The following is a 54,952-nucleotide window of genomic DNA, read 5'->3' on the forward strand; positions in this document are numbered from 1 at the left end:
AAGTATAAAACTTTCCGCGTGAACAATCAATCTTTATTTCAAAATGAGAAAAACTTTTTTGAGCATCTACCAAGCAAGCATAGTACAATGAACTCAGAAAATTCAGGAAGGTGGCACTCATGTCCCTAATCACCAAGAAACTCGCGGTAAAGCTGTCCATCATTATCTTTCTTGTGTTGGCAATTCTCTTCACCACATTTGTTTACATGCAAAATGAAAATGTCAAAAAAGCGAGCGAGTACACGATCAGTAGCTTCAATATGAAAATGGCCGAAGCCTTCGCGACGCAATTTGATATGGAGCAGTACAAGTCGTTTTTGTCGAATCCCGTGGAAAACGATTTATATTGGCAGATACGCGAACAGCTCAATACGTATCGAAGCGAGATCGGAGCTATGTATGTGTATACGGTGAGTATCAACGAGGATAAACAGCCTATTCTTCTTGTAGATGGGCAACTGGTTGATTCAGATAGCGCTTCGCCGATCGGAGAAGTCACCGATATTCCCGAAGAAGCCATCGAGAAGCTGTTAAAAGGGGAAAACGCGAGCACCGGAATCATCGTCCATCCCGAATACGGAAGTTATATCTCGGCTTACGTCCCGATTCGCGACTCTTCCGGCTCCATGATCGGAGTCTTGGGAATCGATACGGACGTCAGCGTAGCCAATCAAATCTCCAACCAATTCATTGATAGGAGCTTTTTATTCTATATGGGGATGGCAGGCATAACATTGATTATCTTTGCCGTCATTGCCCTGTTCCTGTATCGGGCGTTAAAGCCTCTCGGTATCATCGTAAAAGGGGCTCAGGCCATCGCAGACGGGGAGATCGGTAACGCCAACCAGGTGTTGAGTACTGTAAGTAAGTATTCGAAAGATGAAATCGGCCAGACCTACGAAGCCATGGTTAAAATGAGTGCGCGATTAGGCGTAACGCTTGGTGATGTGATGCGGGATATGCAGGAAACTACGCAAACCCTAGTGCAATCCTCGCATCGATTCACTTCCGAGGCGAATCTCCTTCTTACTATGAATAACGAGCTGAATCAGTCTGCCGCTACGCTCACGATGGAAGCCAATAATCAATATGCAGGCGCAGAAGATTGTGCCAGATCCATGCAAGAGATTACTTCAGCAATTGAACGGGTGACTCACTCTTCTGCGAATGTATCCAATGCCTCGACGGAAGTGCTGGATGCTGCAACGCAAGGTAAATCTTCAATGGACGGTTTGCAAAAGCAAATTACAGAAATGTCCCAGCTGGTTGGCCATACGTCTAACTCTGTACAAACTCTCCATTTCTACATGAACGAAGTCGAGCCTGTTCTCCAGGCGATCACAACTATTGCGGACCAAACGAATCTGCTTGCTTTGAACGCTTCGATCGAAGCCGCTCGGGCGGGAGAACAAGGTGCAGGCTTTGCTATCGTAGCCGGTGAAATTCGCAAGTTGGCCGGCTTATCTTCGACTTCCGCTTCGCGTGTCGTGGAATTGTTGTCCAAGATTAGCCAGGAAACAGCCACAATTGGAGAACGCATGACCCAGGAAAGCACGGAAATCAAAAAGAGCAGCGAACTTTCTACCCAAGTCAGCGCATTGTTCGAACATACGGTTACACGATTCAACGAGATCAGTGTTCATATGGAAGACATCTCAGCCTCTGCACAGCAAATTCTAGCCGGTTCAGAGGAAGTATCCGCTTCTGTCGAGCAGATCTCCAAGATTTCAAAGATCACTGCCGACTATACCGTTTCATTGCAAGACCTATCGCTGCAACAATTGCAAGCTTCAAAAACGATTGCTGCAACGACCAAGTCGCTTGAGCAAAGTACTTTCAGTCTGGAACGAACCCTCACCAAGTTTGAATTGTAAAGGTAAAGCAGAAGCAAAAAGCTTATGTAATTACAACAAAAAAACAGCCTGCTTCCGAAAGGATCGGAAACAGGCTGTTTGAATATCCAAAAAGGATTAACGTTTCGAGAACTGTGGAGCGCGACGAGCGGCTTTGAGGCCGTACTTTTTGCGTTCCTTCATACGTGGGTCACGAGTCAGGAAGCCCGCTTTTTTCAGCGAACCGCGCAGCTCAGGGTCTGCTTTAAGCAGGGCGCGCGAAATACCGTGACGGATAGCGCCGGCTTGGCCCGAAGTGCCACCGCCGTGTGCCAATACGATTACATCGTATTTGCCAACAGTTTCAGTCAGGTTCAGCGGTTGGTTAACGATCAGCTTGAGCGTCTCCAAACCAAAGTATTCGTCGATTTCACGTTTGTTGATGACGATGCGTCCTTCACCCGGTACAAGGCGAACACGAGCTACCGAATGTTTACGACGACCAGTCCCATAGTATTGTACATTTGCCATGAAAGGGTCCTCCTTTTATTTAGCCGCGAAGTTCGTAAACTTCCGGTTTTTGTGCTGCATGTGGATGCTCTGCTCCGGCATACGCTTTAAGTCTGAGTTTCATTCTGTCGCCCATACGAGTTTTAGGAAGCATACCGGCTACAGCAAGTTCCAAAAGACGTTCTGGTTTGTTTTTGATCATTTCGCCTGCGCTAGTGACTTTCAAACCACCTGGGTGCATCGAGTGACGGTAGTATTTCTTGTCCTGAAGCTTTTTGCCTGTCAGGTGAATTTTCTCAACGTTGATTACGACAACGAAATCACCGCCGTCTACGTGAGGAGTAAATTGTGTTTTGTGCTTGCCGCGGATGAGGGCAGCAGCTTCGCTAGCCAAACGGCCCAGCGTTTTGCCTTCGGCGTCGATGATGTGCCAGTTGCGCTCAACTTCGCTCGGCTTAGCCATGTAGGTAGTACGCATGAATAAGTTCCTCCTTCTAATCTTTGCAATAAAATTCTTTTTACGTGTCAGAACGTTCCATGCCGCCGGGCTAAGATCCGGGGCTGCCGGAACGATTTATGTTTGCGATCATGGATAGGTAAAAGTTAAATCAAGATGATTCTGCGTGTTGTTCTTGATTGGGGGCCGTGGGAAGCCTTCAAGAAAACACAACTTTTATTCTACATGATAACAGTTGAAACTGCAATACATTTTAAAGCAATTCCCCAAAGAACTTTCGGTTATTCAGGCAGTAGTTCGCCGTAATCGACGTTCCATAGCGCGAGACCTTTCCCCACCGCGGTCGGTCCTGCCGCTGCGCGATCGCAAGCCAGCAAAATGTTCTTCATATCCTCCGGTGTACGCTTGCCTTCTCCCACCTGTAGCAGCGTTCCTGTAATGATACGAACCATATGCTGGAGAAAACCGGTTCCCGTCAGAAAAATATGGATAAACCCCTGATCGGCCGTTCCCGGCCGGCAGGTTGTCGTATCCACTTCGATCCGTGCTTCAAGCAGCGTTCGGACGTGATTGGTCTTTTGGGAGTGCCTGGAGGCGAACGACGTAAAGTCGTACGTGCCCACCAGTTGTTGCAGCCCGTCCCGCATCGCTTCGATATTAAGCTGCGGCGCGGGGTGATGGAACTGCATATGCCGATGAAATACGTCCGGATAGCGGTTTGCGTTAATCGTATAGCGATACGTCTTCCGCTTGGCCGCATGCCGGGAGTTGAATTCCAAAGGCACTTCCCAAGAGCGGGTCACGACGATATCCTGCGGTAACCGGGCATTCAACGCGAGCGGCCAGCGATCCGCGGGGATCAGCGAAGACGTATGGAAGTTGAATACTTGTGCGTAAGCATGTACGCCTGCATCCGTGCGGCCCGAAGCAATGATTTTAGGCTTGTCGCCGGTCAGCGCCAGAATAGAAGCTTCAAGCTCGTCCTGAACGGTCTTTCCGGCAGGCTGCGTCTGAAATCCATGATAGTTCGTGCCGTCGTAGGCAAGGGTCATACATAAGTTGCGCAAAAGATCACCTCCATGTCTTCGCCGTGTCCTGAGTTCAAAAAAAAAGAAACGGCTCTGCCGCCTTAAACAGGCGGCATACGTTTCTCGGGAATCCTGATGGTAGGGTTACCCCTGACCCGAACCGTTAAACCTGCGACTAGGCGCGGTCAACCAGTTCCAGGTAAACCATAGGTGCTGCGTCGCCGCGGCGTGCTCCCAGTTTAAGGATGCGCGTGTAGCCGCCCGGACGATCCGCGTAACGCGGTGCCAGATCAGCGAACAGCTTTTGGATAGCGTCTTTTTCACCGTCAACCGTCTCGCGACGAACGTATGCAGCCACTTGGCGGCGTGCATGCAGATCTCCGCGTTTGGAAAGGGTGATCAGTTTTTCAGCGATAGAGCGAGCTTCTTTAGCCTTCGCTTCTGTCGTTTCGATACGCTCGTACAGGAACAGGTCGGTTACCAGGTCGCGAAGCAATGCTTTACGAGCGCTGGAGTTACGTCCCAACTTTTGGTATGCCATGTTTTTCCCTCCTTCTACATCATGCTCTTCGTTCTTAGTCTTCCTGACGAAGACCGAGTCCAAGCTCTTCGAGCTTTTCTTGAACTTCTTCCAAAGACTTGCGGCCCAGGTTGCGAACCTTCATCATGTCTTCTTCAGACTTCGTAGTCAGCTCTTGTACCGTATTGATACCGGCACGCTTCAGACAGTTGTAGGAACGCACGGAGAGATCGAGTTCTTCGATCGTCATCTCCAATACCTTTTCCTTCTTGTCTTCTTCTTTTTCGACCATGATTTCCGCGTCGCGAGCTTCGTCGGTCAGACCTACGAAGAGCAGCACGTGCTCGGTCAAAATTTTGGCGCCAAGACTAACCGCTTCTTCCGGACGAATGCTGCCATCTGTCCAGACTTCAAGCGTCAGCTTGTCATAGTTTGTGACTTGTCCAACCCGAGTGTTTTCCACAGCGTAGTTAACGCGGGAAATCGGAGTGTAGATCGAATCGATCGGAATAACACCGATCGGCTGATCGTCACGTTTGTTTTTGACAGACTGAACATATCCGCGGCCGCGGCCTGCGAAGATGCGCACATGCAATCTCGATCCCGGTGCCAGAGTAGCGATATGCAGATCCGGGTTAAGGATCTCCACATCACTATCAGCGCGGATGTCTCCAGCCGTTACCAGGCCTTCGCCTTCCGCGTCGATTTCCAGTACCTTTTCTTCATCGGAATGAATCTTCAGCGAGAGAGCTTTCAGATTCAGAATGATTTCCGTTACGTCTTCCGTAACGCCGGGGATCGTCGAGAATTCGTGCAGAACGCCGTCAATTTGGACCGAAGTCACCGCCGCGCCGGGAAGCGACGACAGCAGGATGCGACGAAGCGAGTTCCCAAGCGTCGTACCGTATCCACGTTCCAGAGGCTCAACGACAAACTTTCCGTACGTGCCTCCGTCATTGATCTCGACGGTCTCGATTTTCGGCTTTTCGATTTCTATCACTACAATACCCCTCCTTCAAAACGTCGCTTCCGTGAAACAAAGCATACTGAATGCACAATGCTTATGATTACTATACGCGGCGACGCTTAGGAGGACGGCATCCGTTGTGAGGAACCGGTGTTACGTCCTTGATCAGGTTGATTTCCAGACCTGTCGCTTGCAGGGAGCGGATAGCCGCTTCACGACCTGCACCAGGACCTTTAACCATAACTTCAACAGTTTTCAGACCGTGCTCCATAGCAGCTTTAGCAGCTGTTTCGGCAGCAAGCTGAGCAGCGAATGGAGTCGATTTACGCGAACCTCTGAAACCGAGACCGCCAGAGCTTGCCCAGGAGATCGCGTTTCCGTGCGGATCCGTAATCGTTACAATCGTATTGTTAAACGTGGAACGAATATGTGCCACGCCGGATTCGATATTTTTACGGTCGCGACGTTTCGTACGTACGACTTTTTTCGGTTTAGCCATTGTCAGTTATCCCCCTTTCTTACTTCTTCTTGTTCGCTACAGTACGACGAGGACCTTTACGAGTACGAGCATTCGTTTTCGTACGTTGTCCGCGTACCGGCAATCCACGACGATGACGTACACCGCGATAAGATCCGATCTCGATCAGACGTTTGATGTTCAGCGAGATTTCACGACGCAGGTCGCCCTCAACTTTTTCATTAGCGTCAATCGATTCACGCAGCTTGCTTACTTCATCCTCAGTCAGATCGCGAACACGAGTGTTCGGGCTGATTCCTGTTTGGCTCAGGATTTTTTGGGAAGTTGTTTTACCAATCCCGAAGATATAAGTCAAGGCGATCTCAACGCGTTTGTCACGTGGTAAGTCCACACCAGCAATACGAGCCATTACGCTACACCCCCTTCTAATTTATCCTTGTTTTTGTTTGTGTTTCGGATTTTCGCAGATTACCATGACATTCCCTTTGCGACGAATGACTTTGCATTTTTCGCACATTGGTTTGACCGACGGTCTAACCTTCATGATTATTACCTCCTCAAAAGCATTCGGTTTGATTGTGCCTGGAACGTAACGGCAAGGCCGTGAACGCTCCGCACACTGTATCTTGTCTCAACCCAACACACGGTTACGTTTGACTGATCCACACAAACCTTGTGCGTTTCAGACAAACATAAGCCTACTATATTTAAAGGAGACAAGCTACTAGAACGTTGTATATCCAAAAAGCGACGTATCCTTACTTACGATAAGTGATACGGCCGCGAGTCAGATCGTAAGGCGATAACTGTACGACCACTTTGTCTCCCGTCAGAATACGGATAAAGTGCATGCGCAGCTTTCCGGAAACGTGAGCGAGAATTTGATGACCGTTCTCGAGTTCCACCTTGAACATCGCATTCGGCAATGGTTCGATAACCACGCCTTCGATTTCAATGACATCTTCCTTGGCCACAATCATTCTCCTTTCTGCTTAGCATTTGCGTCGGATTCCAAAAATACGTTCACTGCATGGCGCAGCTTGGCATTCGTAACCCTTCCGCTCTCCTGCAAACTGTTTACGACTTCGCTGCTGATCGTCATTTGAGACTCGAGATGAAGCGGATTTTTCTTCTTCGGACGATCAAACTTGCGCTTGTGTCCGTCCGCTATCCAAATACCCTGCTCCTCGTCAAGTCTTACGACCACCGCCGCCTGCCCGGCATCGCGGCCTTTCCGGATCTTCACGAGTTGACCGATCTGCAGGGGATGTTCCTTTTTCAAGTTTATCACCTACGCGTTCAATTTTGTGAAAATTTCCAATCCGTTTTGCGTAACTGCCACCGTGTGCTCAAAATGAGCGCACAATGAGCCGTCCACCGTCACGACAGTCCAATTATCCTCAAGCGTTCGAAGTTGTCTTCCGCCGAGAATGGCCATCGGTTCGATTGCCAGCGCCATGCCGGATTGAAGCAACGGACCGCGGCCCTCGATGCCATAATTCGGGATCTTCGGTTCCTCATGGAGGTCCTTGCCTATGCCGTGACCGACATATTCCCTAACTACAGACATTCCGGACTCTTCGATATGTCGCTGAATCGCATGCGAAATGGTAAACAGACGCACATCCGGCTTCACAAGAGCCAGTCCTGCGTACAGGGAGGCTTCCGTAACGTCCAGCAATCGCTGGGCTTCGTCGGAAATTTGCCCTACCGGGTAAGTCCAGGCGGAATCGCCGTGGTAACCCCGATATTGCGCACCGATATCGATGGAGATGATATCGCCTTCCCGAAGCTTGCGCTCACTGGGGAATCCGTGTACCAACTGGTCGTTGATCGACGCACATATGCTAGCCGGAAAACCATTATAGCCTTTGAAAGACGGCACCGCATCCTGGCTGCGGATGGTCGCATCAGCAAGCGCATCGAGCTCGGCCGTCGTAACGCCCGGCTTGATTGCTTTTGCCAATACACGGTGAGTCTCAGCCACAATCCGTCCCGCTTCTCTCATAAAGCCGAGCTCCGTTTCGGACTTGCAAATGATCATTACAGTTAACCTCGCAGTACGGATAGGATACCTTCCGATACCGTACCGATCTCCTGGTCTCCGTCGATCTGCCGCAGCAAGCCTTTGTTTGCATAGTAATCGATCAGAGGCGCCGTTTTGCTTGTATACTCATCAAGCCGGGTGCGTACGCTCTCTTCATTGTCATCCGGACGTTGGTAGAGTTCGCCACCGTCTTTGTCGCACACGCCTTCCTGCTTTGGCGGGTTGAAAACTACATGGTAAGTCGTTCCGCAGGTTTTGCAGATCCGACGACCTGTAATCCGGACCAGAAGTTTCTCCGGGTCCACATTCAGATTGACAACATGATCAAGCTTACGGCCAGATTCGAGCAAAAGAGTATCCAATGCTTCGGCCTGCAGCAGAGTTCTCGGAAATCCGTCGAGCAAGAAACCTTTTTCGCAATCCGGCTGACTCAGCCGTTCGCGGACGATACCGTTCGTTACGTCATCCGGTACGAGCAGGCCCTGGTCGATGTATTCTTTTGCCTTGACTCCAATTGGAGTTCCCTCTTTGATCGCCAAACGAAAAGCATCGCCTGTCGAAATATGAGGAAGGCCGAATGCATCGACGATGACCTGCGCCTGTGTTCCTTTACCTGCCCCGGGAGGCCCCATGAATAGAATGTTCACGTGATGTCCACTCCTTACGTCTTACCCATGCCTAACCGCACAAAAGGCGCCGGGCGAGCGCATGGAGTCGGACCCGTCCGGAACCTGAGCTATTTATTGATAAAACCTTTATAATGCCGTTTAATCAGCTGACTTTCAATCGTCTTCATCGTATCCAAGGCAACCCCGACGACGATCAGCAGCGAAGTGCCGCCGATTTGAACCGACTGAGGAAGACCGGAAAGCGAACCGAACGCGATCGGCAGCAAAGAAATTACAGTCAGGAATACCGCACCGGTAACCGTGAGACGGGACATTACGCGAGTAATGTACTTCTCGGTCGCTTTACCAGGACGAACTCCAGGAATGTAACCGCCGTTTTTCTTCATATTCTCTGCCATCTGCTGCGGATTGATCTGCACGAAGGTGTAGAAGAACGTGAAGCCGATAATCATGATTGCATATAGCACCATGCCCAGCGGCTGACTGTAGTTCAGGTTGTTTTGCACCCAAGTAGCCCACGCGTACGTTGACCAGAAGTTTGCCAAAATAACCGGGAACTGCAACAGAGATACGGCGAAGATTACCGGGATGACACCCGCAGCGTTGACTTTCAACGGGATGTGAGTGTTTTGACCGCCGTACATTTTATTACCGACTACCCGCTTCGCATATTGAACCGGAACTTTCCGGATCCCTTGCTGAATGAAGATAACACCGACAATAATCAGGATCAAGACAAGCAGGATGATGACCGTTTTCATCGCGTTTAGGAACGTTTGACCGTCCACGATGAAATCAGACTGCGCTGTTGTCGAGATATAACCTGGAATGTTTGCGACGATCCCGGCAAAGATAAGAATCGAAATCCCGTTGCCAATGCCTTTTTCCGTGATTTGCTCACCCATCCACATCAGGAGGGAAGTACCCGCGGTCAAAACAATTGCAATCAGAATATAGTCGACGATCGTAGCGTTCGGAATCATTTCCGCATTATAAATGCGGTTGAAACCGATCGCTGTAGCGAACGCCTGAACCAAACCCAGAACTATGGTGCCGTATCGGGTAATCTGCGCTAGTTTTTTCTTGCCGTGTTCACCTTGTTTTGACCACTCGGTGAATTTCGGAATGACATCCATCGACAGCAGCTGTACGATGATCGATGCCGTAACGTACGGATAGATACTGAGAGCGAAGATCGAGAACTGAAGAAGCGCCCCTCCGGAGAAGGTGTTCAACAGACCCATCAACTGGCTGCCGGCTTCGTTAGCCGACTGGAGTACGTCCGTGTTAACGCCCGGAACAGGGATGAACGTACCGATACGGTAGATTACGAGAACCATCAACGTAAACAGGATCCGTTTACGGAGGTCTTCGACCTTCCATATATTCTTCAGGGTGTTGAACATTAGATCACCTCGGTTTTACCGCCGGCAGCCTCGATTTTCTCCACCGCAGATTGAGAGAACTTGTTTGCTTTGACAGTCAGTTTCACCGTCACGTCGCCATTGCCGAGGATCTTGATACCGCTCTTTGTATCTTTGACGATACCTTGTTCCTTCAGCAGCTCAGGAGTGACTTCAGTGTTTTCTGCAAAGTTGTTCAGTTCTTCGATGTTGACGATGGCATATTCTTTGCGGGTTGGGTTAACAAATCCGCGTTTTGGCAAACGACGATACAATGGGTTTTGACCGCCTTCGAAGCCTGGACGAACACCGCCGCCGGAGCGGGAGTTTTGGCCTTTATGACCGCGTCCGGCTGTTTTACCCGTACCGCTACTCGTACCGCGACCGATGCGCTTCCGCTCTTTAGTCGAACCCGGAGCAGGAGAAAGCTCATGTAACTTCATCGTTCGTTGCACCTCCTTGATTCATTCTATTGTTTCGCTCCTTGCGGAGCGATTGTTTTTAAGCTTCGATTTCTTTTACGGAAACCAGGTGCTTGACTTGGTTAACCATACCGCGAATCGCAGCGTTGTCGTTTTGGACGACAACTTGGTTCGTTTTACGCAGACCCAATGTATTTACAGTCGTGCGTTGGTTTTTCGGACGTCCGATCAGGCTGCGTACGAGGGTAATTTCCAATTTAGCCATTGTTGTTCCCTCCTTAGCCTCTCAGTTCTTCGACGGATTTACCACGAAGCTTAGCCACATCTTCGGCACGCTTCAAGCGGGACAATCCTTCCAAAGTCGCATTGACCATGTTCATGGAGTTCGAAGAACCCAGGGATTTTGTCAAAATGTCGCCTACGCCTGCAAGTTCCAGTACGGCACGTACTGGGCCGCCAGCGATAACGCCGGTACCTTCGGATGCTGGTTTCAGCAATACGCTACCTGCTCCGAATTTACCTGTAACCAGGTGAGTGATCGTTGTTCCGACGAGAGGAACGTGGATCAAGTTTTTCTTGGCATCTTCGATACCTTTACGGATCGCATCTGGAACTTCTCCAGCTTTGCCGATACCTGCTCCAACGTTGCCTTGTCCGTCGCCTACGACAACCAGTGCGCTGAAGCTGAAACGGCGTCCGCCTTTTACAACTTTAGCTACGCGGTTGATGTGTACAACGCGCTCCGTCAGTTCTCCTACAGTGCTCATATCTACACGCAAGTCGTTAACCTCCTTTTTTCGTTTTAGAATTCCAGTCCAGCTTCGCGAGCTGCGTCAGCCAGTGCTTGAATCCGTCCATGGTAGAGGTATCCTCCGCGGTCGAAAACGACAACGGTATGACCTTTTTCCTTAGCGCGGTTTGCAACCAGTGTGCCAACTTTAGCAGCAGCTTCAACGTTGCCGCCGTTTGTGATCTCGCTTTTCAGATCTTTGTCCATAGTCGATGCGGAAACGAGTGTTACGCCGTTTACGTCGTCGATCAGTTGGGCATAGATGTGCTTATCGGAACGGTATACGTTCAGACGAGGGCGCTCAACCGTACCTTGAATTTTCTTGCGTACACGCAAGTGTCTTTTCAAGCGAGCTTTATTTTTATCACCTTTGGTAATCATGAGTACTTTCACTCCTTCCCAATCTGCTTATTAAGCAGCTTCACATGAGCAAGCTAAGGGTAATGCGAAGGAAAGCGGCTTATTTTTTCTTGCCCGCTTTACCTTCTTTACGGATGATGCGTTCGCCTTCATACTTGATACCTTTACCTTTGTAAGGTTCCGGTTCGCGTACTTTACGGATTTGAGCAGCATAAGCGCCTACGCGCTCTTTGTCAATTCCGCGAACGATGATTTTCGTGTTCGAAGGAACTTCGAACTCGATGCCCGATTCCGGTGTGATTTCAACCGGGTGGGAGTAGCCCACGTTCAGGACGATCTTATCTCCAGACTTGCTGGCACGGTATCCGACCCCGACCAATTCAAGCGACTTGGAGAAACCTTCCGTTACACCACTTACCATGTTGTTGACAACGCTGCGTGTCGTTCCGTGAAGGGAACGATGCTCTTTGTTGTCGGAAGGACGTTCTACAGTGATTGTGTTACCTTCCACCGTTACTTTCATATCTCTATGAAGTTCACGAGTGAGAGTACCTTTAGGACCTTTGACTGTAATCGCTGTGTTGTTCAGCGTTACTTCAACGCCGCCCGGTACTTCGATTGGTTTGCGACCAATACGAGACATAGTTGTTGCACCTCCTTGTGTTCTGACGTAATTACCAAACGTAGCAGATTACTTCGCCGCCAGCTTTCGCTTGACGAGCTTCTTTGTCGGTCATAACTCCCTTAGACGTGGAGATAATCGCGATACCCAGGCCGCCCAGTACGCGAGGAACTTCGTTGCTCTTCGTGTACACGCGCAGACCCGGCTTACTGATTCTTTTCAGACCAGTAATAACGCGTTCGTTATTTTGACCGTATTTCAGGAAAATACGAATGATGCCTTGTTTGTTATCCTGTACGAATTCCGCGTCGCGGATAAAACCTTCGCGCTTCAGGATCTCGGCAATTTGCTTTTTCATCGCGGAAGCCGGCATTTCGACTTTCTCGTGACGTACCACGTTCGCGTTACGAATACGTGTAAGCATATCAGCAATCGGATCGGACATAGTCATGTGTGTGAACCTCCTTCCTTGTTATGCGGTAATTACCAGCTTGCTTTTCTAACGCCAGGAATCTGACCTTTATGAGCCAATTCGCGGAAGCAAATACGGCAGATTTTAAACTTTTGCAGCACCGAGTGTGGACGACCGCAACGTTCGCAGCGCGTGTATGCACGCACTTTGAATTTCGGTGTACGTTGCTGTTTAACTTTCATCGAAGTTTTTGCCACTTTAGCCTGACACCTCCTGGATATTTTCGGGAGAACAGGGTCATAGATCATGGCCCTAGATACTGGCCGATATTATTTTGCGAAAGGCATTCCGAGACCTGTAAGCAGTTCGCGGCCCTCTTCGTCTGTTTTTGCTGTCGTAACGATAACGATATCCATACCGCGGACCTTGTCCACTTGATCGTATTGGATTTCTGGGAAGATGAGTTGTTCTTTCAGACCCAGTGTGTAGTTGCCGCGGCCGTCGAAGGCTTTGTTGGATACACCTTGGAAGTCACGTACGCGTGGAAGCGATACGTTGAACAATTTGTCGAGGAACTGGTACATACGCTCGCCGCGCAGTGTAACCTTTGTTCCGATCGGCATATTCTCACGCAGTTTGAAACCTGCGATCGATTTTTTTGCACGAGTGATAACAGGCTTTTGACCTGCGATCTGCTCCAGTTCAGCTACCGCAGTATCGAGAACTTTGGAGTTAGATACGGCTTCACCAACACCCATGTTGATGACAACCTTCTCAAGCTTAGGAACCTGCATGACCGAAGAATAGCCAAACTTCTGCATCAGAGCAGGAGTGCTTTCGTTCAAATAACGTTCTTTCAATCTTGTTACCATGAAGGATGAACCTCCTTTCCGTAAAAATGGGATTATTCGATAACTTCTCCGGACCGTTTCGCAACGCGCACTTTTTTACCGTTGTCCAGCGTCTTGTAACCTACACGGGTCACTTTGCTGCCGTCTTTCGGGTCAACGTGCATTACGTTCGAAACGTGGATCGAAGCTTCTTGTTCCACGATTCCGCCTTGCGGGTTCGATTGGCTTGGCTTCTGGTGTTTTTTCACCATGTTCACGCCTTCGACCAACACGCGGTTTTCACGAGGGTAAGCGGCGATAACGCGCGCTTTTTTGCCTTTGTCTTTACCGCTGATTACGATAACGACATCGTCTTTTTTTACGTGAAGTTTGTTGTTATGGGATTCCAGAACTTTTTTCACTCTTGCCATCAGGTACACCTCCTATGACTTAAAGGCCGATCGACCATTAAGAAAATCGTGCATTATATTAGATAACTTCCGGTGCCAAGGAAACGATTTTCATGAAGTCCTTGTCGCGAAGTTCACGAGCAACTGGTCCGAAGATACGTGTACCACGTGGTCCACGATCGTCTTTTACGACTACCGCTGCGTTTTCGTCGAATGCGATGTACGATCCGTCTTTACGGCGTACCGAACGCTTCGTACGAACAACTACTGCTTTAACTACGTCGCCTTTTTTGACAACGCCCCCTGGTGTTGCTTGTTTTACCGAGCAAACGATCAGGTCACCGATGTTAGCTGTACGACGTCCCGTACCACCAAGTACGCGGATACACATCAGTTCCTTCGCACCGGAGTTATCAGCTACAGCCAAACGTGTAAATGGTTGAATCATTATGAATGTCCTCCTTTCGGACGAGCTTATCGTTCATTAGATGATGATTGCTTTTTCAGTAACTGCAGCCAGTCTCCAACGCTTGTCTTTGGACAGCGGGCGAGTTTCAACGATTCTTACTGTATCGCCGATTTTCGCTTCGTTGTTTTCGTCATGCGCCTTGAATTTCTTCGTCGACTTGATGCGTTTGTGGTAGAGTTCGTGTTTTTTGTAAGTTTCTACAACAACTACGATCGTCTTGTCCATTTTGTCGCTTACGACTTTACCCACCAACGTTTTACGCGAGTTGCGTTCTTCGGTCATGGTTAGCCTCCTTCCTGAATAAAGGGCTTATATTGTACCCGAGGGTTCAAAAGGAATTAAGAAGTAATTCCGAGTTCTCTTTGACGCAGAACCGTTTTAGCACGAGCGATTTCCTTGCGGACTACGCTGATGCGTGTAGGGTTATCGAGTTGACCGGTAGCGAGCTGAAAGCGCAGATTAAAGAGTTCTTCTTTAAATCCGGAGACCTTCTGTTCGATTTCGGCAGTAGTCAGGTCGCGCAGTTCCTTAGCCTTCATTTGCTTCACCACCCAATTCTTCACGTTTCACAAACTTAGTTTTAACAGGCAGTTTGTGAGAAGCGAGGCGCATTGCTTCACGAGCGATTTCTTCCGAAACGCCAGCAAGTTCAAACATGATCTTGCCCGGTTTTACAACCGCTACCCATTTCTCAACGTTACCTTTACCGCTACCCATCCGGACCTCGAGAGGCTTTTGAGTGATCGGCTTATCCGGGAAAATCTTGATCCAAACTTTACCGCCACGTTTGATGTAACGTGTCATAGCGATACGCGCTGCTTCGATCTGACGGTTCGTGATCCACGAAGGTTCAGTCGCTTGCAGGCCGAATTCGCCGAAGTTCAATTCAGTACCGCCTTTAGCACGACCGGCCAGACTGCCGCGTTGCTGTTTACGGTGTTTTACACGTTTAGGTACCAACATGATTAGTTGCCTCCTTCCTGAGCAGCTTGTTTCTTAGCTGGAGGAAGAACTTCTCCACGATAGATCCATACTTTAACGCCGATACGACCGTAGGTCGTGTGCGCTTCAGCTGTACCGTAGTCGATGTCGGCACGCAGGGTATGAAGTGGAACAGTTCCTTCGCTGTAGCCTTCCGAACGTGCGATTTCGGCACCGCCCAGACGACCGCTAACTGCAGTTTTGATTCCTTTAGCGCCTGCACGCATTGTACGTTGCATCGATTGTTTCAGAGCACGACGGAACGATACGCGACGTTCCAATTGTTGTGCAATGCTTTCGGCAACCAAAATAGCGTCCAGTTCTTGGTTCTTGATTTCTGCGATGTTGATGTGTACTTTTTTGCCGTTCGAAATCTTGGTGATTTCGCCACGCAGTACTTCAACTTCCGCGCCGCCACGTCCGATTACCATACCCGGCTTCGCCGTATGGATCGTTACGTTTACGCGGTTAGCTGCTCTTTCGATCTCGATCTTGGAGACAGCAGATTCTTTCAGCTTTGTTTTCAGGTATTCGCGAATTTTCACGTCTTCCATCAACAGAGTACCGAAGTCTTTACCAGCATACCATTTGGATTCCCAGTCACGGATAACGCCTACGCGGAATCCTACCGGATTTACTTTTTGTCCCACAGTTGTCCCTCCTTACTTTTCGGATACAGCCAGAGTGATATGGCTGGTGCGTTTATTGATCCGGCTTGCGCGTCCCATTGCCCGAGGGCGGAAACGTTTCAAAGTCGGTCCTTGGTTTACGAAAACTTGCGAGATAACCAACTTGCTTACGTCCAGCGAGTGGTTGTGTTCTGCGTTAGCGATTGCCGAGTTCAGCAATTTTTCCAAAATCGGGGATGCCGCTTTCGGAGTGTGGCGCAGAATCGCGATTGCTTCACCTACGTGTTTGCCGCGAATCAGGTCAGCGACCAGTTGGGCTTTACGTGGGGAGATGCGGGAATATTTCAAGTGCGCTTGTGCTTCCATGCTATCATAACCTCCCTTCGGACTTTAGTATAAGGTCCGTTTAGCGTCTTGTTTTCTTGTCGTCAGCGGCATGGCCTTTGTAAGTACGCGTCGGCGCGAACTCACCCAGTTTGTGTCCAACCATGTCTTCCGTTACATAAACCGGTACGTGCTTGCGTCCGTCATAAACGGCGAAAGTGTGTCCGATGAATTGTGGGAAAATCGTGGAACGTCTGGACCAAGTTTTAATAACGACTTTCTTTTCGGTTTCATTCAGTACTTCTACCTTTTTGAGCAGGTATCCGTCAATGAAAGGGCCTTTTTTGAGACTGCGTGTCATCGATTGTAGTCCTCCCTTCAGCTGGCTTGTTCCATAATCCTAGCCGGCGAAGCAATGCGGGATAAGCGCATTACTTCGTACGGCGACGGATGATGTATTGATCCGAAGATTTGTTTTTCTTGCGCGTTTTGTAGCCCAGGGTTGGTTTGCCCCATGGCGACAGCGGCGACTTACGTCCGATTGGAGCACGACCTTCACCACCACCGTGTGGGTGATCGTTCGGGTTCATTACTACGCCGCGGACTTGAGGACGGTTGCCCAACCAACGGTTACGTCCGGCTTTACCAATTTTCACGAGTTCGTGATCTTGGTTACCTACCGAACCGATTGTAGCGCGGCAAACCTTGAGTACGCGACGAACTTCGCCAGAAGACAGGCGGATCGATACGTAGCGTTCTTCTTTACCCAACAATTGAGCTTCTGTTCCGGCAGCGCGAACCATTTGGCCGCCTTTGCCCGGTTTCAACTCAATGTTGTGGATAACTGTACCTACCGGAATGTTTTCCAGTGGCAGTGCGTTACCGATCTTGATGTCCGCTTGAGGACCGGAGTAGATCGTATCGCCAACTTTCAGACCTTTAGGCGCGATGATGTAGCGTTTCTCGCCGTCTGCATAGTTGATCAATGCGATATTCGAAGTCCGGTTCGGATCGTATTCGATCGTAGCAACGTGGCCTGGAATTCCATCTTTGGTACGTTTGAAGTCGATGATACGGTATTTACGTTTGTGTCCGCCGCCATGGTGACGAACCGTAATTTTACCTTGGTTGTTGCGGCCCGCTTTTTTGAAGAGCGGCGACAGCAACGATTTCTCCGGCTGATTCGTGGTGATTTCTTCGAATGTCGACACGCTCATAGCGCGGCGAGCCGGGGACGTTGGTTTGTACTTTTTGATTGGCACGTTAGTTTTCCTCCTTACTCTGCAGATTCAAAGAATTCGAGCGATTTGCTTTCTGGAGTCAGCGTCACGATCGCTTTTTTCCACTCGCTCGTGTAACCGGAGTGACGGCCATAACGTTTCGGTTTAGCCGGAACGCGTAGAATGTTGACTTTCAGCACTTTTACGCCGAAGATCGCTTCTACTGCCTTCTTCACTTCCGTTTTATTAGCGCTCATTTGCACTTCAAACACGTATTTCGACTGACTCATTGCTTCAGCTGTACGTTCCGTAATAATCGGACGTTTGATAAGGTCGCGAGGATCTTTCATTATGCGAATACCTCCTGTACCTTCTGTACTGCGTCCTTCGTGATGATAAGCTTATCATGCACGAGCACGTCAAGAACATTAATGCCGTCGGCTTGAACGAATTTCACGCCTGGGATGTTACGAGCAGACAGAGCCACGTTGTTGTCATATTCCGGAGCCACTACCAGGGCTTTGCGGTCTACGTTCAACTTGCTCAGGATACCTGCGAATTCTTTTGTCTTCGGAGCGTTCAGGCTCAATGTATCGAGAACGATAATTTCGTTAGCGATGACTTTCGAAGACAGTGCCGATTTGATCGCCAGACGACGAACTTTTTTAGGCAGTTTGAAAGAGTAGCTGCGCGGAGTTGGTCCGAAGACGATACCGCCGCCTCTCCATTGCGGAGAACGGATCGAGCCTTGACGAGCGCGTCCTGTACCTTTTTGTTTCCAAGGTTTGCGACCGCCGCCACGAACTTCCGAACGTCCTTTGACTTTGTGCGTACCCGAGCGAAGCGATGCTTGTTGCATCACGACAGCTTGGTGGAGCACATGTCCGTTAGGATTAATACCGAATACCGAATCGCTAAGTTCGATTTCTCCAACTTCGCTACCTTCGATATTAAAAACTTTTACTGTAGGCATTTCATGTTCCTCCTTTCTTCTAAGGATTTATTATTTCTTCACCGATTCGCGAACTTTAACGAAGCCGTTTTTAGGACCCGGAATGGAGCCTTTAACCAGCAGTACGTTGCGTTCCGCATCGACTCTTACGATTTCGAGGTTTTGAACAGTGATCGAGTCATGGCCCATGTGTCCTGGCAGGCGTTTGCCTTTCGGTACGCGGTTAGCCTGGATGGAACCCATCGAACCCGGTCTGCGGTGGTAACGCGAGCCGTGCGACATTGGTCCGCGGCTTTGTCCCCAACGCTTGATACTACCAGCGAAACCTTTACCTTTGGATACGCCGCTTACGTCGACGAATTGTCCTTCAGCAAACACGTCCGCTTTAAGCACTTGTCCAACCTCGTAGTTAGCGAGGTCAACACCGCGAAGTTCGCGAATGTAGCGCTTAGGTGCAGTGTCCGCTTTTTTAGCGTGACCTGCCTCCGGTTTGTTGGAACGGCTAGCTTTCTTGTCCGCGAAACCGATTTGTACCGCTTCATAACCGTCATTTTCCAGGTCTTTCTTCTGCAGAACCACACATGGGCCTGCTTCGATAACCGTTACAGGAACGACGTTACCTTCAGCGGTGAACACTTGGGTCATACCCAGTTTTTTCCCTAAGATACCAGTCATGTTGACACCTCTTTTCATTTATGTCCTTATTCAGGAGTCTTACAGTTTGATTTCGATATCGACGCCGGACGGCAAGTCCAGACGCATCAAGGCATCCACAGTTTGTGGAGTTGGGTTCACAATGTCGATCAAACGCTTGTGTGTGCGTTGTTCAAATTGCTCACGCGAATCCTTGTATTTGTGCACCGCACGGAGAATGGTGATGATTTGCTTTTCAGTCGGCAGCGGGATCGGTCCGGAAACACCGGCACCCGAACGTTTTGCTGTTTCAACGATTTTTTCTGCAGATTGATCCAGAACTCTGTGATCATATGCTTTCAAACGAATACGGATTTTTTGCTTTGCCATTTCAAATTCCCTCCTTCTATCGCCCAATTTGGTATCGGACATACTCCGTGAAAATTTTCCGCGCACACCAACTATGGCAAAGGAGCCGGGTGTGTCGGTAACCTCTCACATCATCGCAACGTCTCAGAACAACATTCATTATTATATAGAAGATGTCTCGACAATGCAACCCTTTTTTAAAATTACACAAAAAGAAAGCGAGGCCCCTTCCCGACTTCGGGATGATGGCCCCGCCTCGCGCTTTCGTTTACAGTACATTGTTACTCGTTCCAGTACACTGTTGCTCTATTAAACGGGATTAGCCGTTATTATTTTTGGATTGTTGCTACAGCACCAGCGCCTACTGTACGTCCGCCTTCACGAATAGAGAACTTAGTTCCTTCTTCGATAGCGATCGGAGCGATCAGGGATACGGTAACTGTGATGTTGTCGCCTGGCATTACCATTTCTGCGCCTTCTGGCAGGTTGATGATGCCTGTTACGTCAGTTGTACGGAAGTAGAACTGAGGGCGGTATCCTGTGAAGAAAGGCTTGTGACGGCCACCTTCTTCTTTAGTCAGGACGTAGATTTGAGCTGTGAACTCAGTGTGCGGCTTAACCGAACCTGGTTTCGACAGAACTTGTCCACGCTCGATTTGAGTGCGGTCAACACCACGCAGCAGTGCGCCGATGTTGTCGCCAGCTTGAGCGGAATCCATCAGTTTACGGAACATTTCTACGCCCGTAACGACGGATTTCTTGGACTCTTCAGCGATACCTACGATTTCGACTTCGTCGCCGATCTTAACTGTACCGCGTTCGATACGGCCAGTTGCTACCGTACCACGGCCAGTGATCGAGAATACGTCCTCGACTGGCATCAGGAAAGGCTTCTCAGTGTCGCGCTCTGGAGTCGGGATGTACTCATCGATGATGTTGAACATTTCAACGATCTTTTGAGCCCATTCGCCTTCAGGGTTTTGCAGCGCTTCACGAGCGGAACCTTGGATGATTGGAGTGTCGTCGCCTGGGAAGTCGTATTCGCTCAACAGGTCACGTACTTCCATTTCAACCAGTTCCAGAAGCTCAGCGTCTTCAACCATGTCGCATTTGTTCAGGAATACGACGATGTAAGGAACGCCTACTTGACGGGACAGAAGGATGTGTTCGCGAGTTTGCGGCATAGGGCCGTCAGCTGCGGATACAACCAGGATCGCTCCGTCCATTTGTGCCGCGCCAGTGATCATGTTTTTAACATAGTCGGCGTGACCTGGGCAGTCTACGTGTGCGTAGTGACGAGCTGGAGTTTCGTATTCAACGTGTGCTGTCGAGATCGTGATACCACGTTCTCTTTCTTCCGGAGCCTTATCGATTTGGTCAAACGCGATTGCAGCACCACCATAAGTCTTCGACAGAACAGTTGTGATTGCAGCAGTCAGGGTTGTTTTACCATGGTCGACGTGACCAATAGTACCAATGTTAACGTGCGGCTTATTACGCTCAAATTTAGCTTTTGCCATTTGAAACAGTTCCTCCTTAATATAGAAAAATTATTGGGTTAAAATCAATCCGAACGATGAAGCCTTATAAGATCCCATCATCCGGCGGTGAAAACGAGGATTACTCCCCTGCTTTCGTTTTCGATACGATTTCTTCAGCGATGCTCTTCGGAACTTCTTCATAGTGAGAAAGCTCCATCGAGAATACGCCGCGTCCTTGCGTACCCGAACGCAGAGTCGTCGAGTATCCGAACATTTCGGAGAGAGGTACCTTCGCACGGATAATTTGAGCACCGCTGCGGGAATCCATACCTTCGATACGGCCGCGGCGGGAGTTCAGCATACCCATAACGTCGCCCATGTACTCCTCAGGCACGGTTACTTCGACTTTCATGATAGGCTCAAGCAGGACAGGCTTACACTTTTCCTTCGCTGCTTTAAGCGCCATCGAACCCGCAATTTTGAACGCCATTTCGTTGGAATCGACATCATGATAAGAACCGTCGACGATTGTCGCTTTAACGTCTACCAGCGGGAAGCCCGCGATAACGCCGCTCTTCATCTGTTCTTCGATACCCGCAAGTGCCGGTTGAACGTATTCGCGTGGAACCGAACCGCCGACTACCTTACTTTCGAATTGGCTACCTGTACCCGGTTCCAGCGGTTCGAATTCAACCCATACGTGACCGTATTGACCACGACCACCGGATTGACGTACGAATTTGCCTTCTACGCGAGCTGGTTGACGGAAAGTTTCGCGGTAAGCAACCTGTGGTTTACCCACGTTGGTTTCTACTTTGAACTCCCGACGCATGCGGTCGATGATGATATCAAGGTGGAGTTCGCCCATACCAGCCAGAATCGTCTGGCCTGTTTCTTCGTCTGTATGAGCACGAAGGGTTGGATCTTCCTCGGTGAGCTTGCTCAGAGCCACGCCCATCTTATCTTGGTCAGCCTTGGTTTTCGGCTCAACCGCGATTTCGATAACCGGGTCAGGGAAGTTCATCGATTCCAGAATAACCGGGTTCTTCTCATCACACAGTGTATCACCTGTGCCCGTATCTTTCAAACCAACTGCTGCCGCGATATCACCCGAATATACGATGCTGATTTCTTGGCGGCTGTTGGCATGCATTTGCAGGATACGACCGATCCGCTCACGTTTGCCTTTCGACGCGTTCAGTACATACGAACCGGATTGAAGCGTACCGGAGTATACACGGAAGAACGTCAGCTTGCCCACGTAAGGGTCCGTCATGATTTTGAAAGCAAGCGCGGAGAACGGCTCTTCATCCGAAGAATGACGAACAGCTTCCGTACCGTCTTCCAGTGTACCCATGATTGCAGGAACGTCTGTTGGAGCTGGAAGGTAATCAACAACTGCGTCCAGCATCAGCTGAATGCCTTTGTTTTTGTAAGAAGATCCACAGATAACCGGGAAAATCTTAACATCGACGACGCCTTTACGCAGGCCGGCTTTGATCTCATCAATCGTGAGTTCTTCGCCTTCCAGGTATTTCATCATCAATTCTTCGTCCAGTTCCGCGACTTTCTCGATCAACGTAGAGCGAAGTTCTTCGACTTGAGCCAGATATTCTTCCGGAATGTCGACAACTTCGATATTTTGACCCAGATCGTCTTTATACATATGAGCTTTTTGCTCAACAAGGTCAATGATACCGACAAAGTCGTTTTCAGCGCCGATCGGAAGCTGAATCGCTACCGCGTTGGCTTGAAGACGCTCGCCCATATCTTTAACAACGTTAAGGAAGTCCGCACCGATAATGTCCATTTTGTTGACGTATGCGATCCGAGGAACGCCGTAACGGTCAGCCTGTCTCCATACGGTTTCAGACTGAGGTTCGACACCTTCTTTGGCACTGAATACGCCTACTGCCCCGTCCAATACACGAAGGGAACGTTCAACTTCAACTGTGAAGTCAACGTGTCCCGGGGTATCAATGATATTGACGCGGTAACCGTGCCATTGAGCGGTCGTAGCGGCGGAAGTAATCGTGATTCCGCGCTCCTGCTCCTGCTCCATCCAGTCCATCGTCGCTGCGCCATCGTGTACTTCACCGATTTTGTGCGTGATGCCCGTGTAGAACAGAATCCGTTCCGTAGTCGTTGTTTTACCAGCGTCAATATGCGCCATGATACCGATGTTACGTGTATTTTTCAAGGAGAATTCTCTTGTCATGAATGGGAATCTCCCTTCAAAATTCAATATTGGTTACTAAGCCGAAATCCTACCAGCGGTAGTGAGCAAACGCTTTGTTCGCTTCAGCCATTTTGTGCGTGTCTTCGCGTTTCTTCACGGATGCACCAGTGTTGTTCGATGCATCGATGATTTCAGCCGCCAGACGCTCTTCCATTGTCTTCTCGCCGCGGTTGCGGGAGTAGTTAACGAGCCAACGGAGACCGAGAGCTGTGCGTCTTTCTGGCTTAACTTCGATCGGTACTTGATAGTTCGCACCGCCTACACGGCGAGCTTTAACTTCAAGAACTGGCATGATGTTTTTGATTGCAGCTTCAAATACTTCCATTGGGTCATTGCCCGTACGTTCCTGAATCAATTTGAACGAGTTGTAAAGGATGTTTTGAGCTACACCGCGTTTTCCGTCGATCATAATGCGGTTGATCAGACGAGTAACCAGTTTGCTATTGTACACCGGATCCGGCAGTACGTCTCTTTTGGTAACTGGACCTTTGCGTGGCATGGATATCCCCCTTTCTCCGATAGTTGAACGCCCTCAGGCGCTCAAATTAGTTTTTCTTTTCTTTTGGACGCTTAGCGCCGTATTTCGAACGGGCTTGCATACGTCCGTTTACGCCTGCAGTATCAAGAGCACCGCGAACGATATGGTAACGTACACCCGCCAAGTCCTTTACGCGACCTCCGCGAACCAGCACGACGCTGTGTTCTTGCAGGTTGTGTCCGATACCCGGAATGTAAGCAGTCACCTCGATACGGTTCGTCAAACGAACACGGGCATACTTACGAAGCGCGGAGTTCGGTTTACGTGGAGTCATTGTACCTACACGAGTGCAGACACCGCGTTTTTGCGGGGCGCTCAGGTTTGTTTCTTCACGTTTCAGTGCGTTGAAACCCTTTTGCAGTGCTGGGGATTTCGACTTCACGACTTTCGCTTGACGTCCTTTGCGGACGAGTTGGTTAATAGTTGGCATTGTCATTGCCACCCCCTTCCTATATTGGTAAACATCCTTGTTACAAACCGTTTCCTCAAGCCCACAGAGCCAGGTGGTTCATAAAAGAACAAATGAAAGTTTTTGCCCCAAGCGCCTAACGCCCTTGAAACAAAAACGTTCTCACACAGTTATGTCTTTCTCACTTCAGAACCGCAACCATCGCCGCCCCGACTTCGATTCGGCAGGCTTTGCCAAGCTCTCGCATGGTTTCAACCTCGGTGATCTTCACGCCGGACTTTACGCACAGCGATGTGATCTTTGCGATCATCCGCTGGTCTGCGTCCATGGCTACATAAACTTCAGAAGCTTCTCCAAGTTCAACCGCTCGCACGGTTTGCTTGGTACCGATTTTGACATGAGCATCCTGAAGTCCTTTATCATTAGACATTCGGCATATCCTCCAAAAGACAGGATTGGTACAACCTGCTCACGCACCTTTGCTATATTAGCACCTGGCGGAACAGTATGTCAAGCAAAGAATGCAGGGTTTCCAGAAAGATTTCTCTTTCCTTCCACCCTGGTTCCCTTGCTCTGCAACGACTTATTCAGTCGTTACAGGCTCCAAGGATTCTTCTCCGTTATCTGCGCCTTCCGGTTCTTCGAAACGGATATTGCGGTAACGGCTCATACCTGTACCGGCAGGAATCAACTTGCCGATCAGTACGTTTTCTTTCAAGCCGAGCAATTGGTCGACTTTGCCTTTGATCGCTGCGTCGGTAAGTACGCGCGTTGTTTCCTGGAAGGAAGCTGCCGACAAGAACGAATCGGTTTCCAGGGACGCTTTCGTAATACCCAACAGGATCGGTTTGGCTACAGCCGGATCTTTACCGCTGAGGATAACTTCTTTGTTTGCCTTCTCGTATTCGTGTATTTCAACGAACGATCCCGGCAGCAACGTCGTATCGCCTGCATCGACGATGCGGATTTTACGCAGCATCTGGCGAATCATGACTTCGACGTGCTTATCGTTAATTTCTACGCCTTGGTTCCGGTATACGCGCTGAACTTCCTGAAGGATATAGTTCTGCACGCCGCGGATTCCCTTAATGCGCAGCATTTCTTTAGGGTCGATGGAACCGTCCGTCAATTCGTCCCCTGCTTCGATGGTCATGCCTTCGCGTACACGCAGACGTGAACCATAGGTAACAGCGTACGTTTTGCTTTCGGCTTCGCCTTGAACTTCGATTTCGCGACGGTCTTTCGTTTCGCGAATCTCTTTCACGACGCCGTCGATTTCACTGATCGTGGCCTGGCCTTTAGGGTTACGGGCCTCGAACAATTCTTGGATACGAGGCAGACCTTGCGTGATGTCGTCGCCGGCAACGCCGCCGGTGTGGAACGTACGCATCGTGAGCTGGGTTCCCGGTTCGCCGATCGATTGGGCAGCGATAATGCCGACTGCTTCGCCGATTTCGACGTGTTTACCCGTAGCCAAGTTACGTCCGTAGCACTTTTTGCACACGCCATGACGCGCGCGGCAGCTGAGTACGGAACGGATTTGCAGTTTTTCAACGCCGGCTTTGACGATTTCTTCAGCTTTATCCGAAGTAATCAGTTCATTGCGGCGTGCAATGATTTCGTTGGTTTCCGGATGACGAACCGTCTCGAAGCAATAGCGGCCTTCAATACGGTCGTACAGATCTTCGATAACTTCTTTGCCATCCTGGATACGGCTAACCATAAAGCCTTTGTCCGTCCCGCAGTCGTCTTCGCGAACGATAACGTCCTGGGCTACGTCAACCAGACGACGGGTCAAGTAACCCGAGTCGGCGGTACGAAGTGCGGTATCGGCCAGACCTTTACGCGCACCGTGCGTAGACAGGAAGTATTCGAGGACCGTCAGGCCTTCGCGGAAGTTCGATTTGATTGGGAGTTCGATGATGCGACCCGATGGGTTGGCCATCAGACCACGCATACCGCCCAGCTGGGTGATCTGCGATTTGTTACCACGGGCCTTGGAATCGACCATAAGCATGATGGAGTTATAACGGTCCATGGATTTCATCAGAATGTCACTGATTTGATCCTTGGCGTGCGACCAGATTTCGATAACGCGGTCATACCGTTCTTCGTTGGTGATCAGACCGCGGCGATACTGATTCGTAATGACCGCGACCTTCTTATCCGACTCTTCCATCAGCGCTTTTTTCTCCGGTGGAACGACAACGTCGGATACAGCTACGGTTACGCCCGAACGAGTCGAGTACGTGAAGCCAAGCTGCTTGATTTCGTCGAGGATCATCGAAGTTTGAGTCGTTTGGTAAACTTCGAAGCAACGTCCGATGATTTCACCCAAATACTCTTTGCCGATACCTTTGGTTTGTGGAGCGTTCATGATGCGGTCGGTAACATGTTCACCTTTTTCATAGATGAAGAAGTCTTCCGCCACGCCATCGAACAAGTTTGCACGAGTCGCGTCGTTGATATACGGGAAGCTTGCCGGGAAAATTTCGTTAAAAATAATCCGGCCGATCGTCGTAATCAGCATCGCTTCTTGTTGCTTATCGGTGAAGCTTGTTTTATTGAGAGCTTTAACCGGAATTGCCACGCGAGCGTGGAGTTCGGCCGTGCCACGTTGATAAGCGGACACTGCTTCATTGATGTTACGCAAAATCATGCCTGCGCCCTGCGCTTGGTTGTTGTCCATCGTCAAGTAATACGTTCCGAGGACCATATCCTGCGAAGGGGTAACAACCGGCTTGCCGTCTTTCGGGTTCAGGATGTTACCGGAAGCGAGCATCAAGATGCGTGCTTCGGCTTGCGCTTCCGCGGACAGCGGAACGTGCACGGCCATTTGGTCGCCGTCGAAGTCGGCATTGTATGCCGTACATACGAGCGGGTGAAGGCGAATCGCTTTACCTTCGACCAAGATCGGTTCGAATGCCTGGATACCGAGACGGTGAAGCGTAGGGGCACGGTTCAGCAGAACCGGATGCTCTTTGATCACTTCTTCGAGTACGTCCCAAACTTCAGCGCTCACGCGCTCAACTTTGCGTTTTGCACTCTTGATGTTGTGAGCAAGGCCTTTGTTAACCAGTTCCTTCATCACGAAAGGCTTGAACAGTTCCAGCGCCATCTCCTTCGGAAGACCGCATTGGTACATCTTCAGGTTAGGACCTACGACGATAACGGAACGGCCGGAATAGTCGACCCGTTTACCGAGCAAGTTCTGACGGAAACGCCCTTGTTTACCTTTAAGCATATGGCTGAGGGATTTGAGCGGACGGTTACCCGGACCTGTTACAGGACGGCCGCGACGGCCGTTGTCGATCAGGGCGTCTACCGCTTCCTGCAGCATACGTTTTTCGTTTTGGACGATGATGTCCGGTGCTCCCAGATCAAGCAGTCTTTTCAGACGGTTGTTCCGGTTGATCACGCGGCGATACAGGTCGTTCAAGTCGGACGTTGCAAAACGGCCGCCGTCGAGCTGTACCATCGGACGCAGTTCCGGCGGGATGACCGGAAGCACATCGAGAATCATCCAGTCCGGGTTGTTCCCCGAACTCTTGAATGCTTCGATGACTTCCAGACGCTTAATCGCCCGGCTTCTGCGTTGTCCTTGCGTCGTACGAAGTTCTTCTTTGAGGAACTCCAATTCTTTGTCGATGTCCATGTCCTGAAGGAGTTTTTTCACAGCTTCAGCACCCATGCCGGCATGGAACCCGTAGCCATACTTTTCACGATAGCTACGGTATTCTTTTTCCGACAGGAGTTGTTTTCTCTCCAGAGGCGTCTCGCCTGGATCGGTTACGACATAAGAAGCGAAGTAAATGACTTCTTCGAGCGAGCGCGGCGACATGTCCAGCGCCAGACCCATACGGCTCGGAATTCCTTTGAAGTACCAAATGTGGGAAACCGGAGCGGCAAGCTCAATATGGCCCATCCGTTCGCGACGAACTTTTGCGCGGGTCACTTCAACGCCGCAGCGGTCGCAGACAACGCCTTTGTAACGTACCCGTTTGTATTTGCCACAATGGCATTCCCAGTCTTTGGTCGGTCCGAAGATCTTTTCACAGAAAAGACCTTCTTTCTCCGGTTTGAGCGTACGATAGTTGATCGTTTCCGGCTTTTTCACTTCGCCACGCGACCAAGAACGAATCTTGTCCGGCGAAGCGAGCCCGATCTTGATAAACTCGAAGTTGTTTACATCCAACAAGGAGCAACCCTCCCTATATGCGGTTCCTGATTTTTAAAACTTATTGTTCCGCGCCGACTTCCGAACCCTCAAGGTTGAGGCCCAGCTTATCGCCGCCGGTTGGTTCTTCCTCGTCATCCAGTTCCTTCATTTCGATCTCGTTCTCGTCTTCACCCAGGATTTTGACATCCATACCCAAGCTTTGCAGCTCTTTGATCAAGACTTTGAACGCTTCCGGTACGCCCGGTTCCGGCACGTTCTCGCCCTTGACGATCGATTCGTACGTTTTCACGCGACCAACCACGTCATCGGACTTCACGGTCAGGATTTCTTGCAAGGTATATGCCGCGCCGTAGGCTTCAAGCGCCCATACTTCCATCTCACCGAAACGCTGTCCGCCAAATTGGGCTTTACCACCCAGCGGCTGTTGCGTAACGAGCGAGTAAGGCCCCGTGGAACGGGCGTGGATCTTATCGTCGACCATGTGCGCGAGCTTGATCATGTGCATGACGCCGACCGTAACTTCACGCTCGAAGCGTTCGCCGGTACGTCCGTCGTACAGCACGGTCTTGCCGTTGCGCTGCATGCCGGCTTCTTCCATCGTATCGAATACATCGTACTCGTTCGCTCCGTCGAATACCGGAGTCGCCACGTGGATGCCGAGACGTTGTGCTGCCATACCCAGATGGACTTCCAGGATTTGTCCGATGTTCATCCGCGAAGGTACGCCCAGCGGGTTCAATACGATCTGAACCGGCGTGCCGTCCGGCAGGAACGGCATATCTTCTTCCGGCATGATACGCGATACGACACCCTTGTTACCGTGACGTCCCGCCATCTTGTCGCCTTGGGAGATTTTACGTTTCTGTGCGATATAAACACGGACAAGCTGATTAACGCCCGGTGGCAGTTCGTCGCCGTTTTCGCGTGTGAAGACTTTGACGTCTACGACGATCCCGTCGGTACCGTGAGGTACGCGCAGGGAAGTATCGCGAACTTCGCGAGCCTTTTCACCGAAGATCGCATGCAGCAGACGTTCTTCCGCAGTCAGTTCCGTTACACCCTTAGGTGTGACTTTACCTACCAGGATATCGCCAGCAGCGATTTCCGCGCCGATGCGGATAATACCGCGATCGTCGAGGTTCTTCAGCGCTTCTTCGCCGACATTCGGAATGTCGCGCGTGATTTCTTCAGGCCCCAGCTTCGTGTCACGCGCATCGGATTCGTATTCTTCGATATGGATCGAAGTGTATACGTCTTCCTTAACGAGCTTTTCACTCAGCAGGATCGCATCCTCGTAGTTGTAACCTTCCCAAGTCATGAAGGCTACGACAACGTTACGGCCCAGAGCCAATTCGCCCATTTCGGTCGAAGGGCCATCTGCCAGGATATCGCCTTTTTTCACGAGTTCACCCGCGCGAACGATCGGACGTTGGTTGATGCACGTGCCTTGGTTCGAACGCATGAATTTGTGTAATTTATAAGTGACCAAGTCGCCTTTGACTTCTTGGCCGTCGACGTTCTCAACGCGGCGCAGCGTGATTTCGCTGGCTGTCGAACGTTCGATGTAACCGTCATGTTTCGCTACGATACATACGCCGGAGTCCTTAGCCGATTTGTGTTCCATACCGGTACCTACGAGAGGTGCTTTAGGAATCAGCAGAGGTACAGCCTGACGCTGCATGTTCGATCCCATCAGCGCGCGGTTGGAGTCATCGTTCTCAAGGAACGGGATGAGCGCCGTCGCGACGGATACGACCTGTTTTGGCGAAACGTCCATGTAGTCAACGCGATCACTCGGCATTGGCAGGATGTTGTCAGCCTGTTTGTTGTAACGAACGATAACCATGTCATCCGCGAAGGCATCATCTTCAGTCAGCTGGGCATTTGCCTGAGCGACTACGTAGTTGTCTTCTTCATCGGCTGTCAGGTAATCGATATGCTCGGTCACTTTGTTCGTCTTCGGATCGACGCGACGGTAAGGCGCTTCGATGAAGCCGTACTCGTTAATCCGCGCAAACGTGGACAGGGAGTTGATCAGACCGATGTTCGGTCCTTCCGGCGTCTCGATCGGGCACATCCGGCCGTAGTGGCTGGCGTGAACGTCTCGAACTTCGAAACCTGCGCGTTCGCGTGTCAAACCGCCGGGTCCGAGTGCGGACAGACGGCGTTTGTGCGTCAGTTCGGCCAGAGGGTTCGTCTGGTCCATGAACTGGGAGAGCTGCGAACTGCCGAAGAACTCCTTAATGGATGCGATGACCGGACGAATGTTGATCAGAGCCTGAGGCGTGATCACGTTCGAATCCTGGATCGACATCCGTTCGCGCACGACGCGTTCCATACGGGACAGACCGATACGGAATTGGTTTTGCAACAATTCGCCTACGGAACGCAGACGGCGGTTACCCAAATGGTCGATATCGTCTGTGTCGCCAATGCCATGCAGCAGATCGATGAAGTAACTCACCGATGCGATGACGTCGGCAGGCGTGATGTTTTTGACCGACTTGTCGATCAAACCGTTGGCGATGACTTTAACGACTTTGCCATCTTCAATCGGAGAGAAGACGTCGATCGATTGCATCGGAATGTCGTTGGCTTCAAGCACGCCGCCGGCAACATGATACGTCTTAACGCTATGTTCGCTCTCCAGGTAAGGCAGAATCTCGTCGAGGAGACGACGGTCTACCATTTGGCCGGCTTCCGCGATGATTTCACCAGTTACGGTGTCGATCAACGTTTCGGCAAGCTTCTGGTTGAACAAACGGTTTTTGATATGAAGCTTTTTGTTGATCTTGTAACGACCTACATTGGCGAGATCGTATCTCTTTGGGTCGAAGAAGCGAGCAATCAGCAAGCTTTTCGCGTTATCCAGTGTAGGAGGCTCGCCCGGACGCAGACGCTCGTAGATCTCGATCAGAGCTTTCTCTGTCGAATCCGTGTTGTCTTTGTCGAGGGTGTTGCGGATATACTCGTCATTGCCGAGCAAATCCAAGATTTCGGCATCGCTGCCGAAACCAAGTGCACGAAGCAGTACCGTTACCGGAATTTTCCGGGTACGGTCGATTCGAACGTAAATGATGTCTTTAGCGTCCGTCTCAAGCTCAAGCCATGCACCGCGGTTCGGGATTACAGTTGCGCTATATGCTTTCTTTCCGTTTTTGTCCACTTTAGTATTGAAGTAGACGCTTGGAGAGCGAACCAACTGACTGACAATAACCCGTTCCGCACCGTTTATAATGAACGTACCGGTTTCGGTCATCAGCGGGAAGTCGCCCATAAATACTTCCTGCTCTTTGACTTCGCCCGTTTCCTTGTTAATCAGGCGGACTTTCACACGAAGTGGTGCCGCGTAAGTTACATCACGCTCTTTGGCATCGTCTGTCGTGTATTTCGGCTCCCCGAGGCTGTAATCGATAAATTCCAGAATCAGATTTCCGGTAAAGTCCTGGATTGGCGAAATGTCGTGGAACATTTCCCGAAGACCTTCCTCCAGGAACCATTCATACGATTTCTGTTGAATCTCGATCAGATTCGGAACTTCGAGCACCTCATGAATCCGCGAATAACTCCGCCGAGTGCGTCGACCATATCGAACAAGATGTCCCGTCAACTATACTCACCCCTCAATGTCTACTCAACTTTAGGCACTTTTTGGATGAAAAATGCCGAGTTTAAAAATTCCATTGCAGCCCTTCCTTTGAATCACGTATAATGAATTCAAAACAGGCGTACCCCTTACATGCAGAAAAGCCCTTATCGAGTTATTCGAAAAAAGAGCGGCGCAAGAACGGGTCATAAACCAAACTTTGCAAAATGAAACGTCGCTGCATATCTTTCACGCTGTCGTTGAAAAACCCATGATAAAACCGCAACTGCACATCAAAATATGAAGCCCCAAACAAAACCGCGTTTCTTTGCTGTTTTGCGGAGCTACTCGACATTTTAATATGCTAAAGCCACGTAGGGCATTCTATACTGACATTTTACAACTATAACACGGCCTTAGCCACAGGTCAACCTCTCTTTGCACTTTCCTCAAAAAGTTCGTTCTCCAGCATTAAAGACCTTTTATTGCTTTATAGATGCGATAGCCTTTATCCTTCGTAACCTCTTCTACCTGTTCAAACAATGAATCGAGCTTTGCTTTCGCCGAAGGCGCTCCCTGCTTTTTCTGAATCACAATCCACAGCGAACCTCCCGGATTCAAACACTCGCTCGCCTGTTCAAACATTCGATGTACCGTTTCTTTGCCTGCGCGAATCGGAGGATTACTGATGATCACGTCATACCGTTCCTCTGATACTGCTTCAAGCAAATCGCTTTGCATAGCTTTCGCTTGCGAAATGCCATTGGCCGCCGCATTCTCGCGTGCCAGTTCGATCGCTCTTTCATTCACATCGAGCATGGTAATCCTTGTCGCACCCATAAGACCTGCCGCAATACCGATTGGTCCGTATCCGCAGCCTACATCCAATACCGAAGCTCCTTGCGGAATTTCCAGGGCATCGATGAGCACCCGGCTTCCGTAATCAAGTCCGCTTTTGGAAAAGACGCCGGCGTCCGTCACCAGTCGAACCTTTTTGCCTCGTAGCTCGACTTCAATCGTTCTGCGATCATGTTCGGCGGTAGGGCGGTTCGTATAGTAATGATCCGACATCCGCTTCAACCCCTTTATCGTTGATCGAAGACTTACGTGCTTTTCACGAGTTTTCGAGATTGGCACCAAATAAGAGAAAAGACCCCCGAAGCAGGATAACTTCGAGGGTCTGCCCTGTGTAACTCTTTATGAAAAAGAAATTACTTAACTTCTACTGCAGCGCCAGCTTCTTCAAGCTTAGCTTTGATCGACTCAGCGTCTTCTTTAGAAGTTTTTTCTTTGATTGCTTTTGGAGCGTTGTCTACAACTTCTTTCGCTTCTTTCAGGCCAAGACCTGTGATTTCGCGAACAGCTTTGATAACGTTGATCTTCGAAGCGCCAGCGCTTGTCAGGATAACGTCGAATTCGGATTGCTCAGCTTCTGCTGCTACTGCGCCGCCTGCTGCTGCTACTGGAGCTGCTGCAGTTACGCCGAATTCTTCTTCGATTGCTTTAACCAGGTCGTTCAGTTCCAGTACAGTCATGCCTTTGATGGCTTCAAGAATTTGCTCGTTGCTCATGAGTGAACCTCCATTGGGTATGTGGGATCAGCCGGTTAAGGCTGTCGATTTTGTGAAGCAAGGTAAAACTAAAACATAACGAATATAAAAACGTGTTTTTAGATCCGTCCCCTCAAACCGCTTCGGCTTCTTGCGAACGTTTCAGACTGCGTCTGCTCCATTCGACCTCTCGAATCGTCTTGGCACGCCTAAGCGATTCGTTCGGCTCGCATCCGCGGTTTTCGGTACTGCTTACGCAGATTGTTGCTCGTCTTTTTCTGCAACGGCTTTGACTGCCAGTGCGAAGTTGCGCACAGGAGCTTGAAGCACGCTGAGAAGCATCGACAGCAAACCGTCGCGGGAAGGCAGGGAAGCCAGTGCTTTCAGTTCGTCGGCACCTACTACGCGTCCTTCTACTACGCCGCCTTTGAGTTCCAGAGCTTCGTTCGCTTTTGCGAAGTCGTTCAGGATTTTAGCAGGCGCTACAGCATCTTCAGTACCGAATGCGATAGCAGTCGGTCCAGTCAGAACAGCGTCAAGATCGCTCAGTTCAGCAGCAGCAGTTGCGCGGCGAACCAGCGAGTTTTTCAGAACCTGGAACTCGATGCCCGCTTCGCGAAGCTGTTTACGCAGCTCGGTAACTTGAGCAACGTTCAGACCACGATAGTCGACAACCACGGTCGATACGCTTTCGCGCAGTTTACCAGCGATTACGTCTACCGACTCTTGTTTGGATTGAATCACTTTTGCGTTAGCCAAATCGTACACCTCCTGTTGAATTCGAGTGAAACGCCGAGCCGCCGCAGCGGACGATTCGGTCGCCTCCACTTTTGCCACATTCAAGTAAACTTAACGTGCGGCGCATGCAATAAGAAAAGCCTCCGCAGAAGACGAAGGCTTGACGAATCAGCAAAGCTGAAATTCTATCACACACCTCGGTAGGAAATTAAGCCCGAAAGCACCTACTGTCTACGGTAAGCATATTCAAATTTACCAGACCGTTCAAACCGAACGGAATGAAACAGCTTCTACAGTCTATCTAAAAGGTTGACGTAAGTCAACACTTTTTATTATCTGTACGAAGTTGTGTTAACGCGAACGCTCGGTCCCATCGTTGCGGACACAGCTACGCCTTTCAGGTAAACGCCCTTTGCAGCAGCTGGCTTAGCGCGGTTCAGCGCGTCCATCAGTGCTTTCAGGTTTTCGTTCAACTGCTCCTCACTGAACGACGCTTTGCCGATCGGTGCATGGATTTGGCCTGCTTTGTCCAGACGGTATTCGATTTTACCAGCCTTGATTTCTTGAACGGCTTTGGTAACGTCGAAAGTAACTGTACCTGCTTTAGGGTTAGGCATGAGGCCTTTACCACCGAGCAGACGGCCCAGTTTACCGACTTCGCTCATCATATCAGGCGTTGCTACGCAGACATCAAACTCGAACCAACCTTGTTGGATCTTGTTGATCATGTCCTGATCGCCTACGAAGTCCGCTCCGGCAGCTTCCGCTTCCTTCGCTTTATCGCCTTTTGCAAATACCAGTACGCGTTGTGTTTTACCCGTGCCGTGTGGCAGGACAACGACGCCGCGAACGGCTTGGTCTTGTTTACGTGGGTCTACGCCCAGACGTACTGCTGCTTCGACGGTTTCGTCGAATTTAGCTGTTGCAGTCTTTTTAACAAGAACTACAGCTTCAGCAGGTTCGTAAGTTGCTTCGCCGTCAAACAGCTTCGCAGCTTCTACGTATTTTTTACCGTGTTTAGCCATTGTGTATTCCTCCTTTGTGGTGTTAGCGGGTAACCCTCCCACATTATGCCGCACTTCCCGATGAGGCTCGGCTTTGGACGATGGTCAAGACTAGTCTTGAATCGTGATGCCCATGCTGCGAGCAGTACCTTCAACCATACGCATAGCGGACTCTACGTTCGCAGCGTTAAGGTCAGGCATTTTTTGTTCGGCGATTTGACGAACTGTATCGCGGTTAACCGTTGCAACTTTCTTTTTGTTCGGTTCGCCCGAACCTTTCTCGATCTTCGCAGCGACGCGCAGAAGAACTGCAGCCGGCGGAGTTTTCGTGATGAAAGTGAAAGAACGGTCTTCAAATACGGAGATCTCGACCGGAATGATCAGACCTGCTTGGTCAGCTGTGCGCGCATTGAATTCTTTACAGAATGCCATGATGTTCACACCTGCTTGACCCAGTGCTGGACCTACTGGAGGCGCCGGGTTGGCTTTACCTGCAGGAATTTGAAGTTTCACCATTTTAATGACTTTCTTTGCCATTGAGAAACACCTCCTTGCGTTAATTAAATCTTCTCGACTTGCGTGTAATCCAATTCAAGCGGTGTCTCGCGCCCGAACATGTTGACGTGAACCTTCAGCTTGCTTTTCTCCAGCAGAATTTCTTCCACCGTTCCGACAAAGTTTGCAAAAGGACCCACTTTGATGCGCACGGATTCCTTCAGATCGAATTCGATCTTCGGTTTCGGTTCGGACATGCCCATATGCTTCAGAATTTGTTCTACCTCTTCCGGAAGCAAGGCTGTCGGTTTGGAACCGGAACCCGTCGAACCTACAAACCCGGTGACGCCCGGCGTGTTGCGAACAACATACCAAGAATCATCGGTCTGGATCATTTCGACCAAGACATAACCCGGATAGACCTTACGCATGACGGTTTTTTTCTTGCCGTCTTTGTCGACCACTTCTTCTTCCATTGGAACAAGAACCCGGAAAATCTTGTCTTCCATGCCCATCGATTCTACGCGTTTTTCCAAATTGGCTTTGACTTTGTTCTCATACCCAGAGTAGGTATGAACGACGTACCATCTTTTTTCCATATCAAGCCACCTACAGGCCCTTCCTTAAATTATCGCTTCAATCGCATAGGAGAGTCCGATGTCGATTACCCAAAAGAATAAAGCCATCACAACAATCGTTCCCAAAACAACAAGCGTGTAATTGGTCAGTTCTTTGCGATTGGGCCAGCGAACCTTTTTAAGTTCAGCCCAGCTTTCGGAGAAAAAGGAAAACATAGACTTGAAGCTTTTTTTCACGCCTACGACACCTCCAACTAACTATCTGGTTTCACGATGAGGAGTTTGCGAGTTACAGTACTTGCAATACTTCTTCATCTCCATGCGGTCAGGGTGATTACGTTTGTTTTTCATCGTTGTATAGTTGCGCTGTTTGCATTCTGTGCACGCCAACGTGATAATAACCCGCATAGATTTACACCTCCCGAAGATATCCTTCAATCAAGAAGAACTCGTATTGAGCCTAAAATCATGATTTTAGGCCTACCTAAAACACTTTAGCACAGGCGGTATAGGCTGTCAACGAAAAACTACAGCAACTTGGCCGCGCGTATCCTGTTCTTGTTTTCGGCATTCGGTGGCCCTAAAAGAAAAAGACTCCGTTCCCGGAGCCTGTTCCTGCCGCATTTACATGTCACGGCTTATATTTGTTATGTAACCCGGCTTCCGACAGTTTTATACGATCTGGTCCCGAAGTTCCAAGTAACGTTCCAATTTGCGCTTGACCCGTTGAAGGGCATTGTCGATCGACTTGACGTGCCTGTGCAGATCGACGGCGATCTCCTGGTAGGAGCGTCCGTCCAAATACAACATCAACACCTGACGTTCCAACTCGCTCAGAATCTCCGACATTTTGTCTTCCAGCCCGCTAAACTCTTCCCGGTTGATAATCAGCTCTTCCGGGTCCGATGCCTGCGATACGCAGATGACATCAAGCAGCGTACGATCTGAATCTTCTTCGTAAATCGGCTTATCCAACGACACGTACGAATTAAGCGGAATATGCTTCTGTCGGGTCGCGGTCTTGATCGCCGTAATGATCTGACGGGTGATGCACAGCTCGGCAAAAGCCTTGAACGAAGCCAGCTTATCGCCCCTGAAATCGCGGATTGCCTTATAGAGGCCGATCATGCCTTCCTGGATGATATCTTCGCGATCCGCGCCGATCAGGAAATAGGACCGTGCTTTCGCCCGGACGAAATTCCGATACTTGTTGATCAGATATTCCAGCGCCTCGCTATCGCCGACACGAACCGCTTCCACAAGTTCTTCGTCGCTCTGGAAATCGTAAGGTGAAACGATGACGTCTTTGAGATCTACACTCACCAGCAATCCCTCCGGCCGCGGCGCAAGTTTCGAGCCTGTTGTAAAAGTTAGCCCCAGTATATATTATGTCACCTAACACCGTCAACCGCATATCGCCCAAAAGAGGGTCCTAGTGCCGAATAATTCCTTTTTGTACACCGACTTGTAAAAAAACGCTTACTTTTGCGACATATCAAGGTATTGACCGCGTTCGAACACGGCCAACCTCGAAACGATCTCGCGACTCATTGACGCCGCCAGCGCTCGAATAATCGAAGCTGCTCCGGCGTCAATTTGCCGTCTAGCGTATTCCGGCTGCCTCGCTGCGCCTGTTCGGCGATTCGTTTTCCGATCTCGCGCTCGCTTTGTTCCACGTCAGCCAGAAGTTCCAGCGCGGGAACCCGGAGCGCGCCTTGCGCAAACGCGACGCTCTGCTCCACGAAGTCGCTCGTCGCCACGTAGACCAGCCGCCGTTTGCCTTTGAGCTGCGCGGCCAACCGTTCGACCGCTTCGTCCGCCGTCTCTTTTTCCTTGGTAAAGTAGACTTCGACCTTCCCTTGTTCGAACGACTTGCCTTTGCCCGGAATCCGATAAGCATCAAATACAGCAATGACCCTGCGTCCCGTAAACGCTTGGTAGTCCGCAAGGCGCTCAAGCAATCGGTCGCGCGCCTCGTTCATATCGATTTGCGACAGCGAAGCCAGTTCAGGCCACGCTCCGATCATGTTGTAGCCGTCCACCAGAAGCACATCCCGCAAATCGGCCATAAGCGCGTCTCTACTTTCTGCCGCTGCGCTGACGCAGCACTTCGTACATGACCACGCCTGCGGCCACGGAAGCATTAAGCGAGTTGATCCGTCCCTGCATCGGCAGCTTGATCAGCACGTCGCATTTTTCCCGAACCAGGCGGCCCATGCCTTCGCCTTCATTGCCGATAACGAGCGCGAGCGGTCCTTTGAACACGTCCGTGTCGTAAATCTCGCCTTCGGCCCGCACGTCCGTGCCCGCGATCCACACGCCCGCTTCTTTCAATTTCTCCATCGTTTGCGCCAGATTCGTTACCCGTGCCACCGGAACATACTCCGCGGCGCCCGCACTCGTTTTCGACACGGTCGCATTCACCTGCGCCGAACGGCGCTTCGGAATAATGACGCCATGCACGCCCGTGCAATCGGCCGTACGCAGAATCGAACCCAGGTTGTGCGGGTCTTCGATCTCGTCCAGAATGATCAGGAACGGATCTTCGTCCTTGGCCGCCGCAGCGGCAAGCAGGTCTTCGACTTCCGCATAGACATAAGGAGCCGCTTGCGCCACTACGCCTTGGTGCTGAATCCCGGGCACGAGCGTGTCCAGCTTGCGCTTGTCCGCAGTCTGGACGACAACCCCCCGGTTCTTGGCTTCGGTCAGGATCGGTTGCATTTGCTTTTGCTGCGTGCCCTCCGCGATCCAAATCTTGTTGATGCTGCGTCCGGCTCTAAGCGCCTCGGCGACCGAGTGCTTGCCGGCAATCAATTCTTCTTCCATGCTCTTCGTTCCCTTCTGCCGACGATGTGGTTGTTGACCATCGCCTTTCAAATTTATCGTTTATTCCTGATCCGGTTGTGGGTTCCCGTCAAGCTCAAGCCCTTTGCGAATCAATTCTTCCAGACGTCCGACGCGGCCGCTGTAATAGAGATAACCGGCCAGGCACTCCAGTCCCGTTGCATGCCGATATTCGAGTACGTCGGCATTTTTGGGCACGGAACCCGATTTGGCGTTGCGGCCTCGGCGGACCATATCCGCTTCTTCCTCGGTCAGCAAAGACTCTACGCGGAACAGCATCCGGGCCTGCGCGCCTGCGGAAACGAACTTCGTCGCTTCACGATGCAGATGGTGCGGTCTCAGGTTGCTGTGGCCGATCAGGTACTGACGAACCGCCACCTCGAACACAGCATCGCCGATATACGCAAGCACCAGAGGCGGAAGCAGACCCGGCGGCTTGGACGGCGGATAATCGAACAGAAGCCCGTTTGGGAAAGCTGTTTTTTCGTTCTCGTGTTCAGTCATTTTATCTTCTCCGCCATCTCATGCCCTGCGGTGTATCTTCCAGCACGATGCCGCGTTCAGCCAACAGGTCGCGGATTTCGTCGGAGCGGCTCCAATTTTTCGTTTTGCGAGCTTCGGCGCGTTCAGCGATCAGGTCTTCGACTTCTTCGTCGAGCAGTTCCGAACCCGGCTCGGATGCGATACGAAGCACGGCATTCATTTTGCGGAAAGCGTCGAGCAGAGCTTCCAGATCGGCTTTGAACACCACTTCTTCGCGCAATACGCGGTTCGCTTCGTTTACCCATTCGAAAATGGCGGTCACGGCATCCGGCGTATTGAAGTCGTCATCCATTTTCGAGTAAAAATCATTCAGCACAGCGTCCAGCTTACCGCTCAGCGCTTCACTCGCTTCGCCGGTCCCGACGGTTGCAGCCCCAAGACGGTGATGAATCGCACCTACGGCGTTTTCGACCCGTTCCACGCTGTTGAGCGCCTGCTGCATGTTGTCCGCGCTGAAGTTGAGCGGGTTGCGATAATGCGTCGACAGGACGAAATAACGCAACGCTTCTTTTTTGTAACGTCCGCGCAAATCCTGCACCGTGATGCCGTTGCCGAGCGACTTGGACATTTTCTCGTTATCGATGTTGACGTAGCCGTTGTGCATCCAATAGTTGGACAGCGCGTGGCCCGTCACGCATTCGGATTGGGCAATCTCGCACTCATGGTGAGGAAACTGCAAATCTTGTCCGCCGCCGTGAATATCGAGCGTATCGCCCAGGTAACGCCGCGCCATCGCGGAGCATTCGATATGCCAGCCCGGACGTCCCGCTCCCCAAGGGCTTTCCCAAGAAATCTCGCCCGGCTTCGCGCCTTTCCAGAGTACGAAGTCTTCCTGGTTTTCTTTGCGCGCGTCGACTTCGATCCGGATGCCGAATTGAAGCTGCTCCAGATTTTGACGCGACAGTTTGCCATACTCTTCAAAGCTGGAAGTGCGGAAATACACGTCGCCGCCGCTTGGGTACGCATGACCTGTCTCTACCAGTTCTCCGATAAAAGCGATAATGTCGTCCATGTTCTCGGTGACACGCGGGTTCAAGGTTGCTTTTTGCACGCCGAGCCCTTCCAGATCTTCGTAATAAGCCGCAATGAACTTTTCCGCCACTTCAGGCACGGTCGTGTTCATGGCTTCCGCTTTGCGGATCAGCTTGTCGTCGACATCGGTGAAGTTTACGACATAATTCACTTCGTAACCCCGGTCTTCCAGATAAGCTCTTACCACGTCGAAAAAGATAACCGGACGCGCGTTGCCGATATGAATATAGTCGTATACGGTCGGGCCGCACACGTACATATTCACTTTGTCCGGATTCACCGGCACGAACTTTTCTTTTTCCCTTGTCATTGTATTGTAAATTTGCAGCGTCATTTTTCCACGTTCCTCTCTCGTTCTCAAGCGTTCTACTTCTAAGATTTATCTCCATTGCCTGCGGCCCGCTTCGGTTCTCCATAAGCCTCCCGACGCACCGTCTCCAGCTCGCGTTGAAGCTCGCCGATCTGGCGCCTCAGCTCACAGATCGCGTCATGCGAAGGATCGGGCATCTGGTGACTAAGCCGATCGACTTTGCGTCCGTGCTGCCTGACGATCTGCCCCGGAATGCCGACAACGGTGCTGTTGGGCGGCACTTCCTTGAGCACGACAGAGTTGGAACCGATATTGCTCTGATCCCCTATCGTAATGGAACCGAGCACTTTCGCCCCCGAGCCGATGACCACGTTGTTGCCGATCGTCGGATGCCGCTTTCCTTTTTCTTTACCCGTGCCGCCGAGCGTGACGCCCTGATAGACGACAACATCGTCTCCGATCTCGCACGTCTCTCCAATCACGACACCCATCCCATGGTCAATGAACAATCGGTTTCCAATCGTCGCGCCCGGATGAATCTCAATCCCGGTAAAAAAGCGCCCGATCTGCGACACCATTCTGGCAAGCGTGAAGCGTCGCCATTTGTACAGCTTATGCGCCACCCGGTGAGCCCAAATCGCATGCAATCCCGAATAGGTGAATATGACTTCAAACATGCTTCTTGCTGCTGGATCGTTGTCGAATACCGCACGGATATCGGACTTCATCGATTTGAACATTCCGCTTCCTCGCTTCCATTGCCCCAAAATAAAAACGCCTCTGTAGCATGATTATGCTACAGAGGCGTTAGACCGCGGTTCCACTCTGTTTGGATCTCCATTGCGGGACATCCATCTTCTTCAAATCCGTAACGGGGACGACTCGGCGAACTCTAGCTCACGGATGGCATACCCGCGAGTTCGAATCCGCAGCTCCCAGGCGCATTTCCGTCTGCCTCTCCGGACGACTTCCAGCTCCACGCTTAAGCCTGCATAGGCTGTTGGCGTTTGGCCGTCCTCTCTGGGGATGTGGCGTACGACGTACTTCTCCTGTTCTTCGCTATAGAAATATTCGATTAATGACGGTATAGGATAGATCTTGTTTAGCCATTATAAACGAATCGCTGCGGTCTGACAATCGTTTGTAAGCCTGTTAATCAAGGAAGGATGCAGTATCGAACAAACGGTCCGGCGAATCCGCAAAGAAATCGAATTCGGCAATCGTTCGAAGCAGATTTAAGCCGTTTGAGCTTTCAAGCGCGCGATAACCGTCTCTTTTCCAAGCAGGTAGATGGTCTGGTTCAAGTCGCGCCCGTGCATCTGTCCGGTTAACGCAACGCGGATCGGCATAAACAGCTGCTTGCCTTTGATTCCGTTCTCTTTCTGGACTTCCTTGATCAGCGCGGCCATGCGTTCCGGGGAGAACTCGTCGGAAGCTTCGATCTTCGCCAGGAACGCGCCAAGCGCTACCGGTGCTTTTTCATCGGCCAGCACTTCGCGTTCTTCGTCACCGAATTCGATGTCTTGACGGAAGAACATCTCGGACAGGCTCACGATATCGGAAGCCGCATTCATCTGCTCCTGATACAGCGCCACAAGGCGCTCCGCCCAATCCTGCTGCGCCGCATCCAACGTCGCCGGCAACAGGCCCGCTTTTTGCAGATGCGGGATAGCCAGATCGGCGACACGCCTTGCATCTGCATTTTTGATGTAATGGTTGTCGATATGCGCCAGTTTGTTCGGATCGAACACGGCAGGGCTTTTCGACAAACGGTTCGCATTGAAAATGGAGATCAGTTCTTCGCGGCTGAAGATTTCTTCTTCGCCTTCCGGCGACCAGCCGAGCAGCGCGATAAAGTTGAACATGGCTTCCGGCAAATAGCCGAGTTCTTCGTATTGCGCGATAAACTGAATGATCGACTCGTTGCGCTTGCTGAGCTTTTTGTGGTCGTCGCCTACGATCAGCGTCATATGACCAAACCGCGGCGGTTCGAAGCCCAGCGCTTCATAAATCATCAGCTGGCGCGGCGTGTTGGAGATATGGTCTTCCCCGCGCAGCACGTGGCTGATTTTCATCAGATGGTCGTCGAGCACGACCGCAAAGTTGTACGTCGGAATGCCGTCGCGCTTCACGATGACGAAATCGCCCGTGTCTTCCGTGGTAAAGGAGATCTCGCCTTTGACCATATCGTCGAAGGTGTACGTTTTGTTCTCCGGCACGCGGAAACGAACGCTCGGCACGCGGCCTTCGGCGGCAAAAGCTTCGCGCTGCTCTTGCGTCAGGTTGCGGTGCTTGCCGGAATAGCGCGGTGTTTGGCCTGCGGCCATCTGCTCTTCGCGTTCTTTTTCCAATTCGTCTTCTGTACAGTAACACAGATAAGCCAGCCCTTTGTCGAGCAGCTCCTGCCAATACGTTTTATAGATATCCAGACGCTCGGTTTGACGGTAAGGTCCATATTCTCCGCCTACATCGATACTTTCATCCCACTCGATGCCCAGCCATTTCATGTATTTCAATTGGCTTTCTTCGCCGCCGGCCACGTTGCGCTTCACGTCGGTGTCTTCGATGCGGACGATGAATTTACCGCCTTGGTTGCGTGCGAACAAATAGTTGAAAAGTGCCGTTCTGGCATTGCCGATATGCAGATGCCCTGTGGGGCTCGGTGCATAACGTACGCGTACTTCCTGTGTCATGATTGTGTTCCTCCCGTATCGTTTCTAAAAACTCTTTTACAAAGATAGCATACCCTTCGTCAGACAGACAACGGCTTGCGAGGCGATTCCTTCGCCGCGTCCGGTAAAACCGAGCCATTCGGTTGTTGTCGCTTTTACGTTGATCCGGGATTCTTCGGCGCCCAAGGCCCCTGCGATCACGGTGACCATTTGCGGGATATACGGTGCCATCTTCGGCTTCTGCGCAATGATCGTCGCATCCAGATTGCCCAATGCGTAACCCCGTTCTTGAGCCATTTTCCAGACGTCCTCCAGCAGCTTCAGGCTGTCGGCGTCTTTGAAAGCCTCATCGGTATCCGGAAAATGACGACCGATATCGCCAAGTGCCAATGCGCCGAGGATCGCGTCGCTGATCGTATGCAGTAGCACGTCGGCGTCGGAGTGTCCCAGCAATCCTTTTTCATAGGGAATGGTCACGCCGCCGATGATGCAGGGCCTGCCCTCCACCAGCTGGTGCACGTCAAATCCTTGTCCTATTCTTATCATGCTTCCTTCTCCCTCCGCACGGCCCGAAGCAAAAATTCCGCATAGTCCAGATCTTCGGGTGTCGTAATTTTGATATTGGTATAGTCGCCCTGAGCCACGCTTACCGCGATACCCAGCCGCTCCGCCAGCATGGAATCGTCCGTTCCCAAAACCCCTTCGGATAGGGCTTGCTCGTGGGCGCGCAGCAATTCCTCCGTCCGAAAACCTTGAGGAGTCTGAATCGCCCACAGCGTGCTGCGGTCCGGCGTATCGACAATCGTGGTATCGTTAACGATCTTAATCGTATCTTTAACCGGAACGGCAAGCACTGCCGCACCGCTGCGTTGCATTTCCTCGTAACAAGCGCCGATATCTTCTTCCCTTATAAAAGGACGCACGCCGTCATGCACCATGACCCACGGCGAAGACACCTGCTTCAACCCTTCGTAAACGGAGTGCTGACGCTCGGCTCCGCCCGCAACGACCGTTTTGACGAGCGGACATTCCGCTTCTTGGATGTATCGCTCGCAACGCTCGACGTCCGCTGCTCCGGTAACGACGATAATCTCCGCAGTCGCGCCAAATCGCCCAAACGTGTCGATCGCCCGCAGGAACAGCGGTTGTCCGTCCAGTTCGAGAAACTGTTTGCTTTCTTTCGTCCCCATGCGCGAACCTCGCCCGGCCGCGACCACGATGACGCTCAAATTCCGTTCCATGACTTCCAGCCCCGCCTTTATGTCCGTTTCGCTGTTTCCGCGTCCCTTTATTATACTACAAGACGCCGAAGTCGTCTTCAAAGTCCTGTGCGATCGCGAAGCCTGACGGCTACGGGGGAATTCGTTTCGGTCGCGTGTTGAAATTGGGAAAGTCTGATTGGATTTTAATAAGGGTTTTTCCCAATTTCAAAGGCGAACACTTCAGCGTATGCTTCCGAAGTGACTTTCTCCGAAAGTCTTCACCTACACTGAATTCCCCCTGCGCCTGGCGCTTTGCTAAGGCGGGGAATTTGAAGACGCCTGCGGGGTCTTTCTTCCTTATCTTTATTAAGAAAAAGAAGAAACGGAGGCTTCGGTTCCGTTTCGCTTTTATGGCGTCAAGTAAGGGATTCTCTTATGGTTCGCCCATCTCAGAACAGAACAACAATTTCAAACCGATTGAAAGCGATGTTCACTCTTATACTCCGTACAAACTCCAAGCAAACCAAAAGCTCCTCGCGGAACGCGGGAGCTTCATAGTCGGCACCAAGCGACCTAACGCAAACCGATAAGTTCGCGCTTCGCCTTTTAAAACCTAAAAATAATAAATCGAACAGTATTCCACCACCCCTACCAGCGGAGTGAACTCGTTTTGAGCGACTTTTGGCTTTGATTTCCTCCCCCGAATCTTCTCCTCGAACACGGAAATCAAAACAAGTGAAGCGAAAAACGAGTTCACGTAGCGCCTAGGTACAGCAAACCAATCACACCTGCCGTTCGATAAACACCTGGTCCTGTAGTCGGCGCAGGCCTTCTTTGATCGTGCGGGCGCGGGCGCCGCCGATGCCGTCGACTTCGTCGAGCTGTTCCAGTTCGGCGCGCACGACCTGGCCCAATTGGCCGAAATGCTCGGTCAGATTGTTGACGATCACGTTCGGCAAACGAGGGATTTTGCTCAGCACGCGATAGCCGCGCGGCGTCAGCATCTCGTCCGTAACGGACACGGAAGAAGGATAACCTAGCAGGCGCACGATATGGGCGGTATCAAGCAGTTCGTCGTCCGTGGAGCGGCGAAGCGCCGTCAGCACGTCTTTAGCTTTATCGTCGTCGGTTTGCGCGATATAATCTTTGATCAACAGCATGACTTCGCGTTCGGTGTTGCCGACCAGCTCTTCCATTTGCATGGAGATCAGCCGTCCCTCGTTGCCAAGTTCGCTGACGTAGCGCTGAATTTCCGTTTTGATGCGCAGCACCATCTCCACGCGGCGGATGACGCCGACGACTTCGGCCAGCGTGACCAGCTCTTCGAACTCGGACGCGGTCAGGTTGGTCAGCGCTTGCGTCAGCACGACCTTGTAGCGTTCCAACGTTTGAATCGCCTGGTTCGCTTTGGTCAGGATCACGCCGATTTCCTTGAGCGTATAACGCAGATTGCCCAAATACAGCGTAATGATATTCCTGCGCTGCGAAATGGATACGACCAGCTTGCCGGTTTGTTTGGCGACCCGTTCCGCCGTACGGTGACGAATGCCTGTTTCCGACGAAGAAATCGCGGAATCGGGGATCAGTTGGGTATTGGCATACAGAATACGCTTGAGATCCTCGCTGAGGATGATCGCCCCGTCCATTTTGGCAAGCTCGTACAGATAGTTCGGCGAAAAGTCGCAGTTGATGGAGAATCCCCCATCGACAACCTCCATCACTTCCGGGCTGTACCCAACGACCAGCAAAGCGCCGGTCTTCGCCCGAAGCACATTCTCAAGCCCGTCGCGGAAAGGTGCTCCCGGTGCGACGAGCTTGAGCAATTCGTTCATTTTTACAGATTCCGATTCTTTCATTGGCTGCCTCCCCTTGCGTTGGCCGATGGACAACACCTTACTCCAGCGCTGCTTTAAGCGCTTGCGAAACGGTCTCGACCCCGATTAGTTGTATGCCTTCGGGATGCTTCCATCCCTTTAAGCTTTTCTGAGGTAAAATTACCCGTTTAAAACCCAATTTCAACGCTTCTTTTACGCGTTGTTCGGCTCGGGCCACGGCACGCACTTCACCTGTCAGACCGATTTCTCCGAACACCGCATCGTAAGGACGCGTTGGTTTATCCTGTACGCTCGACGCAATGCTGACGGCCACGGCCAAATCGACAGCCGGTTCGTCCAGCCGAACGCCCCCGGCGACATTGACGTAAGCATCCTGCGTCTGCATGTATAACCCCATCCGTTTTTCCAACACCGCAATAATCAAGTTTAAGCGATTATAATCGATGCCGGTTCCCATTCGCCGAGGCGAAGGGAAATGCGTGGTCGCCACAAGTGCTTGAATCTCGACCAATACCGGTCTTGTTCCTTCCATACTGGCCACGACGGTCGTACCGGATACGCCCATCGCCCGCTCGGACAAAAACAATTCCGAAGGGTTCGTCACTTCGTCCAGACCATGTTCGCGCATTTCGAAGATCCCCATCTCGTTCGTCGAGCCGAACCGATTTTTCACCGCGCGCAAGATCCGGTACGTATGATGCCGCTCGCCTTCGAAGTACAGCACGCAGTCCACCATATGCTCCAGCATGCGAGGCCCGGCGATTGCGCCTTCTTTGGTCACGTGACCTACCAATACGATGGCGATTCCGCCGTTTTTGGCAAGCCGCATAAAACGGGCCGTACATTCGCGCACCTGCGACACGCTGCCCGGCGCACTCGTAACGTCCGGCTGATACACCGTCTGGATCGAGTCGATGACGAGAAAGTCGGGCGCGATTTGCTCGATCGACTGTTCGATCTGTTCCATATTGCTCTCGCAAAGCACATACAATTGATCGGACAACGCACCAAGCCGCTCAGCCCGAAGCTTCGTCTGCTTGACCGACTCTTCCCCCGAAATATATAAAACCTTGAGGCCCGAGGCTGCTAAAGAATGCGAAGCCTGAAGCAGCAATGTGGATTTCCCGATCCCGGGGTCTCCACCGACCAGAATAAGCGAACCCGGCACTACGCCTCCGCCAAGCACTCGGTTCAGTTCTCCGATCTTCGTATCCACGCGCGGCTCTTGCCCACTTTCGATATCGACGATGGACATCGGCTTTTGCGTTCCCTGAAACAAAGAAGCGTTCATTCCGGTCATGCCTTGCGTTTTCACGCTGCTGACCGTCTCCTCCACCATCGAGTTCCAGGATTGGCAGCCCGGGCATTTTCCGTACCACTTGGGCGACTCGTAGCCGCAATCGGTGCAAAAAAACTTCGTTTTTGTTTTGGCCATGGATCTCCTCTCTCGCCTCCGGCATACGGAAAGCTCTTCCTAAAAAGTTTATCATTTATCGGCTATAAAAGTAAGGGTCCAACCCCCTGTCTAGGGCGTGCACGCCCTAGACGTCTGTCAAGCAAAAAAATCCGGACTGCGGAAAGTAAATTCCGCGGTTCGGATTTGATGCGGCCGGCAGACCGGATGAGCGCGAAGCTTCGCCCGGCCCGGGCCTGATTGTGCAAGGCGGTGCTTCTGCAAAAGCCGCCTAATTATTTCTCCGATTTTTCGATCGCTACAGCCGGTGTTTCTTCTTCCGATTTCTCAACGGACAGCGCGCCGTCTTTTTCGTCGATCAACAGGAAGTCGCCTTTGGCTACGCGTCCGGTCAGCAACTCTTCGGACAAACGGTCCTCGATATGCTTCTGGATCGCGCGGCGCAGCGGACGCGCGCCGTAAGCCGGATCGTAGCCTTCTTTTGCCAGGAAGGTCTTCGCTTCGTCTGTCAGCTTGAAGTTCACGCCATACTCGTTCAGACGCTTGCGCAGCTCTTCCGACATCAACGTCACGATCTCGGCGATATGCTTCTCTTCGAGCGAATGGAACACGATCGTTTCGTCGATCCGGTTCAGGAACTCCGGACGGAAGCTTTTCTTAAGCTCATCCATGACTTTGCTCTTCATGCTCTTGTATTCCGCTCCGCTGTCAGCCGCAGCCGTGAAGCCAAGCGTCGAGTTGCGACGGATCGCATCCGCGCCGACGTTCGACGTCAGAATGATCAGCGTGTTGCGGAAATCGACCACGCGGCCTTTGGAATCGGTCAGGCGTCCGTCTTCCAGCACTTGAAGCAGGATATTGAATACTTCCGGGTGCGCTTTTTCAATCTCGTCCAGCAGCACGACGGAATACGGTTTGCGGCGTACCTTTTCGGTCAATTGACCGCCTTCTTCGTATCCGACGTATCCGGGAGGCGCTCCGACCAGACGGGAAGTCGAATGTTTCTCCATATACTCGGACATATCGATGCGGATAACCGCGTTCTCGTCGCCGAACATCGACTCCGCCAAGGCGCGAGCCAACTCGGTTTTACCGACCCCGGTAGGACCGAGGAAGATGAAGGAACCCATCGGACGCTTCGGATCTTTCAGTCCCGCACGGGCACGACGGATCGCGCGGCTGACCGCGACGACGGCTTCGTCCTGACCGATAACCCGGTCATGCAGCAGGCTTTCCATGTTAAGGAGACGGTCTGTTTCTTCTTCCTTAAGTTTGTTGACCGGAATCCCGGTCCAGCTGCCCACAACGTCCGCAATATCTTCAGGCGTCACTTCGGAATCGGTACGTCCCTGTTTTTCTTTCCATTGATTCCGGGTCGTTTCCAATTCTTCGCGGATTTTCTGCTCGGTATCGCGCAGCGCGGCCGCTTTTTCGAACTCCTGGCTTTGAACGGCCGAATCTTTTTCCTTACGGATATCGTCCAGACGATTCTCCAGCTGTTTGAGGTTCGGCGGTACCGTATAGGAGTTCAATCTCACTTTGGAACCCGCTTCGTCGATCAGGTCGATTGCCTTGTCCGGCAGGAAGCGGTCGGTGATGTAACGATCCGACAGTTTAACCGCTTGTTCGATCGCTTCGTCGGTGATTTTCACGCGGTGATGCGCTTCGTAACGGTCGCGCAGGCCGTGCAGGATTTGGATCGCTTCTTCGACCGAAGGCTGATCGACGGTGATCGGTTGGAAACGGCGTTCCAGCGCGGCGTCTTTTTCGATATATTTGCGGTACTCGTCCAGCGTCGTTGCCCCGATACATTGCAGTTCTCCGCGTGCCAGGGAAGGTTTGAGGATGTTGGAAGCATCGATCGCGCCTTCCGCCCCGCCCGCGCCGATCAGGGTATGCAGCTCATCGATAAACAGGATCACGTTGCCCGCTTGGCGAATTTCGTCCATGATTTTCTTGAGACGGTCTTCGAATTCGCCGCGGTACTTGGTACCTGCCACGACAGAACCCATATCGAGCGTCATGACGCGTTTTTCGCGCAGCGTTTCCGGAATTTCGTTGTTGACGATCTTTTGTGCCAGACCTTCGGCGATCGCCGTTTTACCGACACCCGGTTCGCCGATCAGCACCGGATTGTTTTTCGTCCGGCGGCTGAGCACCTGAATAACGCGCTCAATTTCTTTGCTGCGGCCGATAACCGGGTCGATGTTGCCGTCTTTGGCATAGGCCGTCAGATCGCGTGCCAGGCTATCCAGCGTAGGCGTGCTAACGTTAGCCGGCGTACCGTGATGGCTGGATACCGCTTCGCTGCTGCCGAGCAGTTGCAGAACCTGTTGGCGCGCTTTGTTCAGACTGATCCCCAGGTTATTCAGCACGCGTGCGGCTACGCCTTCGCCTTCGCGGATCAGACCAAGCAGAATATGCTCGGTGCCGACGTAAGTATGGCCAAGCTTGCGCGCTTCGTCCATCGACAATTCGATAACCTTTTTCGCGCGAGGAGTATAAGCGATGTTCGTCGGCTGCTCTTGGCCGCGGCCAATCAGCGTCTCGACTTCGTTCTGGATTTGTTCCAGACCAAGTCCCAGTCCGATCAGTGCCTTGGCTGCGATGCCTTCGCCTTCGCGAATCAGACCGAGCAGAATATGTTCCGTACCGATGTTGTTATGTCCGAGTCTCACTGCTTCTTCCTGGGCGAGAGCCAGAACTTTTTGCGCGCGTTCCGTAAATCTGCCAAACATCATATGCAAAGCACCTCCAAAAAGTAGTGAAAAATCATCAGGTAAAACATAGTTATTCTTTACTTTTAACCAGTCTGTCCCGGATCAATTGCGCCCGGTACATATCCTTCTCCGATGTGTTCATTGTAGCACCGAACGTTTTCTGAAGGAAATGCGGCTGTGTCAAAATGGTGAGCTCGTTAAGTAGCGTCGTCGGAAGCCCGTCAATCCAGCCAAGATCAACACCCAAACGAACGTCGGACAACCGCTGCGCGGCTTCTTTGCCGTCGATAATCGCCGCATGGGTCAGAATGCCGTAAGAACGCATAACCCGGTCATATAGACGAATCTTCGATTCTCCGACAAGCCGACTGCGCGCCTGACGTTCATATTCGATAATCTGCACCACAATTCCTTCCAGATTATCGACGATCTCTTTTTCGCTCTGTCCCAACGTAATCTGATTCGAGATTTGGAACAGATTTCCCTGGGCTTCGCTGCCTTCTCCGTAAATGCCGCGAACGGTAAGCCCTACCTGAGAGACCGCACTCAAAATACGACCAATCTGATGAGTCATGACCAGCGCCGGCATATGAATCATTACGGAAGCTCTCAGACCTGTACCGACATTGGTCGGACAACTGGTCAGATAGCCGCGGCGATCGTCAAAGGCGTAATCGATATACGCTTCCAGCGAATCGTCCACCGCTGTCGCCCGTTCCCAAGCCTGTCTGACCTGAAAACCCGGATACAGGCATTGGATACGGATATGATCTTCTTCGTTCACCATGATACTTAGCGACTCATCCTCGCTTAGCACGACGGCCGCTTCCTGCGACTCGTTGGCCAGCATAGGACTCACCAGTCGCTTTTCGACCAATACTTGGCGATCAATCTCACTTAACTCGTCAAGCGGCACAGACTGCATCGGACCTAAATCTTCTTTTGCCTGCTCCGCCGCTTCAATGACGAGCTCTCGTACCTGGCCCGCCTGCTCCTCGCTTGCCACTAGAGGAAAAGGCAGGGATCGAAGATTGCGCGCGATTCGAACCCGACTGCTAATCACGATATCGGAGTCCTGTCCTTCTCCCCGCATCCAGGTGCTCAGTGCATGTTCCGTAAACGCAAATTCAGACATGGATCGGCCTCCTTACCGCTGCGAACGCTGCAACTCAAGGTCGCGAATGCGATCTCTAAGCTGTGCGGCCGTTTCGAATTCCTGCTTTTCAATGCGCTCTTGCAGCTCCTGCTTAAGCGCATCAATCTCACGCTGAAACTGAAGATCGGCGCCACCGCGCTTCGGTACTTTACCGACATGCACCGTACCGCCATGCACGCGTTTGAGCAGCGGATCAATCTTGTCATCGAAATATTTATAACAGGAGCTGCACCCAAAACGCCCAATCTTACGAAACTGAGCATACGTCATTCCGCATTCCTCACAATGAAGCTGCTGAGCTTGAGGCGTTCCTCCGGTATGCGTTTTGCCTGCCATATCGAAATCCAAAAATCCCGAAAGCAGGTTATGGATCGAAAAGCCGCCTGACGTTCCCGGAATCATCTCGCCTTTTTCTCTCGCGCATTGCTCGCAAATATGGAACTCGTTTTTCTCGCCATTAATGATCTTCGTAAAATGCAGGGTTGCGGGCCGCTGCTGACATTCCTGACACAGCACTCGCCCCACCTCCTTTACCTGAATAAACGTCTTTTAATGCCCCATAAGCGCAATCAGCATCGCCTTCATGATTCGCGCACGCATTTCGTCCCGATAAGGCAACTTGAGCATCAACGTATCGCGTATGATCGCCGATCGCATCAATGCGGCTTCGCGGCTCGTGATCAGATCGGCTTCCTTCAGCCGGTAAATCAGCCCTTCCGCCGCGGATTGGGTCATTTCGCTGCCAATCGTTTCATGCACGTGGGCATGAAGCTCGGAATGCGCCGGAAGCTGGATTCGCTGAATCCGGATATACCCGCCGCCGCCTCGTTTACTCTCGACCAAATACCCTTTTTCCAATGTAAAACGCGTGCTGATGACATAATTGATCTGAGACGGTACGCAAGAAAATCGGTCAGCCAGGTCGTTGCGTTGAATCTCGATCATGCCACCCTGGCTTTCCTGTAAAACGGTCTTTAAATAATGCTCGATGATATCGGAAATATTACGCATCGATTCACCCTCCACGATCTGCCTGAGCCGCCGCCCGTTTGCTATCCCTATGTGGAGCCTACTCTTAAAATAACCCTTCCGCAAAAAGGAAGAAACGTCTGGTTGTTTCGAGGCACTGTCCGTTCGCGGCGCGTCGCAGGGTAATATAATAATGGTAAACCTGTTGACTTTGACTTTCTTTGACTTTTTAACTATTATAGCATACTTTTTTTAATTGCCAAGCTTTGCTCTAAGAATCGAAATAAAAAAGGCCGCGGTCTCCCACAGCCTGCTTATTCGTCAAAATCCGATATTCCCTTCGGTATGGATTTCTCCTTTTTTAAACGTCGTAGACGCCGCTCCCGGGTTTTTGACCTGGTTGGCGGTAAAGTAAATATTGCCGATCTGTCCGTCTCCCCATACGCCGATACCCGCATTCGCGGAGTCGGAAATCATATTGCGAGTAAAACGAACGTCGTCGATACTGCCTTGATCGGCAAACACCAGTATGTTCGGATGATCGTCTGTCGGCCGGGTACCGGTTTTGACGATCGTATTGCTGCTGACCGTGACGCTTTTGACGTTCCCGGTATTCCAATGCTTTTCGACCGCGATATAAATCCCGGCCATTTCGGTATTGTTGATCTGATTCTTTTCGATCGTCACGTCGCTGCCGCCAACCACAGAAATGCCGCGCGCTTTGGACGAGTAGCCGACTTTGTTGCCGCGGATCACGATATCGCTGGTGAGTTCGGAATCTTTAAGGTAACTTACCACTGCGATAGCGTCGTCCCCCGTCTGTTTAACCGTATTGTTTTCGATCGTGATGCGTTTGCTTCCGTTCGTCAAATGAATCCCGTCGGCTTTCGTATTTTTGATTACGTTTCCGGAAATGGTTCCGTCCACCGCTCCGTCACGTACCAGAATGCCTGCTGTGCCCGCTCCCACGATACGCACGTTGCGGATCGAAAAATCGGAAGCTCCCAATACGGTAACGCTGTTTTTGGCATCAGCACCGTCGCGCTTGCCCGTATTGGCATATACATGCGTCAAATTTTGCAGCGCGGGGCTTTTCCCTTTGAGATTGATTGAACCGCTTGAAGGATTCGTCGACGTCAGTACTGATTTTTCCGCTCCAGCCCCTACGATTCGAACGCCCGTTACATTCAAAACACCGCTTAGTAGAAAATTGCCCGAAGGAACATACAACGTTTTTCCCTGATTTCTCGCTGCTTTAATCGCTTTATCGAAAGCAGCCAGGGAATCCGTTTTTCCGTTACCGACTGCTCCATAGGCCGTAACCGAAATGGAATTAGCCGGTTTGGAGCTTGAAACCGTCGCCGCAAAAGCTTTTCCTCCGCCATAAAACGTCTTCCACGCTTCCGGATACAATTCGGCTGGCTGCCACGCAAGAAGTCCGACCGTCCCTAAAAGCAAAGCCGGCAACCAACGTCTCGGCCTCTTTTTCAACCCGTTTTTCTGCATACGTCTCCTCCACTCTTCTTCTCTATTTTTTACAGTGTATATAAAACGCAATCCGGTAACTTCAAACGGAATGTTCATAAGCTGTGAGTAAAAGGCAGGGAAACAGCAGAAAACCGAAGAATGATCAGAAAAAAAGAAACAGAATAGAAAAAGGTCGGTGGATAACTTCGCTACAAAGCGATTTTTGTGGAAAACTTGTTAGCAACCCTTGATTATTTTGAATAACTTTCTTCGGCGTAACACGAAAAAAACTGAATTGTGGAAGGTTTGTGGAGAAGTATCGACAGACAAACAACAAAAAAGCCTTGCCTGTGTGATAACAGGTAAGGCTTTTTCTTTTGGCTTGGCAGCTTCCTACTCTCCCGGGACCCTGCGGTCCAAGTACCATCGGCGTTAGAGGGCTTAACGGTCGTGTTCGAGATGGGAACGTGTGGAACCCCTCTGCCATCACCACCAAACCATGGGCGCTCCATATTTGCCTTCTCGCTCGAACTTGGTGCCACCCTTCGGATGAAACATCCTCGGTTAGGGCATCCAAAAGTCGCTCGAATGCAAATATTTCGCTGTGTAGTTAAGAGACTTAACTACGAGACAAGGTTTGCACCTTGAAAACCGGATCCGAAACGATTCCTTCGCGTCTGTTCGAAGTTGTTCTCT

Annotated in this window: 66 protein-coding genes, 1 rRNA gene and 1 other annotated feature; of the genes, 1 reads left to right on the plus strand and 66 read right to left on the minus strand. The window is 51.1% G+C overall.

The annotated features are described in order from the left end of the window. Positions 1-119: 119 nt before the first annotated feature. Positions 120-1,874, plus strand: coding sequence for a methyl-accepting chemotaxis protein (locus tag WKI47_RS03840; RefSeq protein WP_340225871.1), 1,755 nt, complete (start codon positions 120-122; stop codon positions 1,872-1,874). 96 nt (positions 1,875-1,970) lie between these two features. Here the strand turns inward: WKI47_RS03840 and rpsI are convergent, their stop codons facing one another. From rpsI to rrf, 66 genes are all read right to left on the minus strand, one after another. Continuing rightward, entirely contained in the window at positions 1,971-2,363 is a 393-nt protein-coding gene (gene rpsI, locus WKI47_RS03845; protein ID WP_037291520.1) for a 30S ribosomal protein S9, read from the minus strand. A 19-nt stretch (positions 2,364-2,382) separates the two neighbouring features. Beyond that, positions 2,383-2,820: a 50S ribosomal protein L13 gene (gene rplM / locus WKI47_RS03850; RefSeq protein ID WP_340225872.1), complete on the minus strand. Its 438-nt coding sequence runs from the start codon at positions 2,818-2,820 to the stop codon at positions 2,383-2,385. 260 nt (positions 2,821-3,080) lie between these two features. After that, the gene (truA, locus tag WKI47_RS03855; RefSeq protein WP_340225873.1) at positions 3,081-3,866 is read right to left on the minus strand and encodes a tRNA pseudouridine(38-40) synthase TruA; all 786 of its coding nucleotides are present in this window, start codon (positions 3,864-3,866) and stop codon (positions 3,081-3,083) included. Between the two features lie 136 nt (positions 3,867-4,002). Further along, complete coding sequence (rplQ, locus tag WKI47_RS03860) at positions 4,003-4,368, minus strand: 50S ribosomal protein L17 (RefSeq protein ID WP_037291525.1); 366 nt, start codon at positions 4,366-4,368, stop codon at positions 4,003-4,005. Positions 4,369-4,402: 34 nt separating this feature from the next. Next, positions 4,403-5,347 carry a DNA-directed RNA polymerase subunit alpha gene (locus WKI47_RS03865; protein ID WP_037291528.1) on the minus strand — a complete coding sequence of 315 codons (945 nt, stop codon included), beginning with the start codon at positions 5,345-5,347 and terminating at the stop codon, positions 4,403-4,405. Between the two features lie 70 nt (positions 5,348-5,417). Further along, positions 5,418-5,813, minus strand: a complete 396-nt coding sequence (rpsK, locus tag WKI47_RS03870) for a 30S ribosomal protein S11 (RefSeq protein WP_037291530.1) — start codon at positions 5,811-5,813, stop codon at positions 5,418-5,420. A 19-nt stretch (positions 5,814-5,832) separates the two neighbouring features. Further along, positions 5,833-6,201 carry a 30S ribosomal protein S13 gene (gene rpsM, locus WKI47_RS03875; RefSeq protein ID WP_340225874.1) on the minus strand — a complete coding sequence of 123 codons (369 nt, stop codon included), beginning with the start codon at positions 6,199-6,201 and terminating at the stop codon, positions 5,833-5,835. A gap of 21 nt (positions 6,202-6,222) precedes the next feature. Continuing rightward, the gene (gene rpmJ / locus WKI47_RS03880; protein WP_037291536.1) at positions 6,223-6,336 is read right to left on the minus strand and encodes a 50S ribosomal protein L36; all 114 of its coding nucleotides are present in this window, start codon (positions 6,334-6,336) and stop codon (positions 6,223-6,225) included. Between the two features lie 214 nt (positions 6,337-6,550). Continuing rightward, the gene (gene infA / locus WKI47_RS03885) at positions 6,551-6,766 is read right to left on the minus strand and encodes a translation initiation factor IF-1 (protein ID WP_018978345.1); all 216 of its coding nucleotides are present in this window, start codon (positions 6,764-6,766) and stop codon (positions 6,551-6,553) included. 2 nt (positions 6,767-6,768) lie between these two features. Then, positions 6,769-7,074 (minus strand): KOW domain-containing RNA-binding protein, encoded by a 306-nt coding sequence (locus WKI47_RS03890; protein WP_340225875.1) that lies wholly within the window; start codon positions 7,072-7,074, stop codon positions 6,769-6,771. Positions 7,075-7,083: 9 nt separating this feature from the next. Beyond that, on the minus strand, positions 7,084-7,836 hold the full coding sequence (map, locus tag WKI47_RS03895) for a type I methionyl aminopeptidase (RefSeq protein ID WP_340225876.1): 753 nt from the start codon (positions 7,834-7,836) through the stop codon (positions 7,084-7,086). Between the two features lie 5 nt (positions 7,837-7,841). Next, positions 7,842-8,486, minus strand: a complete 645-nt coding sequence (locus WKI47_RS03900; protein WP_172247780.1) for an adenylate kinase — start codon at positions 8,484-8,486, stop codon at positions 7,842-7,844. Between the two features lie 89 nt (positions 8,487-8,575). Further along, on the minus strand, positions 8,576-9,874 hold the full coding sequence (gene secY, locus WKI47_RS03905) for a preprotein translocase subunit SecY (protein ID WP_340225877.1): 1,299 nt from the start codon (positions 9,872-9,874) through the stop codon (positions 8,576-8,578). After that, complete coding sequence (gene rplO, locus WKI47_RS03910) at positions 9,874-10,314, minus strand: 50S ribosomal protein L15 (protein ID WP_037291547.1); 441 nt, start codon at positions 10,312-10,314, stop codon at positions 9,874-9,876. The genes secY and rplO overlap by 1 nt, the downstream gene beginning before the upstream one ends. Before the next feature lie 58 nt (positions 10,315-10,372). Further along, on the minus strand, positions 10,373-10,558 hold the full coding sequence (gene rpmD, locus WKI47_RS03915; RefSeq protein ID WP_037291550.1) for a 50S ribosomal protein L30: 186 nt from the start codon (positions 10,556-10,558) through the stop codon (positions 10,373-10,375). Between the two features lie 13 nt (positions 10,559-10,571). Further along, a complete protein-coding gene (gene rpsE, locus WKI47_RS03920; RefSeq protein ID WP_037291553.1) occupies positions 10,572-11,072 on the minus strand; it encodes a 30S ribosomal protein S5 in 501 nt (166 codons plus the stop codon). A gap of 23 nt (positions 11,073-11,095) precedes the next feature. Further along, positions 11,096-11,464: a 50S ribosomal protein L18 gene (gene rplR / locus WKI47_RS03925; protein WP_340225878.1), complete on the minus strand. Its 369-nt coding sequence runs from the start codon at positions 11,462-11,464 to the stop codon at positions 11,096-11,098. A gap of 79 nt (positions 11,465-11,543) precedes the next feature. After that, entirely contained in the window at positions 11,544-12,086 is a 543-nt protein-coding gene (rplF, locus tag WKI47_RS03930; protein ID WP_340225879.1) for a 50S ribosomal protein L6, read from the minus strand. 31 nt (positions 12,087-12,117) lie between these two features. Continuing rightward, on the minus strand, positions 12,118-12,516 hold the full coding sequence (rpsH, locus tag WKI47_RS03935) for a 30S ribosomal protein S8 (protein WP_037291559.1): 399 nt from the start codon (positions 12,514-12,516) through the stop codon (positions 12,118-12,120). 32 nt (positions 12,517-12,548) lie between these two features. Beyond that, the gene (locus WKI47_RS03940; RefSeq protein WP_340225880.1) at positions 12,549-12,734 is read right to left on the minus strand and encodes a type Z 30S ribosomal protein S14; all 186 of its coding nucleotides are present in this window, start codon (positions 12,732-12,734) and stop codon (positions 12,549-12,551) included. Between the two features lie 72 nt (positions 12,735-12,806). Then, positions 12,807-13,349: a 50S ribosomal protein L5 gene (gene rplE / locus WKI47_RS03945; RefSeq protein ID WP_340225881.1), complete on the minus strand. Its 543-nt coding sequence runs from the start codon at positions 13,347-13,349 to the stop codon at positions 12,807-12,809. A 32-nt stretch (positions 13,350-13,381) separates the two neighbouring features. Continuing rightward, positions 13,382-13,738 (minus strand): 50S ribosomal protein L24, encoded by a 357-nt coding sequence (rplX, locus tag WKI47_RS03950; protein WP_340225882.1) that lies wholly within the window; start codon positions 13,736-13,738, stop codon positions 13,382-13,384. Positions 13,739-13,796: 58 nt separating this feature from the next. Beyond that, positions 13,797-14,165, minus strand: a complete 369-nt coding sequence (gene rplN / locus WKI47_RS03955) for a 50S ribosomal protein L14 (RefSeq protein WP_018978358.1) — start codon at positions 14,163-14,165, stop codon at positions 13,797-13,799. Between the two features lie 36 nt (positions 14,166-14,201). Then, on the minus strand, positions 14,202-14,468 hold the full coding sequence (rpsQ, locus tag WKI47_RS03960) for a 30S ribosomal protein S17 (protein ID WP_037291570.1): 267 nt from the start codon (positions 14,466-14,468) through the stop codon (positions 14,202-14,204). A gap of 56 nt (positions 14,469-14,524) precedes the next feature. Then, on the minus strand, positions 14,525-14,725 hold the full coding sequence (gene rpmC, locus WKI47_RS03965; RefSeq protein WP_018978360.1) for a 50S ribosomal protein L29: 201 nt from the start codon (positions 14,723-14,725) through the stop codon (positions 14,525-14,527). Then, positions 14,715-15,149, minus strand: coding sequence for a 50S ribosomal protein L16 (rplP, locus tag WKI47_RS03970; protein ID WP_340225883.1), 435 nt, complete (start codon positions 15,147-15,149; stop codon positions 14,715-14,717). Before rplP ends, rpmC begins: the two co-directional genes overlap by 11 nt. A gap of 2 nt (positions 15,150-15,151) precedes the next feature. Further along, complete coding sequence (gene rpsC / locus WKI47_RS03975; protein WP_340225884.1) at positions 15,152-15,817, minus strand: 30S ribosomal protein S3; 666 nt, start codon at positions 15,815-15,817, stop codon at positions 15,152-15,154. A gap of 12 nt (positions 15,818-15,829) precedes the next feature. After that, positions 15,830-16,162 carry a 50S ribosomal protein L22 gene (gene rplV / locus WKI47_RS03980; protein WP_340225885.1) on the minus strand — a complete coding sequence of 111 codons (333 nt, stop codon included), beginning with the start codon at positions 16,160-16,162 and terminating at the stop codon, positions 15,830-15,832. A 40-nt stretch (positions 16,163-16,202) separates the two neighbouring features. After that, entirely contained in the window at positions 16,203-16,481 is a 279-nt protein-coding gene (gene rpsS / locus WKI47_RS03985; RefSeq protein ID WP_037291578.1) for a 30S ribosomal protein S19, read from the minus strand. A 70-nt stretch (positions 16,482-16,551) separates the two neighbouring features. Then, the gene (gene rplB, locus WKI47_RS03990) at positions 16,552-17,382 is read right to left on the minus strand and encodes a 50S ribosomal protein L2 (RefSeq protein ID WP_340225886.1); all 831 of its coding nucleotides are present in this window, start codon (positions 17,380-17,382) and stop codon (positions 16,552-16,554) included. Positions 17,383-17,396: 14 nt separating this feature from the next. Then, a complete protein-coding gene (gene rplW, locus WKI47_RS03995; RefSeq protein WP_340225887.1) occupies positions 17,397-17,690 on the minus strand; it encodes a 50S ribosomal protein L23 in 294 nt (97 codons plus the stop codon). Continuing rightward, positions 17,690-18,313, minus strand: a complete 624-nt coding sequence (gene rplD / locus WKI47_RS04000; RefSeq protein WP_340225888.1) for a 50S ribosomal protein L4 — start codon at positions 18,311-18,313, stop codon at positions 17,690-17,692. The genes rplW and rplD overlap by 1 nt, the downstream gene beginning before the upstream one ends. A gap of 30 nt (positions 18,314-18,343) precedes the next feature. Further along, positions 18,344-18,967, minus strand: a complete 624-nt coding sequence (gene rplC / locus WKI47_RS04005) for a 50S ribosomal protein L3 (protein WP_172247785.1) — start codon at positions 18,965-18,967, stop codon at positions 18,344-18,346. A gap of 39 nt (positions 18,968-19,006) precedes the next feature. After that, positions 19,007-19,315 carry a 30S ribosomal protein S10 gene (gene rpsJ / locus WKI47_RS04010; protein WP_037291586.1) on the minus strand — a complete coding sequence of 103 codons (309 nt, stop codon included), beginning with the start codon at positions 19,313-19,315 and terminating at the stop codon, positions 19,007-19,009. A 308-nt stretch (positions 19,316-19,623) separates the two neighbouring features. Continuing rightward, positions 19,624-20,814 carry an elongation factor Tu gene (tuf, locus tag WKI47_RS04015; RefSeq protein WP_037291589.1) on the minus strand — a complete coding sequence of 397 codons (1,191 nt, stop codon included), beginning with the start codon at positions 20,812-20,814 and terminating at the stop codon, positions 19,624-19,626. Between the two features lie 100 nt (positions 20,815-20,914). Next, positions 20,915-22,993 (minus strand): elongation factor G, encoded by a 2,079-nt coding sequence (fusA, locus tag WKI47_RS04020; protein ID WP_340225889.1) that lies wholly within the window; start codon positions 22,991-22,993, stop codon positions 20,915-20,917. Positions 22,994-23,042: 49 nt separating this feature from the next. After that, positions 23,043-23,513, minus strand: coding sequence for a 30S ribosomal protein S7 (gene rpsG / locus WKI47_RS04025; protein ID WP_018978372.1), 471 nt, complete (start codon positions 23,511-23,513; stop codon positions 23,043-23,045). 46 nt (positions 23,514-23,559) lie between these two features. After that, a complete protein-coding gene (gene rpsL / locus WKI47_RS04030) occupies positions 23,560-23,982 on the minus strand; it encodes a 30S ribosomal protein S12 (RefSeq protein WP_026293957.1) in 423 nt (140 codons plus the stop codon). A gap of 160 nt (positions 23,983-24,142) precedes the next feature. Further along, positions 24,143-24,391, minus strand: a complete 249-nt coding sequence (locus tag WKI47_RS04035) for a ribosomal L7Ae/L30e/S12e/Gadd45 family protein (RefSeq protein ID WP_340225890.1) — start codon at positions 24,389-24,391, stop codon at positions 24,143-24,145. A gap of 153 nt (positions 24,392-24,544) precedes the next feature. After that, entirely contained in the window at positions 24,545-28,159 is a 3,615-nt protein-coding gene (gene rpoC, locus WKI47_RS04040) for a DNA-directed RNA polymerase subunit beta' (RefSeq protein WP_340225891.1), read from the minus strand. 40 nt (positions 28,160-28,199) lie between these two features. Continuing rightward, a complete protein-coding gene (gene rpoB / locus WKI47_RS04045) occupies positions 28,200-31,751 on the minus strand; it encodes a DNA-directed RNA polymerase subunit beta (protein ID WP_340225892.1) in 3,552 nt (1,183 codons plus the stop codon). Positions 31,752-32,198: 447 nt separating this feature from the next. Beyond that, positions 32,199-32,798 (minus strand): class I SAM-dependent methyltransferase, encoded by a 600-nt coding sequence (locus WKI47_RS04050; RefSeq protein ID WP_340225893.1) that lies wholly within the window; start codon positions 32,796-32,798, stop codon positions 32,199-32,201. Between the two features lie 140 nt (positions 32,799-32,938). Further along, positions 32,939-33,298, minus strand: coding sequence for a 50S ribosomal protein L7/L12 (gene rplL, locus WKI47_RS04055; RefSeq protein ID WP_037291604.1), 360 nt, complete (start codon positions 33,296-33,298; stop codon positions 32,939-32,941). A gap of 231 nt (positions 33,299-33,529) precedes the next feature. Next, positions 33,530-34,036: a 50S ribosomal protein L10 gene (gene rplJ / locus WKI47_RS04060; RefSeq protein WP_340225894.1), complete on the minus strand. Its 507-nt coding sequence runs from the start codon at positions 34,034-34,036 to the stop codon at positions 33,530-33,532. 103 nt (positions 34,037-34,139) lie between these two features. Further along, positions 34,140-34,270, minus strand: a sequence feature (ribosomal protein L10 leader region). 77 nt (positions 34,271-34,347) lie between these two features. Then, complete coding sequence (gene rplA, locus WKI47_RS04065; protein WP_340225895.1) at positions 34,348-35,040, minus strand: 50S ribosomal protein L1; 693 nt, start codon at positions 35,038-35,040, stop codon at positions 34,348-34,350. Positions 35,041-35,130: 90 nt separating this feature from the next. Continuing rightward, entirely contained in the window at positions 35,131-35,556 is a 426-nt protein-coding gene (gene rplK / locus WKI47_RS04070) for a 50S ribosomal protein L11 (RefSeq protein WP_037291610.1), read from the minus strand. A 23-nt stretch (positions 35,557-35,579) separates the two neighbouring features. Further along, on the minus strand, positions 35,580-36,113 hold the full coding sequence (gene nusG, locus WKI47_RS04075; RefSeq protein WP_037291613.1) for a transcription termination/antitermination protein NusG: 534 nt from the start codon (positions 36,111-36,113) through the stop codon (positions 35,580-35,582). A gap of 24 nt (positions 36,114-36,137) precedes the next feature. Beyond that, the gene (gene secE, locus WKI47_RS04080) at positions 36,138-36,329 is read right to left on the minus strand and encodes a preprotein translocase subunit SecE (RefSeq protein WP_340225896.1); all 192 of its coding nucleotides are present in this window, start codon (positions 36,327-36,329) and stop codon (positions 36,138-36,140) included. Positions 36,330-36,350: 21 nt separating this feature from the next. After that, entirely contained in the window at positions 36,351-36,500 is a 150-nt protein-coding gene (rpmG, locus tag WKI47_RS04085; protein ID WP_083923737.1) for a 50S ribosomal protein L33, read from the minus strand. Between the two features lie 264 nt (positions 36,501-36,764). Further along, positions 36,765-37,415, minus strand: coding sequence for an RNA polymerase sporulation sigma factor SigH (sigH, locus tag WKI47_RS04090; protein ID WP_340225897.1), 651 nt, complete (start codon positions 37,413-37,415; stop codon positions 36,765-36,767). 224 nt (positions 37,416-37,639) lie between these two features. Beyond that, a complete protein-coding gene (locus WKI47_RS04095) occupies positions 37,640-38,161 on the minus strand; it encodes an NYN domain-containing protein (RefSeq protein ID WP_340225898.1) in 522 nt (173 codons plus the stop codon). 10 nt (positions 38,162-38,171) lie between these two features. Next, entirely contained in the window at positions 38,172-38,918 is a 747-nt protein-coding gene (gene rlmB / locus WKI47_RS04100; protein WP_340225899.1) for a 23S rRNA (guanosine(2251)-2'-O)-methyltransferase RlmB, read from the minus strand. A gap of 60 nt (positions 38,919-38,978) precedes the next feature. After that, positions 38,979-39,440, minus strand: a complete 462-nt coding sequence (locus WKI47_RS04105) for a Mini-ribonuclease 3 (RefSeq protein WP_340225900.1) — start codon at positions 39,438-39,440, stop codon at positions 38,979-38,981. Between the two features lies 1 nt (position 39,441). Beyond that, positions 39,442-40,845 carry a cysteine--tRNA ligase gene (gene cysS, locus WKI47_RS04110; RefSeq protein ID WP_340225901.1) on the minus strand — a complete coding sequence of 468 codons (1,404 nt, stop codon included), beginning with the start codon at positions 40,843-40,845 and terminating at the stop codon, positions 39,442-39,444. A 38-nt stretch (positions 40,846-40,883) separates the two neighbouring features. Next, complete coding sequence (cysE, locus tag WKI47_RS04115; RefSeq protein ID WP_340225902.1) at positions 40,884-41,561, minus strand: serine O-acetyltransferase; 678 nt, start codon at positions 41,559-41,561, stop codon at positions 40,884-40,886. A gap of 495 nt (positions 41,562-42,056) precedes the next feature. After that, complete coding sequence (gene gltX, locus WKI47_RS04120; RefSeq protein WP_340225903.1) at positions 42,057-43,514, minus strand: glutamate--tRNA ligase; 1,458 nt, start codon at positions 43,512-43,514, stop codon at positions 42,057-42,059. Positions 43,515-43,550: 36 nt separating this feature from the next. Then, positions 43,551-44,039, minus strand: coding sequence for a 2-C-methyl-D-erythritol 2,4-cyclodiphosphate synthase (gene ispF, locus WKI47_RS04125; RefSeq protein WP_340225904.1), 489 nt, complete (start codon positions 44,037-44,039; stop codon positions 43,551-43,553). Then, the gene (ispD, locus tag WKI47_RS04130) at positions 44,036-44,734 is read right to left on the minus strand and encodes a 2-C-methyl-D-erythritol 4-phosphate cytidylyltransferase (RefSeq protein ID WP_340225905.1); all 699 of its coding nucleotides are present in this window, start codon (positions 44,732-44,734) and stop codon (positions 44,036-44,038) included. The genes ispF and ispD overlap by 4 nt, the downstream gene beginning before the upstream one ends. A gap of 743 nt (positions 44,735-45,477) precedes the next feature. Further along, positions 45,478-46,551, minus strand: a complete 1,074-nt coding sequence (gene disA / locus WKI47_RS04135; protein WP_340225906.1) for a DNA integrity scanning diadenylate cyclase DisA — start codon at positions 46,549-46,551, stop codon at positions 45,478-45,480. Between the two features lie 37 nt (positions 46,552-46,588). Further along, positions 46,589-47,965 carry a DNA repair protein RadA gene (radA, locus tag WKI47_RS04140; protein ID WP_340225907.1) on the minus strand — a complete coding sequence of 459 codons (1,377 nt, stop codon included), beginning with the start codon at positions 47,963-47,965 and terminating at the stop codon, positions 46,589-46,591. A 254-nt stretch (positions 47,966-48,219) separates the two neighbouring features. Further along, complete coding sequence (clpC, locus tag WKI47_RS04145; RefSeq protein WP_340225908.1) at positions 48,220-50,685, minus strand: ATP-dependent protease ATP-binding subunit ClpC; 2,466 nt, start codon at positions 50,683-50,685, stop codon at positions 48,220-48,222. Positions 50,686-50,734: 49 nt separating this feature from the next. Next, the gene (locus tag WKI47_RS04150; protein ID WP_340225909.1) at positions 50,735-51,799 is read right to left on the minus strand and encodes a protein arginine kinase; all 1,065 of its coding nucleotides are present in this window, start codon (positions 51,797-51,799) and stop codon (positions 50,735-50,737) included. 12 nt (positions 51,800-51,811) lie between these two features. Next, entirely contained in the window at positions 51,812-52,336 is a 525-nt protein-coding gene (locus WKI47_RS04155) for a UvrB/UvrC motif-containing protein (RefSeq protein WP_340225910.1), read from the minus strand. A gap of 33 nt (positions 52,337-52,369) precedes the next feature. Then, positions 52,370-52,831 carry a CtsR family transcriptional regulator gene (locus WKI47_RS04160; RefSeq protein WP_340225911.1) on the minus strand — a complete coding sequence of 154 codons (462 nt, stop codon included), beginning with the start codon at positions 52,829-52,831 and terminating at the stop codon, positions 52,370-52,372. A 279-nt stretch (positions 52,832-53,110) separates the two neighbouring features. Further along, positions 53,111-54,295, minus strand: coding sequence for a right-handed parallel beta-helix repeat-containing protein (locus WKI47_RS04165; RefSeq protein ID WP_340225912.1), 1,185 nt, complete (start codon positions 54,293-54,295; stop codon positions 53,111-53,113). Positions 54,296-54,636: 341 nt separating this feature from the next. Then, positions 54,637-54,753 (minus strand): 5S ribosomal RNA (rrf, locus tag WKI47_RS04170). Positions 54,754-54,952 lie beyond the last annotated feature (199 nt).

Source organism: Saccharibacillus sacchari (genome assembly GCF_037722395.1).
GTDB classification, from domain to species: domain Bacteria; phylum Bacillota; class Bacilli; order Paenibacillales; family Paenibacillaceae; genus Saccharibacillus; species Saccharibacillus sacchari_A.

Coding starts and splice junctions, on each gene's coding strand:
- WKI47_RS03840 (WP_340225871.1), top strand. CDS start 120: ATGTCCCTAATCACCAAGAAACTCGCGGTAAAGCTGTCCATCATTATC.
- rpsI (WP_037291520.1), bottom strand. CDS start 2,363: ATGGCAAATGTACAATACTATGGGACTGGTCGTCGTAAACATTCGGTA.
- rplM (WP_340225872.1), bottom strand. CDS start 2,820: ATGCGTACTACCTACATGGCTAAGCCGAGCGAAGTTGAGCGCAACTGG.
- rplQ (WP_037291525.1), bottom strand. CDS start 4,368: ATGGCATACCAAAAGTTGGGACGTAACTCCAGCGCTCGTAAAGCATTG.
- rpsK (WP_037291530.1), bottom strand. CDS start 5,813: ATGGCTAAACCGAAAAAAGTCGTACGTACGAAACGTCGCGACCGTAAA.
- rpsM (WP_340225874.1), bottom strand. CDS start 6,201: ATGGCTCGTATTGCTGGTGTGGACTTACCACGTGACAAACGCGTTGAG.
- rpmJ (WP_037291536.1), bottom strand. CDS start 6,336: ATGAAGGTTAGACCGTCGGTCAAACCAATGTGCGAAAAATGCAAAGTC.
- map (WP_340225876.1), bottom strand. CDS start 7,836: ATGATCATTTGCAAGTCCGAAACGGAGCTCGGCTTTATGAGAGAAGCG.
- secY (WP_340225877.1), bottom strand. CDS start 9,874: ATGTTCAACACCCTGAAGAATATATGGAAGGTCGAAGACCTCCGTAAA.
- rplO (WP_037291547.1), bottom strand. CDS start 10,314: ATGAAGTTACATGAGCTTTCTCCTGCTCCGGGTTCGACTAAAGAGCGG.
- rpmD (WP_037291550.1), bottom strand. CDS start 10,558: ATGGCTAAATTGGAAATTACCCTCGTACGCAGCCTGATCGGACGTCCG.
- rplR (WP_340225878.1), bottom strand. CDS start 11,464: ATGATTACCAAAGGTGATAAAAATAAAGCTCGCTTGAAAAGACACTTG.
- rplF (WP_340225879.1), bottom strand. CDS start 12,086: ATGTCTCGTATTGGTCGCAAACCAATCGAAGTACCGGGCGGCGTTGAA.
- rpsH (WP_037291559.1), bottom strand. CDS start 12,516: ATGACTATGTCCGATCCGATTGCTGATATGCTTACACGTATTCGTAAC.
- rplE (WP_340225881.1), bottom strand. CDS start 13,349: ATGGTAACAAGATTGAAAGAACGTTATTTGAACGAAAGCACTCCTGCT.
- rplX (WP_340225882.1), bottom strand. CDS start 13,738: ATGGCAAGAGTGAAAAAAGTTCTGGAATCCCATAACAACAAACTTCAC.
- rplN (WP_018978358.1), bottom strand. CDS start 14,165: ATGATTCAACCATTTACACGTTTGGCTGTAGCTGATAACTCCGGTGCG.
- rpsQ (WP_037291570.1), bottom strand. CDS start 14,468: ATGACCGAAGAACGCAACTCGCGTAAAACGTTGGTGGGTAAAGTCGTA.
- rpmC (WP_018978360.1), bottom strand. CDS start 14,725: ATGAAGGCTAAGGAACTGCGCGACCTGACTACTGCCGAAATCGAACAG.
- rplP (WP_340225883.1), bottom strand. CDS start 15,149: ATGTTGGTACCTAAACGTGTAAAACACCGTAAACAGCAACGCGGCAGT.
- rplV (WP_340225885.1), bottom strand. CDS start 16,162: ATGGAAGCACAAGCGCACTTGAAATATTCCCGCATCTCCCCACGTAAA.
- rpsS (WP_037291578.1), bottom strand. CDS start 16,481: ATGACACGCAGTCTCAAAAAAGGCCCTTTCATTGACGGATACCTGCTC.
- rplW (WP_340225887.1), bottom strand. CDS start 17,690: ATGAAAGATCCTCGCGACCTTATCAAACGTCCGATTATTACGGAACGT.
- rplD (WP_340225888.1), bottom strand. CDS start 18,313: ATGCCTACAGTAAAAGTTTTTAATATCGAAGGTAGCGAAGTTGGAGAA.
- rplC (WP_172247785.1), bottom strand. CDS start 18,967: ATGACTGGTATCTTAGGGAAAAAACTGGGTATGACCCAAGTGTTCACC.
- rpsJ (WP_037291586.1), bottom strand. CDS start 19,315: ATGGCAAAGCAAAAAATCCGTATTCGTTTGAAAGCATATGATCACAGA.
- tuf (WP_037291589.1), bottom strand. CDS start 20,814: ATGGCAAAAGCTAAATTTGAGCGTAATAAGCCGCACGTTAACATTGGT.
- fusA (WP_340225889.1), bottom strand. CDS start 22,993: ATGACAAGAGAATTCTCCTTGAAAAATACACGTAACATCGGTATCATG.
- rpsG (WP_018978372.1), bottom strand. CDS start 23,513: ATGCCACGCAAAGGTCCAGTTACCAAAAGAGACGTACTGCCGGATCCG.
- rpsL (WP_026293957.1), bottom strand. CDS start 23,982: ATGCCAACTATTAACCAACTCGTCCGCAAAGGACGTCAAGCGAAAGTC.
- WKI47_RS04035 (WP_340225890.1), bottom strand. CDS start 24,391: ATGTCTAATGATAAAGGACTTCAGGATGCTCATGTCAAAATCGGTACC.
- WKI47_RS04050 (WP_340225893.1), bottom strand. CDS start 32,798: ATGTCGGATCATTACTATACGAACCGCCCTACCGCCGAACATGATCGC.
- rplL (WP_037291604.1), bottom strand. CDS start 33,298: ATGAGCAACGAGCAAATTCTTGAAGCCATCAAAGGCATGACTGTACTG.
- rplA (WP_340225895.1), bottom strand. CDS start 35,040: ATGGCTAAACACGGTAAAAAATACGTAGAAGCTGCGAAGCTGTTTGAC.
- rplK (WP_037291610.1), bottom strand. CDS start 35,556: ATGGCAAAGAAAGTCATTAAAATGGTGAAACTTCAAATTCCTGCAGGT.
- nusG (WP_037291613.1), bottom strand. CDS start 36,113: ATGGAAAAAAGATGGTACGTCGTTCATACCTACTCTGGGTATGAGAAC.
- rpmG (WP_083923737.1), bottom strand. CDS start 36,500: ATGCGGGTTATTATCACGTTGGCGTGCACAGAATGCAAACAGCGCAAC.
- WKI47_RS04095 (WP_340225898.1), bottom strand. CDS start 38,161: ATGGCCGATTTGCGGGATGTGCTTCTGGTGGACGGCTACAACATGATC.
- rlmB (WP_340225899.1), bottom strand. CDS start 38,918: ATGGAAGAAGAATTGATTGCCGGCAAGCACTCGGTCGCCGAGGCGCTT.
- WKI47_RS04105 (WP_340225900.1), bottom strand. CDS start 39,440: ATGACTGAACACGAGAACGAAAAAACAGCTTTCCCAAACGGGCTTCTG.
- cysS (WP_340225901.1), bottom strand. CDS start 40,845: ATGACGCTGCAAATTTACAATACAATGACAAGGGAAAAAGAAAAGTTC.
- cysE (WP_340225902.1), bottom strand. CDS start 41,561: ATGTTCAAATCGATGAAGTCCGATATCCGTGCGGTATTCGACAACGAT.
- gltX (WP_340225903.1), bottom strand. CDS start 43,514: ATGACACAGGAAGTACGCGTACGTTATGCACCGAGCCCCACAGGGCAT.
- ispF (WP_340225904.1), bottom strand. CDS start 44,039: ATGATAAGAATAGGACAAGGATTTGACGTGCACCAGCTGGTGGAGGGC.
- ispD (WP_340225905.1), bottom strand. CDS start 44,734: ATGGAACGGAATTTGAGCGTCATCGTGGTCGCGGCCGGGCGAGGTTCG.
- disA (WP_340225906.1), bottom strand. CDS start 46,551: ATGAAAGAATCGGAATCTGTAAAAATGAACGAATTGCTCAAGCTCGTC.
- radA (WP_340225907.1), bottom strand. CDS start 47,965: ATGGCCAAAACAAAAACGAAGTTTTTTTGCACCGATTGCGGCTACGAG.
- clpC (WP_340225908.1), bottom strand. CDS start 50,685: ATGATGTTTGGCAGATTTACGGAACGCGCGCAAAAAGTTCTGGCTCTC.
- WKI47_RS04150 (WP_340225909.1), bottom strand. CDS start 51,799: ATGTCTGAATTTGCGTTTACGGAACATGCACTGAGCACCTGGATGCGG.
- WKI47_RS04160 (WP_340225911.1), bottom strand. CDS start 52,831: ATGCGTAATATTTCCGATATCATCGAGCATTATTTAAAGACCGTTTTA.
- WKI47_RS04165 (WP_340225912.1), bottom strand. CDS start 54,295: ATGCAGAAAAACGGGTTGAAAAAGAGGCCGAGACGTTGGTTGCCGGCT.